This is a genomic window from Rhizobium sp. BK529 (assembly GCF_014194105.1).
Taxonomy (GTDB): domain Bacteria; phylum Pseudomonadota; class Alphaproteobacteria; order Rhizobiales; family Rhizobiaceae; genus Rhizobium.
Map to the genome: position 1 here is coordinate 2,457,973 of NZ_JACIAU010000001.1, position 53,944 is coordinate 2,511,916.

Here is a 53,944-nt window from a genome sequence, read left to right on the forward strand (position 1 = left end):
GCCCGCCGATATGGCCGCCTTCACGCCCTGGCTGGAAAAGGCTGCGGCAAGCGAGGACCCGCTGTTCTTTGCCGTCATCGACAAGGCGACGGGACGTGCCGAGGGACGGCAGGGGCTGATGCGTATCGATACCGCCAACGGCGTCATCGAGATCGGCAACATTCTCTGGGGACCTGAAATCGCCCGCAAACGGGTTGCGACCGAAGCGCTCTACCTCTGCGCCGCCTACGTCTTCGACACGCTCGGCTACCGTCGTTTCGAATGGAAGTGCAACAATCTCAACGAACCTTCAAAGCGGGCAGCACAACGCTTCGGCTTCGTCTTCGAGGGCATCTTCCGCCAGCATATGGTGCAGAAGGGCCGCAACCGCGACACCGCCTGGTTTGCCATGATCGATAGTGACTGGCCAAGGCTGAAGGCGGGATATGAAGCGTGGCTTTCGCCCGAGAATTTTGATGCCGACGGCCAGCAGAAGAGCAAGCTCAGGTTCTGATTGACCCAGGCGTGCCGTGATCTTTCGGATACGCCGTCACGCTTCAGGCTTTTGTCCTCGGAGGTCGTTATCGCAAGACCGCTAGGCGGTTTTGCGCGACACGCCGAAAGCGGCGGCGACAAAAAAGCCGACCCGCCGATGACAATAACTTCATTGCTACCAATATGTTCATGGGTGCCAATTGCCGTTAAGCATTGGGTCCTTCATTCACAGCACGAAGTTATTCTGTCAGGAGCTCATATGACCAGTTCGTCCGAGTATACGCCCCCTAAAATCTGGACCTGGGACAAGGAAAACGGCGGCCAATTCGCCAGCATCAACCGTCCGATTGCAGGACCGACCCACGAGAAGGAACTGCCGGTCGGCCGCCATCCGCTGCAGCTTTATTCGCTGGGAACGCCAAATGGCGTGAAAATCACCATCATGCTCGAAGAGCTGCTGGCACTTGGCCATCGCGGAGCAGAATATGATGCCTGGCTGATCAAGATCGGCGACGGCGACCAGTTCGGCAGTGGTTTTGTCGAGGTCAATCCGAACTCCAAGATTCCGGCGCTGATGGACCGCAGCAGTGAAAAGCCTGTGCGCATTTTTGAATCCGGCGCGATCCTCACCTATCTCGCGGAAAAATTCGGTGCGTTCCTGCCGACCGATCCGGCCAAACGCGCCGAGTGCTTCTCCTGGCTGTTCTGGCAAGTCGGCAGTGCGCCTTATCTTGGCGGCGGCTTCGGCCATTTCTATTCCTATGCGCCGACAAAGATCGAATATGCGATCAATCGTTTCGCCATGGAGACCAAGCGTCAGCTCGACGTGCTCGACCGGCGCCTCGCCGAAAGCGAATATATCGCCGGTGACAAGTTCACCGTTGCCGACATGGCGATCTGGCCCTGGTATGGCGGTCTCGTAAAGGGCTGGATGTATGGTGATTCCGCCGAATTCCTGCAGGTGCAGGAATATAAGCACGTCAACCGCTGGGCCGACATGATCGGCGACCGACCGGCCGTCAAGCGCGGCCGCATGGTCAACCGCGTCAGCGGCGAGCCCTCCAGCCAGCTTCGCGAACGCCATGATGCCAGCGATTTCGAAACAAAGACCCAGGATAAGCTGAACCCAGCCAGCTAAGGGACTCCGGAAGGCGGACGCGCACTACGCCGTGCGTCCGCCTCTGCAAAAAACCGCGACAGGCCATGATCGCGTGTTTTCCCACTAAAAATTATGGGTTTTGAAGCGAACTGTACCGAATCCGGCAAAAGTGCCCTCGTCTCATCCTCTCAGTCTTGCTGAAATACAAAAGCTCTCCTGCCACCTTTCGGAGGGCTTTCCCTATCTGCCCCGTCGACAGCCACCGGCGGGGCTTTTTTGTTTCGAGCCTTTGGACGCGGCTATATCTCACCCGGGCGTCAAAGCGGAGACGCCGGCCATTACATGGAGAGTGTGGGATGGAGACGGCGTCGATCTAACGCCACTTCGGTTGAGGTATGGGAGCGTTCGCCTGGATCTCATGAAGCGGCGCTCTGTGACCCAGAAGCTTCTTCAGCTTCTTCTCCTCGGCCGGGCCTATCCCGAATTTTCGGCAGTGCTCGGCGATGTCATGATCTTTCGGGCCGGGAATGCGGACTTGCCGGTTGTTCATCTGCTTCATCGACGTTTCCTCCTCCGAAAGAAACCAACTTAGCGCCGATTTGTTCGTTAGAAAAATCTAAAATTTAGAATCTTGCCCGCTGAAAATCAGTTCGCAGGAGGAGGAATGTGATCTGTCAGGCCTGGCGGATGCATCGTGATCGCAAGGCTGAAGCTGTTCCGGGATGCAGCGGACGATAACACCGCAAAGAAAAAAGCCCGCTTGCGCGGGCTTTTCGGCTGGTCGGAGTGGAGTGATTCGAACACTCGACCCCCACGTCCCGAACGTGGTGCGCTACCAGACTGCGCTACACTCCGTGACCAGCGGCGCCTCTATAGACCGGCCTATTATGTTGCGCAAGCACCAAAATTCAAAAAGGTATCGGAATTTTTGACAGGCTCGCGACAGGGCCTTCCGGCCGGCTGTGCAGCAAAAAGCCACACCTTCGACAAATTCTGCAGAAGCGGCCAAGTGGCAATTTTCTTTTGCCGGGTTACGCGCTAAAGCGCTCGGCGGGACAGGCGAAACCGTCGCGAGGCGGCTTCGCAGCCACTGGCTAACTATCAGGGACGATACGATGAAACTCCGCACCATGACCGGGGCCGCCGCGCTTGCGATTGCGCTCGCCGGCTGCACCACCATACCCACCCCCGGCGATCCGATCGAGGCACGCTGGGTCGGCCAGTCGGCCGGCAAATTTTTTGCTGCTTACGGCCCGCCGCTCAGCGACCGCGACGAAGGATCGTCGACGATCTACAGCTGGAAGGGCGGCTATAAGACGGTGCGCGTTCCGGCGAAATATGCCGAAGGTGCTGATGGCAAGCGCGGCAAGCAGATTGCAGGCGCCCGCACGCTCTACCTGCGCTGCCAGGCGGAAATCACCACCAATTCCGATTACACGATCCGCGATATCCGCACCGTCAACGATATCCCCGGTGTGGACGGACCGTCCTATTGCGCCGAATTCCTGGCGCCGGCTCAGAAATAAGTCTGACTGCTTGATAGACGTTTGATCGAGCCCGTCGGTGAAAATCGATGGGCTTTTCTTTTCAGGCCTAAAAAGGGTAAAGGCCTCGCCCCGCTCCGCTAACAGGGCCTTCGATAGCACGATCGATATTTGGAAACTTGGCTGGGGCGCCTGGATTCGAACCAGGGGATGGCGGTACCAAAAACCGCTGCCTTACCGCTTGGCTACGCCCCACCAGAGCTGAAGCGGATGCCCGCTTCACTGAAACGTGGCCTGATTAGCAAAGGACTGCCTGCCTCACAATCACTAAGTTGACTGCGACGTCATATTTGTATGCGGCTGCGGTGCCGGCATGGTAGGACTTCAAGCATCGACACAGCCAATGGAGAAACCGTTGAGCCAATATCGCGCCCGTCCACCCGCGCTTGCCACGCCGATCCTCGACGATGCCGTCGTGCGCATCACCCAGTGGGATTTCGAGCCGGGTGCCGATATCGGCGTTCACACGCACGGATTTGGCTATGTCGTCGTGCCGATGACCGATTGTCAGTTCCTGATCGAGGATGCCGAGGGAAGCCAGCGGGTGGATGTCGCCAAGGGAGCTGCCTATCGCCGTGAGGCCGGCATCGAGCATAATGTCGTCAACGCCGGCGACCAGCCCATGTCCTTCATCGAGATCGAATATAAATAATCATGTCCGGTGCGAACTTCGATCTCTTCTTCGAGCCGGCTTATGGTCAGCCGATTCCCGTCGCCGACGGCATCCAGCGCTTGACGGCAAAAAATCCGAGCCCTTTTACCTTCCATGGCACGAACAGCTATATCATCGGCGGCTCGTCGGTCGCGGTCATCGATCCCGGACCGGAGAACGACGCGCATTTCGAAGCGCTGATGGCAGCGCTTGCCGGCCGGCAGGTGACGCATATTTTCGTCAGCCACACGCACCGGGATCACTCGCCGCTTGCACGGCGACTGAAGGAAAAAACGAGAGCGCTGACGGTCGGCGAAGGACCGCACCGGCCGTCGCGGCCGCTAAGGGATGGCGAGATCAATCCCTTTGCAGAAAGCTCGGACATGGAGTTCGTACCCGACATCGCCATTGGCGACGGGGAGACTATTTCCGGCGACGGTTGGGCGCTGACAGGCGTGCTGACGCCGGGGCATACCGCCAATCATGCAGCCTATGCGCTTGAAGGCAGCGGCGTCCTGTTTTCGGGCGACCATGTGATGGCCTGGGCAACGACGATCGTTGCGCCTCCCGATGGCTCCATGGCGGATTATATGGCCTCGCTCGACACGCTGATCGCCCGCGATGATCAGTTGCTGCTCCCCGGCCATGGCGGCCCGGTCACTTCGCCTGCACCCTTTATGCGCGGACTGAAGACGCATAGGCGCCTGCGGGAACTGTCCATCATCGAGCGTCTTCGGAAAGGGGACAGCACCATCCCGGAAATGGTGAAAGTGATCTACCGCGATACAGATAAGCAGCTGCATGGTGCCGCAGCGCTCTCGGTGCTGGCGCATATCGAGGAATTAATGGAGCGCGGCGAGGTCAGCGCCGATGGGTCGCCTTCTCTTTTTGCGCACTATCGATTAGCGGGAGGCTGAGAATGGCCTATGCGGATTACAGCTATCGCGACGATCCTTCGGTGCCCGCTTTTGCCGACGACAAGCCCTTGATCCTTTTCGATGGCGAATGCGTTTTCTGCTCCGGCTGGGTCCAGTTCCTGCTGAAGCGGGATACGGAGAAACGCTATCGCTTCATCATCGCCCAAACGCCGCTCGGCGAGGCGCTTTACCGGCATTATGGGCTGGAGACGCGGGACTACGAGACCAACCTGCTGCTCGACAAGGGGCGCGCCTACTACAAGTCCGATGCGACGATCCGCATGTTGGAGGGGCTTGGCATGCCTTGGGCATTCGCGGGCATGCTGAGGATCGTGCCGCGGCAGATTGCGGATGTGGCTTATGGGGTGGTTGCGCGGAACCGGCTCAGGATTGCCGGGCGGCGGGAGAGTTGCATGGTGCCGACGGCTGAGGTGCGGGAGCGGTTTCTGGGGTGAGGCTTGCGGTTTTGCAAGCCTCTGTGCGCCGCCCTTCAGGTGTCTCGGGTGCCGGAGCAATCTACCGGATAAGTTTGCGGTAAAGGCGCTTCAATATGCCTCGCCGTATCCTGGCCCTCCGCATGGCTTCGGGAGTTCGGCCCTGTATCGATTCACTGGATCGATTACTGCTGCTCCGCAGCACCGGGCTTGCCGGCCCTCCGCATGGCTTCGGGCGTTCGGCCCTGTATCGATTCACTGGATCGATTACTGCTGCTCCGCAGCACCGGGCTTGCCGGCCCTCCGCATGGCTTCGGGCGTTCGGCCCTGTAATCGATTCACTGGATCGATTACTGCTGCTCCGCAGCACCGGGCCTCACCCACCCGCGATCCCCAGGAGTTCGGAGTCGAGGGCACCAAGGTATTGCTCGGCAACCTCGGCGCTGAAGCCGAGATCATGCTGGCCGTAACGCGAGGCGACGCGGACGTCGACGAAGGTGGTTTCCGCCTCTTCCCTGAGACGGATGATGATGTCGAAACGCAGGCCGAGGATGAAGGTGCGGGTGGTGCCTTGCAAGGTCACACCGTTGGCGCCGCGAATCAGCTTGGCAACATCATCCTCATAGGGGCGCGGTATCGGCACGGGAATGACGTCGGGAGAATCGGCGACACCGCCGTTTTCCGGCTGGGTCGGGACGGGCTTGTCCTCCAGTTCGCGGCCGGGCGCTGTATCGCCTTTGCTTTTGGTGATGGTGATGCCGTTCTGCTTGGCGACTTTCTTGACCGCCTCGAGAACACGGTCGAGCGCGCCGTCGTAACGGCGGCCGGTGAGTTCCGGATAAGCGGCAAGCTGCCGCTCGCGGTCCCCTGGCGTGATCACGGGATCACGTGGAAGCCAGATCTGATCGGCTTGCGGCTGCGCCAGCCAGTCGGGTGCGGAAGCCGTATCCGTGGTGACGTCGTAAATGGCCGGCAGAGTGAAGTAGCGCTCGGCCGCAAAGGCGCCGACGCCGAGCGGAAAGGCAGCGTAGATGAGTGCAGCCAGCGCGTTCAACCCACCTTCTGCACCCGTCATCCAGAGGCTGCGCAGGCCGATTGCCGCCAACAGGGTAGCGAGGACAGCGCAGCCGACGGAAACGAGCAGCACCAGGATGAGATAAGGTGTGGCAAGCCCGCCGAAGCGATGAGCGATCAGCACCGCCACCGAGAGCACAAGCGCAAACGCCCCGAAGTGCCGCGAAAGGCGGGCAGCACGGGAAACGGGACGATCGAAACGGATGGCCATCAAACTTACCGGTTGGTCGGCGGCAGACGCGTCGAGCGCGTTTGCCGCCATCGACTTTTCTAGTGCAAGATTCGTCTAAATTGAAACTCTTGTCTGAGCATTGCCGACGCAATCCACGTTAAAGGCGCCGCGACCTCCATAAGGTATTGCTGATATGCCGCAAAAAGGCCATTCTGCCGGGGTTTCATAGACTTCCCACGAAACAGGAGAGACAGATGATCTCACCCGAGACGATGGAAAGGCAGCAGTCGCCCTCGCTTGGCGGCATCGATCACGGCGAGCCGCTTTTGCCGCTGGAACTGCTTGAACTCGAACTTTCGCTGGAAGGCTATGCGGGCGGCGAGGCCGGATTCTGCGAGGCGGTACGCAAGGCGGCTGGCGAAACCGGTGGGGAACTCCTCTTCGACCTGCCGGCGGCAGGCCTCGTGGAGGATTGCCGGCGCATCGCTGTGCTGCGGATCCCGACCTCGGACAAGAAGATGCGGGTGGTTCTTGCCCTGCTCGACCAGAACGGCACGGAAATCCGCGTGCAGGCGCCCGATGAAGATACCGAGCATCTGGTGCGATTCGCAGATGCCTTCGTCGAAGTTCTCGAGCGGATTTAGAGCCTTTCCTGGTGTCAGTCTCTACCGGCTGCAGCTTCCGCCAGCGAGCGGAAAGGAAACTTGCGGCCGCATTCGCATTTCAGCATGAATGTTTCCTGATGAACCGACGGCCGCTGTACGAAGAAGCCGCGCGGCAGCTGATCGACCTTGAAGTCAGGGGTTTTGCGCTTGGCATCATCGATCTCGGAGGCTTCGGCGAAGCCGCTATTGCCGCATTGCGGGCAGGTGAGTTTCTTCGAAAATCGATCACGGATCGCCATGGTGCTCTTTCCAGTGCTGCTGTCCTTGCTCTTACATAGGAACGCCCGACGACGAAAGTGGAACGAAGCATGCATTCTGCCGTTCCTTCCCCAAAGAAGGAGGCAACCATGCCAAATAAGGATTCCATTCCAGCACCCGATCAAATACCCGACGCCGAATCGCAGCCCGGTCAGCAGCCGCCCGCCGGTATTCCCGACCGCATTCAGGAAAATCCACAGGATCCGGGCGATACGAAGAAGCCGGAAGACCGGCCACTCGATCCGGCGCTATTGCCAATTGGCGACCCTGCGGGCGCAGCCTGATATCACAGTAGGTTGACGACGCCAGGCGGATGGATTTTTCTTGTTCGGAAGGTGATGCTCGAGGAATAAACCGATGCGCGTATATGTTCTGTCGCTTCTCGCCGTTCTGGCCGCAGGCCTTGCTGCCTGCCAGACGCTGACGCCCGAGGAGCGGCGGGCACGCGACGAGCAGACCTGCCTCGGTTACGGCTTCAAGCGCGGAACCGATGGCTTTGCCACATGCCTGCAGCGTATCGATCTCGACCGCCGTGCCCAGGCCCGCTACGACAGCGACTGGGTGATGGCCGACATGGCTTATAATCTGAACGGTCCCTACGTCTATCCGCGCTATTATCACCACCGTCACTGAGCGCCTGAAATCACCGCCTGCGCCGCCGCGAGCCGTGCAATCGGCACGCGGAAGGGCGAGCATGAGACATAGTCGAGGCCGATCGTCTCGCAGAAATGGATCGAGGCGGGATCGCCGCCATGTTCGCCGCAGATGCCGAGCTTCATGTCATTGCGGGTGCGCCGGCCACGTTCGGCGGCAATACGGATCAGCTCACCTACCCCATCGAAATCCAGGGATATGAAGGGATCATGTTCGATGATGCCCTTGCGCTGGTAGGTCGGGATGAAGGCAGAGGCATCATCGCGCGAAATGCCAAAGGTTGTCTGCGTCAGGTCGTTGGTGCCGAAGGAGAAGAATTCGGCCGCCTCGGCGATGACATGGGCGCGCAGTGCCGCGCGCGGCAGCTCGATCATCGTGCCGACGAGATAATCGATGCGCATCTTGGCTTCCGACATGACATCCTGCGCCACGGCATCGATCTTCGCTTTCACGTAATCGAGCTCCGAGCGCAGGCCGACGAGCGGCACCATGATTTCCGGAACGACGGCAGCACCGGTTTCTTGTGCAGCGGCGACCGCCGCCTCGAATATGGCGCGGGCCTGCATCTCGACAATTTCAGGATAGGAGATAGCAAGGCGGCAGCCGCGATGGCCGAGCATCGGGTTGAATTCATGCAGCGCATCGACGCGCTGGCGAAGAGCTGCAGGCTCCATGCCCATGGCATAGGCGACTTCGGCAATCTCCTCATCACTCTTCGGCAGGAATTCATGCAGTGGCGGATCGAGCAGGCGGATCGTCACCGGCAGGCCGTGCATAACCGTGAACAGGCCGGTGAAATCGCCTCGCTGCATGGGCAGGAGCTTGTCGAGCGCACTCCGCCTGCCCTTCTCGTCTTCGGCAAGGATCATCTCGCGCATCACATGGATGCGCTCGCCTTCAAAGAACATGTGTTCGGTGCGGCAAAGACCGATGCCTTCGGCGCCGAAGGAGCGCGCGGCGCGAGCATCGGCCGGCGTGTCGGCATTGGTGCGCACGGTCATGCGGCGGGCGCGATCCGCCCAGCCCATGATGCGGCCGAAATCGCCTGACAGTTCCGGCTGGATCATCGGCACTTCGCCCTTCAGCACCTGGCCGGCAGAACCGTCGATGGTGATGATATCGCCCTTTTTCAGTGTCACACCGATGCCGATCAGCCGTTCGTTGCGGGCATCGATACGCATGGTGCCGGCGCCGACGACGCAGGGGATACCCATGCCGCGGGCAACGACGGCCGCGTGGCTGGTCATGCCGCCACGGGTGGTCAAGATGCCTTCGGCGGCATGCATGCCGTGAATGTCCTCGGGGCTCGTCTCGACGCGGAGCAGGATGACCTTGCGGCCCTCTTCCTCCGCTTCGACCGCCTCTTCCGCCGTGAAGACGATCTCGCCGGTGGCAGCCCCCGGAGAGGCCGGCAGGCCGGAGCCGATGACCTGGCGGCTGACCCGGGGGTCGATGGTCGGATGCAGGAGCTGGTCGAGCGTCGATGGCTCGATGCGCAGGACGGCCTCGTCCTCGGTGATGAGGCCTTCATCGACCATGTCGACGGCGATCCTCATGGCTGCGCGTGTCGAGCGTTTGCCTGATCGCGTCTGCAGCATCCAGAGCTTTCCGCGCTCGATGGTGAATTCGATGTCCTGCATGTCGCGGTAATGAGATTCGAGCTCGGCGCAGATCCGGCCGAACTCCGCGAATGCCTCCGGCATCAGCTTTTCCATCGAGGGCCTTTCGGAGCCGGAAGCGATCCGCCCCTCCTCGGTAATGCTCTGCGGCGTGCGAATGCCGGCCACAACATCCTCGCCCTGCGCGTTCACGAGGAATTCGCCATAGAGGATCTTCTCCCCTGTCGAGGGATTGCGGGTGAAGGCAACGCCTGTCGCAGACGCATTGCCTAGATTGCCGAAGACCATGGCCTGGATATTGACCGCGGTACCCCAGCTTTCCGGAATATTGTGGAGCTGGCGATAGGTGACGGCGCGGGGGCTCATCCAGCTCGAAAAGACCGCACCGACAGCACCCCAAAGCTGGACTGCCGGATCCTGGGGGAAGGCCTCTTCCAGCTCTTCCTCGATCAATGCCTTATAGAGCGAAACGACATGCTGCCATTCGGACGCGCTGAGTTCGGTATCGAATTCGTGGCCAAGGCGCGCTTTCTCGTCCTCGAGGATTTCCTCGAAGAGATCGTTGCCGAGACCCATGACGACGTCGGCATACATCTGGATGAAACGGCGATAGCTGTCCCAGGCAAAGCGGGCATCGCCGGCATCGTGGCCGAGCGCCTGGACCGTCTCGTCGTTCAGGCCGAGGTTGAGCACCGTATCCATCATGCCGGGCATTGAGACGCGGGCACCGGAGCGCACGGACAGCAGCAGAGGCCGATTGCTCGAGCCGAAATGGCGCCCGGTAATCTCTTCGATACCGGCAATGCCCGCAAGCACCTGCTTTTTCAGATCAGGATCGATCTTGCGGCCGTTCTTGTAATAGATGTTGCAGGCTTCGCCGATGATGGTGAGACCGGGAGGAACCGGAAGACCGAGACTGCACATCTCGGCGAGATTGGCGCCCTTGCCGCCAAGGATCTCCTTGTCGCGCGCCCGGCCTTCAGCCTGCCCATTGCCGAACGTATAGACCCACTTGGTCATCTTCCCCCCAACCTATTTCGGGGATCAGCTTAATCCCTTGGTGTTGAAATGAAAATCGACAAATGCGGCAAAATGTTGCGTCGCACAATAAATCCCTGACGGGATGCAGAATCAAACGATTGAAAATCATGAGGCGCCAGATAAACGCATAAAAAAAGCTTTGCGGGACTGCAACAACGGTCCCGCAAAGCCTTGTTTCCGTCCAGCCAGGAAAACCGGACGGGGGGTCCATTCATGCCATGCTGCCTCCGGTCCGCATCTCAACCCGAAGGCGGCATTGCAAATTCCATTGATCGCAAGGGTCGATTGCTACTTATCGGCAATGACGCGGTTGCGATAAAACAACTTCTAATGCAATACGCGCAAAAGAGCATCACCCAAATGGGGTACGTACCCGATGTGAACGTGACCTTTTTTGGTCTTTAATTAAAATGCCGCCTCAAGCAGTCTCGCGGAGACGCTCTGCTGTCTGCAAATCGACCGAGACGAGCTGTGAAACACCCTGCTCGGCCATCGTCACACCGAAGAGGCGATTCATGCGGGCCATGGTGATCGGGTTGTGAGTGATGATGACGAATCGGGTTTCGGTCGATGCCGCCATCTCGTCCATCAGATTGCAGTAACGCTCGACATTGTGGTCGTCGAGGGGAGCGTCCACTTCGTCCAGCACGCAGATCGGCGCGGGATTGGTGAGGAAGACGGCAAAGATCAACGCCATCGCCGTCAGCGCCTGTTCGCCACCTGACAGCAGCGTCATGGTCTGCGGCTTCTTGCCCGGCGGGCGGGCGAGGATTTCAAGGCCTGCTTCGAGCGGATCGTCGGATTCGATCAGTTGCAGTTCCGCCGTGCCGCCCCCGAACAGGTGGGTGAAGAGACGCTGGAACTGGGCGTTGACGACATCGAAGGCGGCGATCAGGCGTTCACGGCCCTCGCGGTTGAGGCTCTGGATCGCACCGCGCAGCTTTCTGATGGCATCGATGACGTCGTCACGTTCCTTGACGAGCGCTTCCAGCTTCTCGCTCAGTTCCTTCTGCTCCTCGTCGGCGCGCAGGTTGACGGCGCCCAGACGCTCGCGCTCAATCCGCAGCCGCTCCACCTCACGTTCGACCTCGCGCGGATCTGGCAGCGTCTGCAGTCCCGGCCGCCCGGCAAGGCGCAGCGCCTCATGCGGCGGCACGTTCAGCGTTTCGCGAATGCGCTGCTCGCTTTCCTGCCGCTTCTCGCGGGCAGAAACGAGGCGTTCTTCCGCACGGCCGCGGCGCTCGCGGCTTTCGGCGAGTTCGGAAAGTGCAGTAGCCGCCTTATGGTCGGCGTCACGCTGGAAGAGTTCGGCTTCTGCCAAGAGGTCAGCAGCGTGACGGCGGGCCTCCTCGGCCTTTTGGAGCTCGCTCAGAAGCGCGCGGCGCTTGCCGTCGAATTCGTCCGGCGCCATATCCAGTTCGGCGGATTCCTCGCGGGCCTCCTCCTCGCGATCGCGCAGCGTGGCGATGTGGTCTTCGGCGCTTGCGGCCCGCTGGCGCCATGTCTCGCGCTCCTGGCCGATGGCAACGATACGTCGCTGGCGAGCGTCGTTTTCGCGGTTCAAACTCTCGTGGCGGGCGCGGGCTTCGGCAAGGGCGCCGCGATCCGTCGCGACCTCGGCCTGCTGGAAGCGCAGTCGTTCATCGAGCGCAGTCAGATCTGCTGCATCTTCGAGCTCGATACGGGCATTTTCCTCCTGAACCGAGATATCCTCCAGCTGCGCCTGCAACTGGCTGACGGCTTCGGCGATGACATCGCGGCGACGAATGAGATCGCCGGAAGCGCGCTCGGCAGCGGCAAGCGCCTCGCGTGCTTCCGCCAGATGGCGTGCAGACAGACGGCTCAAGTCACGGGCGTCCGTCAACCGCCGCTCCTCGCCGCGGATCATCTCGGCAGCGGAAGCAAGACGTTCTTCGGCTTCGCTCAGAACATCGCGGGCAAGCTCAGCCTCGCCTTCCAGTTCTGCAAGTCGATTCTTCTGGGCAAGCCGAAGGGCAGCAGCACTCGGCGCATCGGCGCCGGTCACGTGGCCATCCCATCGATAGACAGCACCTTCCCGGGTGACCAGCCGCTGGCCGGCCTTGAGTTCTTTCACCAGACGTGGCGCGTCGGTGGCAGCGACCAGACCGATCTGGCGCAGGCGGCGGATCAGCGCGGCGGGTGCGCGGACATGGTTCAGCAGAGGCTCAGCGCCTGCGGGCAACGCCGGGTCGCCGGCGCCATCGCCGTTTTCCGACCAGTAGGCTGGTGCATTCGGGTCGAGCGGCGATTCGAGATCATCGCCGAGTGCGGCACCGAGCGCCGTCTCGAAACCGCGATCGACCTTCAGCTCTTCAGCAACCGGCGAAAATTCGCCCGCTGCGGCACCGGCCAGCATGCGCTGGATCGTGCGGGCTTCCGTTTCCAGCGCGTTGAGCTTGCTGCGGGCCTGTTCGACCGGGGTGCGGGAGAGCGCTTCGGTCTCACGCGCTCTTGCAAGCGCCTGTTCGACAGACTGGATCGTCGCTTCGGCCTCAGTGACGGCGATCTCACCGGCCTCGACCACGGCGCGTTTTTCGTCCGGATCCGGCAGTGTGGCAATCTTCTCCTCGATGCCGGCAAGTTCGCGATTGGCCTCGTCCATCTGGCGTTCGAGGCGCAGCTTGCGGTCCGCGAGGTCGCGGATGGCGCGTTCAAGCTGGTTGCGGCCGGCGGCGGCTTCGGCGCGTTCTGCCGTGAGCGCGCTGAAGATACGTTCGCTGTCGGCGAGTTTGGCCGCAGCCTCCTCGAAAGCTTCCCGCATTTCCTCGGCATAACGACCGGAATCGGCGAGGATTTCAGCGATATCGGCCTCTTCCGCATCGAGCCTAGCAAGGATGACAGCGTTATCGGCAACAAGCCGTTCTTCGCGCCTGATGTCTTCGGCAAGTTGCGCGAGACGCCGGGTAAGCTCGTCGCGGCGGCGCAAAATGCGGTTGGCATCTTCCTCGAGCTGGCTGCGGGCGATCTGCAGGCGCTGGAGAGCGGCCGCAGCCCGCGCTTCGCCTTCGCGCAGTTCCGGGAGCTTCAGGCTGGCGATACCCTGGTTCTTCGCCGCATCCATCTGGATCTGCGCCTTTTCGGCGACGACGACGGTTGCCTGGTTGAGCGCGCTGTCGGCCTCGGCTTCGGCCTCCTTTGCCTGCACCCAGCGGATGTGCAGGAGCATTGCCTCGCGGGCGCGGATATCGGCGGAAAGCGTCTTGAAACGGTTTGCCTGACGGGCCTGGCGCTTCAGGCTTTCGATCTGGCTTTCGAGCTGCGAAGTGACGTCGTCCAGCCGCTCCAGATTGCTTTCGGCGGCGCGCAGACGAAGTTCGGCTTCGTGGCGGCGGGAATGCAGGCCGGAGATGCCGGCGGCCTCTTCCAAGAGCTGACGGCGGGCCTGCGGTTTTGCGGCGATCAGTTCGCCGATGCGACCCTGCCCTACCATGGAGGGAGAGCGCGCGCCGGTGGAGGCATCCGCAAAGAGCAATTGCACGTCCTTGGCGCGGCTTTCCTTGCCGTTGATGCGATAGATCGAACCTTGCTCACGCTCGATGCGGCGGGTGACCTGGATTTCATCGCTGTCGTTGAAGGCGGCTGGCGCGGTGCGCTCGCCATTATCGAGATAGAGCGCAACTTCGGCGGTGTTGCGCGCCGGGCGGTTTCCCGAGCCGGAGAAAATCACGTCGTCCATGCCGGACGCGCGCATGTTCTTGTAGGAATTCTCGCCCATGACCCAGCGCAGGGCTTCGACGAGATTGGACTTGCCGCAACCGTTCGGACCAACGACGCCCGTCAGTCCGCGCTCGATGATGAATTCGGTCGGTTCGACGAAGGACTTGAAGCCGACAAGGCGAAGCTTGTTGAACTTCATGCCGCGGCCTTATCAAACGAAAAAGCGGGCGCACGGTTTTCGCCGCCGCCCGCCTTCGCAAAACGGTACGGATCAGAGGAGGCTGTCAATGAGGGCCGACATGGTGTCAACCGGCATGTCTCCAGAATAGCGCTTGCCATTGATGAGGAACGTCGGCGTGGCGTTGACGCCAAAATCCTTGGAACCCCGTTCCCGCGTGGCATTCACTTCATCCAGCAGTTTCTGGTTCGTCAAGCACTTCGTGAAGCTATCCTCAGTAAATCCGGCGAGCTTCGACATCTGCAGCAGCGCGGCGCGCCCATCATCGGCGGCAGCCCATTGCTGCTGCTGCTTGAAGAGCATCGCGACCATCGGGAAATACTGCTCGGGCGTGGAGAGTTCTTCCGGCTTCTGCGGGTTACAACGGGCGAGCATGAAGGCGGCGGCAGCACGCGGGTCGAAGGGGAATTCGCGCAGGACGAACTGAACCTTGCCGGTATCGACGTATTTCTGCTTGATCGTATCGAAGGTCGTGTTGTGAAAGTGGGCGCAATGCGGGCAGGTCATCGACATATATTCGACGATCTTGACCGGAGCATCGGCCTTTCCGAGCGCCATTTCCGGCAGCGTGCCGGGGGTCAACACCTTGGCCATATCCACATCGCCATCCGGCTTCGGAATTTCCGGGGCTGCCTGCGCCTGCGCCGTACCATAAACCGCGATCGATGCGGTTGCGGCGGCGACACCACCCAGAAGCTGGCGTTTCGTCAGTTGCATTTCAGAGATGCGCATGGGTTCCCCATAAACAAGTGTGGCAGCTGGTTGTGCGATATAACGGCAGGAAGCCGCTAACAAGGCACGCTTCGCCAACTTTCTTCAAAGAATTGTGACCTGCGGAAAGACGAAACCGCAGATCCGCGAACAAATCAATCATTCCCGGAATGCAGAAGGGGTGTTTCGTCCTGCATAAAAGAGACGGATTATCTGTATCTCGCTCTTCCGCAAGCGGTAAGCGATCATAACGCGCTGTTCAAAAACCAGGATTCTGATGCCGGCGCGAAGTCGTTGCGCAGCGCGCCACGCTCAGGCATCGTTTCCAACGAGGTGCAAAGGCTTCTCAACCTGCGAACAAATTCGATAGCCCGGACGGGGCTATCGCGGGCGATAAACTCGTATATGGCAAGAAGATCATCTTCTGCCTTGGGCCGAAAGACGACCTTAGTCACCATTGCCGCCGCGTGCGGCGTGCAACCGCTCGATACGGTCAAATACCGTTTCCGAGTCGATATCCGGGCGTGGATCGTCGAGCGCTTCGCGAATTTTTTGGTTCATAATTTCGTTGATCGCGTCTTCTTCACGATCAAGCGCCCTCAAAGCAGCGCGCAGAACCTCGCTGGCAGAGCCGTAAGCTCCAGATTCCAGACGAGCGTCGAGACTTTTCTGCTGGCGGCCTAGTGTGACCGTAATGGGCTTACTGCTGCGCATGACTTGACCTTGGTTGAATGCATTACAGTGTAATACACCGCTTGGGCCGTGCCAATAGAAAGGTGCCTTTATCTGGGCTTTTTGCCGAGAACGGCCGTCCCGAGGCGGGCGATCGCCTGCCTAATTTTCTCGTCCTCGAGGCCCTGCATCATGCCTTCCAGCTTGCGGGCGGCGTCGCCCTTCAAGGGCGGCGGTGTGCGGAAGCGCTTGACCGGCTGATAGACCGGCTTCTGGACGATGCGGATCTGGTGGACGGCAGCGAAGCCGAAGAAACTATTGATGCGCTGGATGAGTTCGCCCTGAGCGTGGCTGAGGAAAAGGGCGCGTGCGCCTTCGCACGCAATGGTCAGAATACCGGGGCGGAAGCTACCGTCATCGCCACCGCGCGCCCAGGTGATTTTTTCCGGGCGGGTGCAATCGGCGAAGTCCTCGCCGGCAATTTCATCCCAGGAGCCGAGCAGCGCGCTATTAATGCCGGCACGACGAGCGAGAACGGGATCGATGATACCGTTCGTCAGCTCCGCAATTTGCTTAACATCTTTGCGTGGATAATTCATCGAAACCTTGGTAAGCGACGTCCAGTCGAGGCCGCCGGCTTGATCGCGCCGCATTGCTTCGTCAAGTATAGAGCACTTCCCCCGATCGCGGCAAATAATGACGATACGCACACCGGACGCGCCGACTGCCTCCCCTCTCCTCGACTGGTACGACCGCCATCATCGCGACCTGCCTTGGCGCGTTTCTCCGCCGATGGCCAAGCGCGGCATCAAGGCTGATCCCTATCGTGTCTGGCTCTCGGAAGTCATGCTGCAGCAGACGACTGTGCCGGCGGTGAAACCCTATTTCGCCAACTTCCTGGCGAAATGGCCCTCGGTAACCGATCTCGCAAGAGCGCCGAGTGAAGAGGTCATGGCCGCCTGGGCGGGGCTTGGCTACTATGCGCGGGCGCGCAACCTGAAGAAATGCGCCGAGGCGGTAGCGAGCGAGCATGGCGGCATTTTCCCGGATACCGAAGAGGGGCTGAAGGCCCTGCCCGGCATTGGCGATTATACGGCGGCAGCGGTGGCGGCGATCGCCTTCAACCGGCAGGCAGCCGTGATGGACGGCAATGTGGAGCGCGTGATTTCCAGACTCTATGCCATCGCCACACCGCTTCCGGCCGCAAAGCCGCTGATGCGCCAGAAGGTGGCGCTGCTGACACCAGCCGACCGGCCCGGTGATTTCGCGCAGGCGATGATGGATCTTGGCGCCACGATCTGTACGCCGAAGCGACCAGCCTGTTCGCTCTGTCCCTTTAATGGGTCGTGCGAAGCACTCAGGCTGCATGATCCCGAGCAATTCCCGCTCAAGGCCGCGAAGAAAGAGAAGCCGATCCGCCGTGGCGCAGCCTTCGTAGCGGTCACCTCCGATGGCGAGATTCTGCTGCGGCGGCGTATCGAAAGCGGCCTGCTCGGCGGCATGACGGAGATTCCGACGACGGCATGGACCGCGCGGCAGGATGGCGAGACATCAGCCGAGGCCGCGCCTTTCAAAGCCGGATGGGAGAGTGCTGGCACCGTCACTCATGTCTTCACCCATTTCGAATTGAGACTTTCGATCTTCCGGGTGGCGATTGCCGATCGCCTTCCAATCGATGACGGATGGTGGGAGCCGGTTACAAATCTTGAAGCTCAGGCATTGCCGACTATCATGAAAAAAGCGATCGCAGCGGCTATTCCTCTCGCGTTCAAAACAGCCAAGGGATGACTATGGCAGAAGACATCAAACACATCGTTTTCGATATCGGCAAAGTTCTCATTCATTACGATCCGCATATTCCCTTTAGCCGCCTCATTCCCGACGAGGCCGAGCGCAACTGGTTTTTTGCCAATGTCTGCACGCACGACTGGAACATCGAGCAGGACCGCGGTCGTACCTGGGCGGATGCAGAAGCACTTCTTATTGCTCAGCATCCGACCCGCGAAGAGCATATCCGCGCCTTCCGCAAGAACTGGCACGAGATGGTGCCGCATGCCTATGAAGATAGCGTCGCGATCATGGAAGACTTCATCAATGAAGGCCGGGATGTGACGATGCTGACGAACTTCGCCTCGGACACGTTCCGCGAGGCGCAGGAGCGCTTCCCCTTCCTCAAGAAGCCACGCGGCGTGACCGTTTCTGGCGATGTCGGCCTCATCAAACCCGATCTCGCGATCTACGAAACGCATACGAAGAGCTTCGGCCTTGATCCGACCGCGACAATCTTTATTGACGACGCGCCAGTCAATGTCGAGGGCGCGAAGGCAGCCGGCTGGAACGCCGTGCTTTTCACCGGCGCCGATAAGCTGCGCGCCGATCTCGCCAGCTACGGCCTTAAGGCCTGAGCCATGGTTTTCGATCCTGCAGCAGCTATCGACCGCTTTCACGCAGCAATCAACGCGCTCGATTTTCCGGAAATCGAGGGCTGGTTCGCCGAGAATGCCACCTATGTCTCCAACGGCGTCGGCAGTCTTGCCGGACGGGCCGAAATCATGGCTGCCTTCCGTCGCTACTTCGACGATTATCCGGATCAGACGGCGGAGAATTCGCTGGTCGAAACGCTGACGCCGCTTTCGGGCCGAGCCGTATGGTCCGTTCGGGCGACGCATAGCAAGACCGGAAAGCGGTTGGTCCGCGAGGGAGAAGAGACGATCACCTTCAACGAGGACGGCAAGGTCACGCGCGTTGACGTGACCGACTATCAGGAATTCTGAGGCGGAAATCTGGTGCTAAAAAGGAAGCGCGGGGCCGAAAGACCTCGCGCTTCTTTTTCTTCTTCCGTAACTGGAGGTGCAAACTGGAAGAAGAGGTCGTCTCAACCTTCAGGGGTGTTACTCAGTCCACCTTTGCGAGATCACCGCGGATGATGGATCGCAATTCGTCGATCGGACGCAGGGATTTTCCGTCGTCGAAATGCCAGAAGGTCCATCCATTGCATGCATCAAGGCCTTGGACTTTCGCACCAAGGCGATGAATGGAGCCGGCCTCGCCGCCAGAGGCAACCGTGCCGTCGGCGCGCACCACGGCGCTGTAGCGGCGCTTCGCATCCGTCAGCACCTGGCCGGGCTTGATGAGGCCGCTTTCAACCAGCACGTTGAAGGCGACGCGCGCTTCGGCCTTCTTGCCAGTCATGACCGTGAGCTCCGCCTTGCCGAGCGGCTCGACGGCGGCGATGCGGGCAGAGGCCGCATCGATATAATCCTGCTCACGTTCGATGCCGACGAAGTGGCGGCCGAGGCGCTTGGCGACGGCGCCAGTCGTTCCCGACCCGAAGAAGGGATCAAGGATGATATCGCCCGGCTTTGAGGACGCCATGATGACGCGGGCAAGCAGAGCTTCCGGCTTCTGGGTCGGATGCACCTTCTTGCCGTCGTCGCCCTTCAGGCGCTCGTTGCCGTTGCAGATCGGGAAGAGCCAGTCGGAGCGCATCTGCACGTCGTCATTGGCCGCCTTCATGGCATCGTAATTGAAGGTATAGCCCTTGGCCTTGGCGTTGGGGCTTGCCCAGATCATCGTCTCGTGGGCGTTCTGGAAACGACGGCCCTTGAAATTCGGCATCGGATTGGTCTTGCGCCAGACGATGTCGTTCAAGATCCAGAAGTTCAGATCCTGCAGTGTCGCGCCGACGCGGAAGATATTGTGATAGGAGCCGATCACCCAGATCGTGCCCGTCGGCTTCAGAACGCGGCGGCAGGCGAGCAGCCACGCGCGGGTGAAAGCGTCGTAGGCCTCGAAGGAGGCGAACTGATCCCAATCGTCGTCGACGGCATCAACCAGCGACTGGTCCGGCCGGTGCAGCGTGCCGCCAAGCTGGAGGTTGTAGGGCGGATCGGCGAAGATGACGTCAACCGACTGGTTCGGAAGAGCGTCAAGGGCTGCAACGCAATCACCCTTGATGATCGTGTCGACCCAAGAGCCCGGTTTTACGGAAGTCTTCAGGTCGGCAAGCGGGAAAACAGACGCCATATAGATACTCACTCATACGCTTTACGCTTAACTCTCCGTTATGGTTACGCAAGTTGGTTACCAAAGCCTGAAGCATCGACCCGTTTCGGGAAAATATTCCGATCTCTATATGAGGAAGAGCGGACTCCACAGCCCGCCCCGATTTCACTCCGCCGCCTGAGGCGTGTGAACCTGCCTGCTGTCCTCAGGCGCATCGACCCGTTCGAGCATGCCATAATCCCTGACGACATGACCGATGCGCAGGCGATAGTCGGCGAAAATGCCGTTGCGGCCGGCCTTCTGGGCCGCCCGATGGGCTTCGAGATTGCGCCACTGGCGCACCGCCTCCTCATCCCGGAAGAACGAAAGCGAGAGGATCTTGCCGCGCATCGTCAGGCTCTCGAAACGCTCGATGGAGATGAAGCCGTCGATTTTTTCGAGTTCGGATCTGAGTTCGCCGGCAAGGTCGAGATATCGATGTCGTTCGCCGACGTAGGGAATGACTTCAAACATGACAGCGATCATGGCAGCACCAGTTGCGCATGCGGGGTCGAAACGTTCTTCAGAAAGATACGGTCTTCTTTCAGGATGAAGCGCTCGCGGCGGGCAAATTCATAGTTCTCCCGGCCGAGCGGATCGGCGGCAAGCCGTGCGCGATAGGCCTCGTAGGCTGCAAGATTTTCAATATTGTAGACGCCGTAAGCTGTCGTCGCTGAGCCCTCGTGTGGACCAAAATAGCCAACCAGGTCAGCGCCGTTTCTCGGAATCGCTTGCCCCCAATTGCGGGCATATTCGGCAAAGGCTTCCTTGCGGAAGGGGTCGATCTCATAGCGAATGAAGCAAGTGATCATCGGTTTCTCCTTTCGTATGCGAAGAGTTTTCGCACATTGTGGTGCGGAGATGCTTCGGTTAAGATCGAAGTATGAAAGAAGGACCTGACATTGCGCAGATCGGCGCGCTCATCGGCGATCCGGCCCGCGCCAATATGCTGGCGGCGCTGACAGGCGGTCGTGCGCTTACGGCAACCGAACTTGCGGCAGCCGGCGGCATCACGCTGCAGACGGCAAGCGCGCATCTCTCGAAGCTCGAAACCGGTGGATTGCTTACCCAGCGCAAACAGGGGCGACACCGCTATTTTACGCTCGCCGACGAGGCGGTGGCCCGGCTGATCGAAAGCATGATGGGGCTGGCGGCGAGTCGAGGGCATCTGCGCCACCAGCCCGGTCCGAAAGACCCGGCGCTGCGCAAGGCGCGCATCTGCTACGATCATCTCGCCGGCGATTACGGCGTGCGCATGCTGGACAGCCTGGTTGCATCCGGGTCGATCGATGCCATCGGCGACGGACTTGCTGTGACGGCCAAGGGCGAAAGCCAGCTGCAATGTATCGGCATCGATGTCGGCTGCCTCAAATCCTCGCGCCGACCGCTCTGCCGTTCCTGCCTCGACTGGAGCGAACGGCGCGCCCATCTTGCCGGTAGCCTCGGCAGGGCGCTGCTGTCGAATTTCATGGAAAAGGGCTGGGCGCGGCGGATGCCGGAAAGCCGCTCGGTTATCTTTTCACCGGACGGCGAGCGGCAATTCCTGAAGCTTTTTCCGTTGGAAAGCTAGCAAGGCGCGACCAGCGTATTCCTGAAATGATTGTGAGCGACCGTGCTGCAAAGCTCGCTCCATTCGCAATCCGTGCAGGCATTGCGGATGATGTCGGCCGCGAAACCGCGGCGTAGTCTTTTCAGCAGGGCTTTATCGGGAATGAGGCGGGCGCCCTGCTCTATCCGCACCCCCATGAGCCTACCAACGGCTTCGGCAGCAGCTGCATCCCTGGCTTTCGGACTCGGCAGTAAGCAATGCGCTGAAGCCTCGGACATCAGGGGGGCGCAGATATCGTCGGGGCCGGAGACGATTTCTATCTCCTCTCCGGCCGAGAGACGCTCTGCGATGCGACGGTAATTGGCGGTGAAGGCCGGAGTGTAGCCTTCACCGACGAAAGTCAGCATGCAGAGCAGATGGTGGGCGCGCAGCCTGACGGTCAACGCAGCTCTGCCTGGTCGCCATAGATACGGATGCCCTTGAGCACGGCTGCAGCGAGCGCCGATTTCAGCACGCCGCCCAGGATGAAGGGCGCGACGCCGAGCAGCCAGCCTTTTTCCGCGCCAATCAGAGAGGCGAGATAGAGGCCGCCAAGGGAGAGGCAGAAGAGGTTGGCAGCAAGGTGAGCAATGAAGCTGCGCACCACATTGTCCCCTGTCCAGCCGCGCTCCGCGAGCCAGCCGACCATCAGCGCCATCAGCGGAAAAGCTGCGATATAACCAGCCGTCGGGCCGGCAAAGGGCGCAAGGCCGCCGGAGCCGTTTGCCAGAACCGGTGCGCCGAGCATGGCTTCTCCCAGCCAGGCGAGAACGGTGAGCGTACCAAGCCGCCAGCCATAGAGCGCGCCGATCATGGTGACGGCAAAGGTCTGCATAGTGATCGGCACCGGCACCATCGGCACCGAGATCTGCGAGGCAAGGGCCAGTACCAGCGTGCCGGCGAGAACGAAGAGATATTTGACTGCAATCGACCGTGCAGATAGGCGCAACGGATCGAAAACGACGGTACGGGACGGGTCAGAGAGGGACATGAAGTTCTCCTTTTCAAAATTATAGATAATTGTCGATTCCCATCTATTTGATGGAGGAGATTTTTGGACGACGCAAGAGCAGGCATGCAGGATTCTCATGTGGCCGGATCACAATCCATCGCGAATGCATGCGGAAACGCCGTAAAACCAAGGCGTTTCACGCGCTCGAAAATTATCTATAATTCTTTTGGAGGATCAGCCGACGATGGCGAAAGCTTCCCGTTCGCCTTTTTGCGCGGGCTGTGGCGCGCGTCCGATCCACTGCACGTGCTTCTGGAGAATGGCCGCGGCCTCCTCCGCCTTGCCTTGCCGAAGAGCGGCAAGAATGGCGCGGTGGTCATGGTCGGTGCGCTTCTCCCAGCCCGAACGCCAGGCCGAAAATAGAAAACGGGCACTCGCCGCGTGCAGATCGTCGATCGAAGCCAGCAGGCGCGGCATCGCGCAAGGGGTAAGGATCAAGCGATGGAAGCGGCGGTTTGCCTCTTCCCATGCATGAACGTCGGCGGCCGCATCGCCCTCGCGCGTCGCGTCCTCCGCAGCATCGAGGATCGCGGGCGTCAGGTGACGGGCGGCGTGTTTCAAAGCGAGCACTTCGAGGGCAGCGCGCATTTCGGCGACTTCACGCACCTCGGCGAGATCGAAGGAGGCAACACGAACACCACGGCGCGGCTCGCTGATCGCTAGCCCCTGCGCCTCAAGCCTACGGAAAGCCTCGCGCACCGGCACATGGCTGGTTTCGAATTCCTCGGCGATATGGTCCTGACGCAGACGGGCACCGGGCGCAAGCGCTCCATGCACGATGCGCTCCGCAAGCGTGCGGGCGATGCGCCCGGCAATGGTATTGTCTTCGGGTTCCCTGCTCATTGCTATCCAGTAGCGAGCACTGCGGGGCTTGTCGAGGTGGCATGCAATCCGTCCCCCCGCAAAGCTGCCCGCAGCGTGCATTCCAGCCATGTCCCGCCATCGGTTGAGCTTTTGCGCGCCATCGTGTAAAGCCGCATCATCCCGAACAAGGTATGAGTATATGGACGGCTTCGACCTGATTATTTTCGACTGCGACGGCGTTCTGGTCGATTCCGAAATCATCGCAGCGGATGTCGAATCCAAATTGCTGACGGAAGCAGGCTATCCGATCAGCATCGAGGAGATGAACGAGCGCTTCGCCGGTCTCACGTGGCGCGACATCCTCTTCCAGATCGAACGGGAAGCCAGCATTCCGCTCTCGGCATCCCTCATCGATCAGTCCCAGAAGCTTCTGGACATCCGGCTCGAACAGGAAGTCCAGGCTATTCCTGGCGTCGAATTCGCCGTCGGCCGTCTCTCGATGAAGCGCTGCATCTGCTCGAATTCGTCGAGCCAACGGCTTGATATGATGCTGAGCAAGGTCGGCCTGAAGAAACTCTTCGCTCCGAACACCTTCTCCGCCAAGGACCTCGGTCCCGACCGCGCCAAGCCGAAGCCGGATATCTACCTGCACGGCGCAAGCCAGATGGGCATCTCACCTTCGAAGACGGTCGTCGTTGAAGATTCCACCCATGGCGTCCATGCCGCGCGCGCTGCTGGCATGCGGGTGATCGGCTTCACCGGCGGTTCACACACCTATCCTTCGCATGCCGACAAGCTGACGGATGCAGGTGCTGAGACCGTCATCTCGCGCATGAACGATCTGCCGGGCGTCGTTGCTGCGCTGGCCGAATGGGAAGGCGCGCTCTAAAGCAGGAGCCCTGCCACCCGCGAGCCTTATAGAAACTGTACAAAGCCCGCAGTTTGCGGGCTTCTTGCATTGGGATGATTGTTTTCGCGTGGCGGCATATGGCGCGTCAATTGCAAGAGATTGCGTGCCGAGCTGTCTTAGCTGCTCTTCTTAGAATTCTTGGCGTTCTTTGCTGGCTGGGTGTCGAAGCCGACATTGACGCGAACGAGTGCGCCGGAACCGACCGGCATCTTGACGCCCTCATGGCGGAAGATGACCTGAGTGGCTGGCGCGCCGACCGGGATCTGAGTCGGGAAGTTAACGACTTCGGACGACAGCACGTCTTGTCCGTCCAGTACCGAAATGCGGATCGGCAGCGTGACCGGGCCTGGCGTGCCGCCGGGGCCAGCAACCAAACGCAGCTGCGCCACGACGGTCATGGAGAGGGCCGTATCGTTCAGCGTGCACTGGCGGCTGTAATCGCCGAAAGAGGCCTGGAAGACAACCTGCTGCGGATCGCCGGTTTTTGCGCCCTTGGCATAGGTGCGGTAGATCGAATCCTGATCACGCATGAAGATCTGCGGGCAGGCGCCCTGCACGACGGGAGCGACCTTGCCCTGAGCGGTGACACCGGTGCCGATCGGGGTCTGGTTCGACGAAGGATTGGCCGGCGCAACCGGCATGATCTGGGCGTTGCCATTCGGCTGCAGCGGCGCAGGGCCGGCGCTCGCAGCGCTCGCTTCAGGCTTGCTGTCGCCACCGAGCCCGAGTGAATTGCAGCCGGCAAGGGCAGCAACGAGCGATGCGGAAACGATGAGACGCGAGACCTTGCCGAGCACGATATTCCACCCTTTGCGAACGCTTTTCTTCTAGGTGCTTGCGACTTTCGCGCAAGGCCTTTCATGACAGTTGGCGATGGTCTATATCAGCGGCGCAAAGAAAAATCGATTGGGTAAGCACCGTTTTGATGCACTTTTCGGCGCCGGATGCGGGCAACTTCAATAGGATACCTGCGACAACGCCCCGGCAGGCCGGCGAGCTCCCTCTTTTCGGCGGCGCTGTGGCGACCCGTTTTGCGCACGAAAATTCTCCAGCCATAGATCAAGGATAACGAACGTGGACTATATCTCGACCCGCGGCGAGGCCCCTTCCCTCGGCTTTTGCGACGCCCTTCTGACGGGGCTGGCGCGCGATGGCGGGCTCTACGTTCCCCGCAAATGGCCGAGTTTCTCCAAGAAGGAAATCCGGGCACTACGCGGCAAGACCTATCAGGAAGTCGCCTTCACGATCCTTTCGCCCTTCACCAACGGCGAAATCCCGGATGAAACCTTCCGGGCGATGATCGACGAGGCCTATGGCACGTTCCGCCATCCGGCGATCGCGCCGCTCGTACAGACCGGTCCGAACAGCTTCGTCATGGAGCTCTTCCACGGCACGACGCTCGCCTTCAAGGACGTGGCGATGCAGCTTCTCGCCCGGCTAATGGACTATGCGCTGGAAAAGCGCGGTGAACGGGCGACCATCGTCGGAGCCACGTCGGGCGACACGGGTGGCGCGGCGATCGATGCCTTTGCCGGCCGCGAGCGCACCGATATCTTCATCCTCTTCCCACATGGCAAGGTGTCGCCGGTGCAGCAGCGGCAGATGACGACCTCCAAGGCGGGCAATGTGCATGCGCTCGCCATCGAGGGCAATTTCGACGATTGCCAGAATCTCGTCAAAGCGATGTTCAACGATGCGCCTTTCCGCGACCGAGTGAAGCTCTCGGGCGTCAACTCGATCAACTGGGCGCGCATCATGGCCCAGATCGTCTACTATTTCACGACGGCGATCGCACTCGGCGGACCGGACCGAAAAATCTCCTTCACGGTACCAACGGGCAATTTCGGCGATATATTCGCCGGCTACTGCGCCAAGCGCATGGGCCTGCCGATCGATAAGCTCGTGATCGCCACGAACGAGAACGACATTCTCACGCGCACGCTGAAGACCGGCCGCTACGACATGAAATCGGTGAAGGCGACCAGCTCTCCATCAATGGATATCCAGATCTCCTCCAATTTCGAACGGCTGCTCTTCGAAGCGTATGACCGCGATGCCTCCAAGGTGCGCGCCGCCATGGAAAGCCTCAAGCAATCCAATGGCTTCGAAATTTCGCCCGAAGCACTGAAATTCATCAGGAAGGACTTCCGCGCCGGCCGCGCCAGCGAACGTCAGGTGGCCGAAACGATCCGCGAGACTTACGCGGAAACCGGCTACCTGCTCGACCCGCATTCGGCGATCGGTGTCTTCGTTGCCGCCAAGCGGGCAAAGCCTGATACCCCGATGGTGATGCTTGCGACCGCCCATCCGGCAAAATTCCCGGCCGCCGTAAAATCCGCCTCCGGTATTGACCCGGCGCTTCCGACGTGGCTTGCTGATCTGATGCACAGGGAGGAGCGCTTCCAGATCATCGAGCCCGAGCTTAAAGCGGTTGAAACCTTTATCGGCAAGCACGCCCGCAGCTAGATGACGGCAGGCGCAGAAAGATAGCACATGACAGTTGAGTGCACCCGGCTCAATTCCGGGCTGACAGTAGTCACACAGACCATGCCGCACCTTGAAAGCGTTGCGCTCGGCGTCTGGATCAAATCAGGTTCGCGCAACGAAACAGAAGACGAGCACGGCATCGCCCACCTGCTCGAACACATGGCTTTCAAGGGTACGGGACGTCGTTCCGCCCGTCAGATCGCCGAGGAAATCGAGGATGTCGGCGGCGAAGTAAATGCTGCGACCTCCACCGAGACCACCTCCTACTATGCCCGCGTCCTTAAGGACCACGTTCCGCTCGCCGTCGACATCCTTGCCGATATCCTGACGGAGTCCGCCTTCGAGGAAGATGAGCTGGAGCGTGAAAAGCAGGTCATCCTGCAGGAGATCAATGCGGCCAACGATACGCCTGACGACGTCGTCTTCGACCGCTTCTCCGAAGTTGCCTATCGCGGGCAGACACTCGGCCGGCCGATCCTCGGCACGCCGGAAACCGTCGTTTCCTTCACGCCGCAGCAGATCCGCGGCTATCTCGGCCGCAACTACACGACCGAGCGGATGTTTGTCGTGGCGACCGGTGCCGTCGAGCACGACGAGTTCGTGCGCATGGTCGAAGATCGTTTCGCAAGCCTGCCGACCGCGCCCAATGCGCCGCCGGTCATGGAGGCTGCGCGCTATATCGGCGGCAATGTGCGCGAGTCGCGTGATCTCATGGACGCGCAGATTCTGCTCGGTTTCGAGGGCAAGGCCTATCATGCCCGCGATTTCTACTGCTCGCAGATCCTCGCCAACATTCTCGGCGGCGGCATGTCTTCCCGCCTGTTCCAGGAAGTGCGCGAGTTCCGCGGCCTCTGTTATTCCGTCTATGCCTTCCATTGGGGCTTTTCCGATACCGGCATCTTCGGCATCCATGCAGCGACCGGCGGCGAGAACCTGCCGGAGCTCGTGCCCGTCATTATTGACGAGTTGCACAAGTCGGCGGACAGCATCCACCAGAAGGAAATCGAACGCGCCCGCGCCCAGATCCGCGCCCAGCTTCTCATGGGCCAGGAAAGTCCCGCCGCACGCGCCGGCCAGATTGCCCGCCAGATGATGCTTTACGGCCGTCCGATCTCCAATCCGGAGATGATGGAGCGGCTGGAAGGCATCACCATCGAGCGCCTGACAGATCTTGCCGGCCGGCTCTTCTACGATACCGTCCCGACGCTTTCGGCGATCGGTCCGCTCGAGCAGCTCGCCCCGATGGAAGACATCACTGCTTCGCTTTCGGTTCCGGCACCGAAGACGAAACAGGCAAGCCTCTGACCGGTACATACGTTGCGCCGGAGGGTATCGATGCCAAAATCGGTTTTTCGGTTCCTGTCGCGACAGCCTGAAGCGGTCGAACTCGAAAACGACAAATATATCCTGCGCCTGCCGCGTTATCAGGATTTCAACCAGTGGCATCGGCTTCGCGCCGACAGCCGACGGTTTCTGGAGCCCTGGGAGCCGACATGGCGGCGCGACGAGCTGACGGAAGGTTCGTTTCGCGCCCGCGTCATCCGCGGCAAGCAGGAATATGCCTCCGGACAGGCGATCCCGCTCTTCATATTCCTGAAGAAGGATATGACGCTCGTCGGCGGCATCACCATCGGCTATATCCGCCGGGGAGCGGCCCAGAGCTGCATGATCGGCTACTGGATGGGCGAGCGTTATGCCGGCCAGGGCCATATGTTCGCCGCACTTCAATTGGTTATTCCCTATATCTTCGCAGGGCTCGAGTTGCACCGTATCGAAGCAGCCTGTATTCCAGACAACGCGCGGAGCATTCGCCTGCTTGAGAAAGCCGGGTTCCAGCGGGAAGGTTATCTGCGCGGATATTTGAAGATCAACGGTCAGTGGCATGATCACGTGATGTTTTCACGTCTGGCCAGTGACGCGGATACAGGCAGGAAACCCAACAGCCGATGACCAAAGACCGCATGCTGCCGACGTCACCGTCCGGACGACTGATCGCGGTGATCGCAGCCCTCCTCCTGTCGGTATTCGCTCTTGCGGCGGGAACCGTGCAGGCGGCCGAACCGGTGAAGATTTCCCGTGACGACACCGCGCTGGATCTGACTGCCACGACGGAAATCTACGCCAATCAGGGCGAGGCCTTCCAGGTTTCCACCGCCGCTGGCGCCGACGGCATCCGCCGACGCATCGAAGTGCGTTCGAGTTCGGAAAACCATCAGGGCGACTGGGCGGTCTTTGCGCTTGCCAACGTTTCGGAAGAGCAGCTTGAGCGCGTGATCGTCGCGCCGCATTTCCGTCTCGTCAATTCGAAGCTCTTCTGGCCCGACCTCGGCTCGCAGCGCATCATCGCGATCACGCCGAGCGAAGGTTTTGCACTAGACCGTCAGCCGAGCGACGATGCCGACGTCTTCCGCATCACGTTGAACCCCGGCGCGGTCATCACATTCGTCGCAGAGCTTGCGACGCCCAACCTGCCGCAGATCTATCTGTGGGAGCCGGATGCCTATAAGGACACGATCAACGCCTTTACGCTCTATCGCGGCATCGTTCTCGGCATTGCGGGCCTGCTCGCGGTGTTCCTGACCATCCTTTTCGTCGTCAAGGGAACCTCGATGCTGCCGGCAACGGCGGCTCTCGCCTGGGCGGTGCTCGGCTATATCTGCGTCGATTTCGGCTTTCTCGGAAAGCTGATCAGTGTCGCCTCGGCGGATCAACGAATATGGCGCGCCTGTGCGGAGGTGGCGCTCGCCTCCAGCTTGGTCATCTTCCTGTTCACCTATCTCAATCTCAACCGATGGCATGTGCATCTGGGTTACGCGACGCTTGCCTGGGTGCTGGGTCTTGCCCTGCTGTTCGGCGTGGCGATCTACGATCCGTCGATTGCGGCCGGCATTGCGCGGCTTTCCTTCGCGCTGACGGCGGCGATCGGCCTGCTGCTCATCATCTACCTTGGCTTCAACCGCTATGATCGCGCCATCCTGCTCGTGCCTGCCTGGGCTTTGACACTGGTCTGGCTATTCGGCGCGTGGCTGACGATTACCGGCCGGCTCGACAATGACATCATCCAACCCGCGCTCGGCGGCGGCCTCGTTCTCATCGTGCTCCTGATCGGTTTTACCGTGATGCAGCATGCCTTCGCGGGCGGGGCTTTCCAGCAGGGCCTGTTTTCCGATCTGGAGCGCCAGTCGCTGGCGTTGACGGGCTCGGGCGATATGGTCTGGGATTGGGATGTGGCGCGTGACCGCGTCGTCACCATCCCTGATGTTTCCGTCAAGCTCGGACTTTCGCCGGGCACGATGCATGGAGCGGCACGCAACTGGCTGCCGCGACTGCATCCCGACGATCGCGACCGTTTTCGCGCCACGCTCGACGTGCTCCTGGAACATCGCCGCGGGCGGCTGAATCACGAATTCCGCATCCGCGCCGAAGACGGCCATTTCCATTGGCTCCTGATCCGCGCCCGGCCGGTTCTCGGTTCGAATGGCGAGATCATCCGCTGCGTCGGCACGATCGTCGACGTTACCGAGCAGAAGAATTCCGTCGAGCGGTTGCTGCACGATGCACTGAACGACAATCTGACGGGCCTGCCGAACCGGCAGGTCTTCCTCGACCGCCTGCAGTCGGTGCTGACGCTGGCGCCGGGCGGCGAAACGCTGCGTCCGACCGTGATGGTGATCGATATCGACCGCTACAAGCTGGTCAACGATTCGCTCGGCGTCGCGGCCGGCGACAATATTCTGATCGCGCTCACCCGTCGCCTGCGCCGGCTCCTGAAACCGCAGGATACGCTGGCGCGCCTTTCCGGCGATCAGTTCGGCCTCATCCTCGTTTCCGAGCACGATCCGGCGAAGATTGCTGACTTCGCCGATGCGATCAGCAAGGCGATCATGGTGCCGATCAACTTCTCCAATCGCGAGATCATTCTGACGGCTTCGGTCGGGCTCGCCACATGGGTCGACCGACAGGAGAGCGCATCGGGCCTGCTGAGTGATGCCGAACTTGCCATGTACCGCGCCAAGCGCGCCGGCGGCAACCGCGTCGAACCCTTCCAGCCGGCCTTCCGCGATTTCGGCACTGATCGCCTGCAGCTCGAATCGGATCTGCGCCGTGCCATCGAGCGCAAGGAGCTTTCGATGGTCTATCAACCAATCGCGCGGCTGGAGGATGTCGAAATCGCCGGTTTCGAGGCACTGATGCGCTGGGAGCATCCGAAGCGCGGCAATATCCCGCCGTCGGAATTCATCCCTATCGCCGAAGCGTCCGACATTATCGGCGCGCTTGGCATTTTCGCGCTGGAACAGGCGACCAACGATCTGATGGGATGGCAGAACCAGACCGGCGAGCTGCCGATCTTCGTTTCCATCAATCTGTCGAGCGTACAGCTTCTCAACAACGAGCTTTATGACGACGTTCGCTCGGTGCTGGCGAAGACCCATTGCGATCCGTCGCGGCTGAAGCTCGAGCTGACGGAATCCATGGTGATGGAAAACCCGGAACAGGCGCGCCTCGTGCTGCAGAAGCTGAAAGAAGCTGGCCTCGGCCTGGCGCTCGATGATTTCGGCACGGGTTATTCGTCACTCGCCTACCTCACCCGCTTCCCCTTCGACACGATCAAGCTCGACAAGGCGCTGGTGCGTGACAATAGCGACAAGAAGGCGACCGTGCTGAGATCGGTCATCTCAATGGCGCGCGAGCTGGAGATGAAGGTGGTTGCCGAAGGTATCGAATCCAACGAGGATGCGATCGAGCTTGCCAAAATGGGCTGCAGCTATGGCCAAAGCTATCTCTTCGGGCCGCCGATGCCGTCGGAATCGGTGCTGCGTTTACTGAGGGAACGGTTTCCGCTGACGAAGCGGGCCTGATCCCATGGCGTTCGGCGGCTTTTTCCGGGGCATTCGAGCCCATCCGATCGATATGACCTTCCTTGCCTGTGACGGTCATTGACCATTGGCGGCCGATGTGCGCCTGTGACTCAGCGCAACAAGGAAAATCCGATGCTCAAGCTATTGCTCGCCCTCTCGATGGGCGCCTTTTGCGTCTCTCCCCTCTACGCCACCGAAATTCACCCTGCCGCGCTGAGCTGCCAGGCGGCAGAAGAGCCAGGGCGTTGTGAAAAATTGAAGAAGGACTTCAAAGCGGCCTATGCGCTCGCCCACAAGGGAGATCACGGTGCACAGGTCATCGTGGCCTTCTGCCTCTCTACCGGTTGCCGCGGCGCTGTGATCATCGACAAGGTCGCTGCTTGCAGCTGGCATATCGTTATAGCCAATTCCGGCGCGGCCACCGTGATCGATGGCTCCAACCTCAAGGATACCTGCCGTCCAATGACGCAAGAGCAGAAGACCGCTGCACGTGTCCTGTCCAGCGAACTCGTCCGCAATATCTATAACCGTCCGGTGACGGCGGCGGACCAGATGTAGGCTGGCTGGTGTTTACAGGTCTGGAGACCGTTGAAGCGAAATACCATTGCCCTTATCGCCATCGCCGTTATGCTGCCGAAAAACACAACCAGGAGGCACCCTATGATCCTGCACTGCGTATTCATGCGGCTGAAGAGCGCTATGACACCAGATGACAAGCAGGCGCTGTTCGATGCGATCGTGGCGCTGAAGCAGGTGATACCGGGTATTCTGGATATCAAATACGGGCCGAATGTTTCACCCGAGGGGCTGCATGGCGGTTTCGTCGACGGCTTTGCCGTGACCTTCGAGAGCCCCGAGGCCCGAGACGGCTATCTGGTGCATCCCGAACACGTGGCCGTCGGCGAGCGCATCGTCTCGTCGACGGATGGAGGCCTGGCCGGCCTCCTGGTCTTCGATCTCGTTACTTGACGAAGCAATTCCAGGAAAAGTGTGCAGCGGTTCTCCGTCCGGAATTGAGTCTGGCCGAAGTATGCTCAGCTCGACTTTGCCATGGCAGCGGAGAGCTGGTCGACATTGTAGCGGAACATCTTCTCGTAGGTCGGTGCCGGACCTTTCACATCCGATAGCGATTCGACGTAAAGCTCGCCGCCGGGTTCAGCGCCGGTTGCCGTGGCGACCTGCTTGATGAGGCGCGGATCATTGGAATTTTCGAAGAAGTAGGTCTTCACGTGTTCCTGCTTGATCTGCTCGATCAGCTTGGAGACATCGGCGGCGGAGGCTTCGCTTTCTGTCGAGAGGCCAATCGGTGCGAGAAAGCTGACATTATATTCGCGGCCAAAATAGCCGAAGGCATCGTGGCTCGTCAGCACCTTGCGTCGGTCATCGGCGATCTTGTCGAATTTGGAATGCGCATAGGCATTCAGTTCATCAAGTTTGTGAATATATTTCTCGGCATTGGCCTTGAAGGCTGCGGCGTCAACTGGATCGGCGTCGGACAATGCCTTCTCGATATTGGCGACCCAGACCTTCACATTGACGGGACTGTTCCAGACATGCGGGTCGGTGACGGTCTTACCGTCCTCTTCCATGGTGCGGGTGTTAATACCCTCGGAAACCGTGACTGGCTTGCCCTTGTAGCCGGAGGCGGTGATCAGCCGATCCATCCAGCCTTCCAGCCCCTCGCCGCTGACGAAGGTCACTTTTGCGGCATTCAGCGCCTTGGCATCAGCCGGCGACGGCTCGAATTCGTGGGGATCGCCATTCGGGCCGACGAGGCTCGTGACCTTGACATGGTCGCCGCCGACCTGGCGGACGACATCGGCGAGCACCGTGAAGGAGGCGACGACCTTCAGGGTCTCGGCCGAAGCCGGCACAGCCGAAAGCGTTATCAATACAGGCAAGGAGGCGGAGAGAATCAGTTTGCGAGGTATCATCGGTGTCTCCTGTGATCAGCCCTTCAGATGCGGGCGGGGGAAGAAGCGCCGGGCAAGGCCCGACGGTGCGAAGAAGATCGAAAGGCCATAGAGCAGCGCCGCGGTCATGATGATCGTCGGGCCGGAGGCAAGTTCGAGATGATACGAAGCGATGAGGCCGAGATAGCCGGAAGCCGCCGCACTTGCCGCCGCGAAGAGCATCATGATTGGCAGGCTGCGGGACCAGAGTTGGGCGACCGCAGCCGGCAGCATCATCAGGCCGACGGCCATCAGCGTGCCGAGCGCCTGGAAGCTTGCGACGAGATTCAGCACCACCAGCAGCAGGAAGAGGAAATGATAGACGGGTCCGCGCCCGCCGACGGCACGCAGGAAGCCAGGGTCGAAGCATTCAGCAACCAGCGGCCGGTAGATGATGGCAAGCACCAGCAGCGTTAGTGAGGCGATGGCACCGATCTGTGTCAGCGCCGGCGCGTCGATCGCGAGGATCGTGCCGAAAAGCACATGAAGCAGATCGATGTTGGAACCGCGGAGCGAGACGATGAGCACGCCGAGCGCCAGCGACGCGAGATAGAAGCTTGCAAAGCTCGCGTCCTCCTGCAGTACCGTCATGCGGCTGACGACACCCGACAGAAGCGCGACGGAAAGGCCCGCGACAAGTCCACCGATACCCATCGCCGTCAACGACAGCGAGCCGGCGACCAGATAGCCTATTGCCGCACCGGGCAACACCGCATGGCTCATGGCATCGCCCATGAGGCTCATGCGGCGAAGCATGAGGAAAACGCCAATGGGGCCGGAACCGAGCCCGAGGCAGAGGCAGGCAACGAGCGCCCGGCGCATGAAGCCGTAATCGGCAAAAGGGGCGAAGAAGATCTCGTAGGCTGTCATGTCGCCGGCACCCCGCAGGCTTCGGCATCTTCATCCCAGCGCTCGGCCATGGCACGAGCCTGCAGAAGATTGGCGGATGACATGACTTGCTGCGTCGGCCCCCAGCCGATCAGCCTGCGGGCGAGCAGCAGGGTCTCCGGGAAATATTCCCTCACCTGTTCGAAATCATGGAGCACCGCAATCACGGTCCGTCCATCGCCGTGCCAACGGACGACAATGTCGAGCAAATCCCTTGTCGTGCGGGCATCGATGGCAGCGAAGGGTTCGTCAAGCAGGATAATACGGGCATCCTGCAGCAGCAGGCGGGCAAAGAGCACGCGCTGGAACTGACCGGCCGAAAGCGAGCCGATATGCCGCTTCTCGAATCCTTCCAGACCGACCGTGGCGAGTGCGGCACCCGCGCGCGCAACGTCTTGCTTTGCAATGCGGCCAAAAGCACCCGCCTGGCGCCAGCTTCCCAGCAGCACAGTATCCACAACCGAAATCGGGAAGCGTCTGTTGATCTCCGCCGCCTGTGGGAGATAGCCGAAATCGGTGCGTTGCATCAGGTGTTCCACACGTCCCTCTACAGGGCGCAGTTCCCCCATGATCGCCTTCAGCAGCGTGGATTTTCCCGCGCCATTCGGCCCGGCAATCGCCGTCATGCTGCCAGACCGGAAAGTACCTGAGAGATGATGGACAGCGGGGTGGCGATCATAGGAGACAGTGAGATTGTCGAGGCGGATCTCGGGCGGGCTCATGGCAACAGAACTGCCCAGTAAATTGCGAGCCAGAGAACCGCGGCGATAGCGAGGGCACCACAGGTGCGTAGAAGCGCAGATTGCCCGAGAAGACTGACGGCGAGACGTTCAGGGGCGGGGGCGGATCGCATGCTCATTCCTTTTATGTAATAACGTATATGTAATAACGTAACTGTTATGTTATAACAATTGCGGCAGGAATGAGGCCGGGAACGTGATTGATCCGCTAGGCGCGCATCTCGGCGATCATGGATCGAAAGACTGAGAAAAATAAAAGGGCGCCCGAAGGCGCCCCTGCATCTGACTTGAGAAGATCAATCTCAGAGCTGCTCAAGCATAGCAGCTGCGCCGGAAACGGTTGCCTGGCCAGGTGATTCCTCGACATTGAGCAACTTCACAACGCCGTCTTCAACCAGCATGGAATAGCGCTTGGAACGAACCCCGAGGCCGCCGGCGGAGAGATCGGCATCGAGGCCGACTGCCTTGGTGAAGCCGGCGTCCCAGTCGGCGAGGAAATGGATCTTGCCGAGACCGCCGGAAGACTGTGCCCAGGCGCCCATGACATGCCAGTCGTTGACGGCGAGAACGGCGATATCGTCGACGCCCTTTGCGAGAATGGCATCACGGTTTTCCAGATAGCCCGGCAGATGGTTCAGCGAACAGGTGGGTGTGAAGGCGCCGGGCACTGCAAAGAGCACAACGCGCTTGCCGCCAAAAAGCTGCTCGGTGGTGGTTTCGACGGGGCCGTCGGCCGTCTTTTCCTTGAAAGTGACGGCAGGAAGCTTGTCGCCGATCGCGATGGTCATGGATTATCTCCTCGGTTCTGGCTGATCGCGGCCGCGCCGCGTGCGGAATTGAGAGGGGACTATAAGACGCGATCATTCAAAGGCAAGCGTGGTTTCCATGGTCTGCGAACCATCGATGATCAGCACACTCCACTGCTTGCCGTGGATGTCATAATTCTTCGGCAGCTTGCCGATGGAAATATCGGTAGCATAGGCCTTGCCGCCGCGGGCAGTATTCATCTGTTTGGTGAAGGCATAACCACTCGGCCCGGTGACAATGATATCAGGCGTCCCGCTCCCCTCTTCCGGCAGGGTGATCTTCAGCGAAAGCTGCTTCAGATCGGGCGACATGGCATATGCCACGATCTCGAAATCCGCGGACGGCGCTTCGGGAAGGCGGGCAGCCGCACTCTGAAGGATCATTTCCTCCTGCGGCCGCGACATTGCCGCAGCTCCGATCTTCAGTGAAAACTGCGCCTGGAATGGGATACAGATGTCCTTGCAGATACCGATGAAGGCTGTGGCATCGAACAAAACCGGACCTGCCTTCGAGGCCGTCAGCGATAGTGGCAGGGTCACCGGCGCGTCATAGCCGATATCCTCGACTTTGCCATTGGAAATAAGTTTGGGAACGGGGTAGGAAATGGCATCGAGCGTCACGCCGCTCTGCGGTGCTATCGTGATCTGCGGGGGGATGCCGTTATTGCCCGGTTCACGCCAATAAGTGATCCAGCCGGGCTTGGGCTCGATCTGCAAACCGGCGCGTATGTGGCCATTGCCATCAGGCGGCAGCGCCACGAGGCGCATCCGGCCACTTTCGTTCTCGGCCCAATCACTCATCTCCGCATAGGCCGAATGAAACAGGCCAAGTATGGGCACAGCCGAAATGAGTATGATTAATACGGCTCGCTGGAGCAATAAAATAACTCTCATGGAACAAAGGTTTACCGAAATTTGCCATTTGCCGCCAGAAGCCCTGCCCATTTAAATCTTCATTTTCGGTTGATTGATCTGTGACATTGGCCCATGCTTCCCCTGTCGGAGCCTTTGTGTGATCTGGCGGCAGGAGGAACCATGTCCCTAGCAACGCTAAAGAACAGACGGGAGCGCGGATTTTTCGACGGTCAGTTTCTGATCGCCATGCCTGGCATGGAAGATCGTAATTTTGCGCGCACGGTGATCTACATCTGCGCCCACTCGGATGCCGGCGCCATGGGCTTCGTCATCAATCGTCCGCAAAGCCTCACCTTCACCGATGTGCTGCTGCATCTCGACATGATCAAGCATGAAGATTCCATCGTATTGCCGAAGGACGCGCGAGAGTTCCCGATCCAGACGGGCGGACCTGTAGAAAGCGGCCGCGGCTTCGTGCTGCATTCTGACGACTATGTCAGCGACTCTTCCATTCCCGTCAGTGACGATATTTGCTTGACGGCGACACTCGATATCGTGCGTGCCATCTCGAGGGGCGGTGGTCCGAAGCGGGCAACAATGCTGCTCGGTTATTCCTCATGGGGTGCGGGCCAGCTCGAAAACGAGGTGGCCGCCAACGGCTGGCTCAATTGCGCCGCCAATGAGGAGCTGATCTTCGATCGCTGCCTCGACGACAAGTACGAGCGGGCGCTGGCCAGCATGGGCGTGACGCCAGCCATGCTGTCGGCCGAGGCCGGCCACGCCTAAGCGGGTCACTCCGGAACGAAACCGTTTTTTCGGCGTTCCCTGTCGGCAAGCGGACACCCCGTCCGTGATCCGAGAGGAGGCACACATGGGTAGCACTGGCGACAAGATTTCCGGCAAGGTCAACGAGATGGCCGGCAAGGCGAAGAAGGCGGCCGGCAAGACCACTGGCGACCGTGAAATGCAGACCAAGGGTGGAGTGCAGGAAGCCAAGGGCAAAGCCCAGGTCGCAACCGGAAAAGCAAAGGACAAACTGAAGGGTGCCGTCGACCGGCTTTAAGGCCTGTTCATCAGCTCTTGAATGCCTGCCGCAGCTGTTTGCGGCTGGCATTTTCCGTCTTCTCCTGCCTATGGAGACCTGTGATGAGGTTGTTTGCCTGCGACAATTGCGATCAGGTTATCCATTTTGACAACAGGCAGTGTGTGCGCTGCAACCATCGCCTTGGCTTCTTTGCCGGCGATCTGTCCGTGCATGCGCTGGAGTCGCGGGACGAGGTCAATTGGCAGCTCGTCTCCGATCCGACACGGCTGGTTCGGTTTTGCGCCAATGCCGGGCTCGATATCTGCAACTGGCTGGTCGATGACGGCAATGACTTCTGCATCGCCTGCCGGCATAACCGGCTGGTGCCGAATACGGATACACAAGATGGCATCGACCGCTGGCGGCGGATCAGCCAGGCGCAGCGGCACCTCTTCTACTCGCTGTTGCGCTGGAACCTGCCGCATCCCGACCGACAGGAAGACCCGCAAGGAGGGCTAGTCTTCGATTTCGTCGAAGATGCCGTGCAAAACGATGGCAATGTCGTTCCGGCCATGACGGGTCACGAGGAAGGGCTGATCGCCATTCGTGCGGCCGAGGCGGACGACGTGACCCGCGAGCAGGCGCGAACGGCGATGGACGAGCCCTATCGCACCCTGCTCGGCCATTTCCGCCACGAAACGGGGCATTTCATCTGGGACAAGCTGGTGCGCGACCGCAATGGCTTCGACACATTCCGCGCGGCCTTCGGCGACGAGCGTCAGGACTATGGAACGGCATTGCAGAACCACTATGCCAACGGACCAATCCCGGGTTGGCAGGAAAACTTCATCAGCGCCTATGCCTCTGTCCATCCATGGGAGGATTTCGCGGAGTGCTTTGCGCATTACCTGCATATCGTCGATACGCTGGAGACGGCGCGCAGCTTCGGCATGGCGATCGAGCCGCGTGGTCATGAGGAGATTGCGGCCGAGGTGGATTTCAATCCTTATCGGGCGAAAAGCGCCGAACAGCTCGTCAGCGCCTGGGTACCGCTCAGCCTGGCGATCAATGCGATCCAGCGCAGTATGGGGCAGCCAGATTCCTATCCTTTCGTGCTGTCTCCGCCCGTCGTGGCGAAGCTCGAATACCTGCACCAGCTGATCCAACATGCTGCTGCCGAACAGCAGCAGGCGGCATAATCAGCCCGCTCTCTTGCTCTTCTTGAACGGCTCCATTCCTTTGCGAGCCAGTTCATCAGCACGTTCGTTTTCGGGGTGGCCGGCATGGCCCTTGACCCAGTGGAGCGTCACCTTATGCCGGTTGCGGGCTTCTTCCAGTGCCTGCCAGAGCTCTGCATTCTTCACCGGCTTGTTATCGGAGGTTTTCCAGCCATTCTTCTTCCAGCCGAAGATCCATTTCGAAATACCATCCTTCACATAGGCGCTGTCGGTGTAGAGATCGACTTCGCAAGGCTCTTTCAAGGCGCTGAGCGCGGAGATAGCAGCCAAGAGCTCCATGCGGTTGTTCGTGGTTTCGGCTTCTCCACCGGAAAGCTCCTTTTCCACCTCGCCGTAACGCAGCACTGCTCCCCAGCCGCCCGGGCCAGGATTGCCGGAGCATGCACCATCCGTGAAGATATCGATGTGCTTCATAGGCTCAGCCCATATTCGGCCGGCGAGGAAATCTGACGGTGGAAGCGCAGCTTGCGCAGATATTCCAGCGGATCCTTCTTGGTGACCATGGCGCCTTCTGACGTCATCAGCCAGTCATAGAGGCGGGTCAGGAAGAAGCGCAGGGCCGAGCCGCGGGAAAGGATCGGCAGGGCATCGACCTCCTTGTCACTCAAGGGCCGGACGCTCTGGTAGCCTTCCAGCATCTGCGTGCCCTTGGTGATGTTATAGGCTCCATCCTTTTCGAAGCACCAGGCATTGAGGCAGATCGATACGTCGTAGGCGAGCAGATCGTTGCAGGCGAAATAGAAATCGATGAGCCCGGAGAGCTCGTCGCCGAGGAAGAAGACATTGTCTGGGAAAAGATCGGCGTGAATGACGCCTGCCGGCAGATCCTTCGGCCAATGGGTCCGCAGAAAATCGAGCTCGCTGCGGATCTCGTTTTGCAGGCCGGGTTCGACCTCGTCGGCGCGTGTCTCGGACTTGTCCCAGAGCGTCTGCCAACCTTCGAGCGACAACGCGTTCGGCCGCGTCAGCGTGAATCCTTCGGCGGCGAGATGCATCCGCGCCAACGCCTTGCCAACTTCGCGGCAGTGCTTCGCGTCCGGCTTTCTCAGCCACATACCTTCTAGGAACGAGATCAATGCGGCGGGACGGCCCGACAATGTGCCGAGCAGGGCACCGTCTTTGCGTGGCAGCGGTAGTGGGCAGGACAGGCCGCCGGCGGACAGATGTTGCATCAGGCCAAGGAAGAAGGGGAGATCGCTCTTTTCCACTCGCTTCTCGTAAAGTGTCAGAATGAGCGGTGCCTTCGATGTGTGCAGCAGGAAATTGGAATTCTCGACGCCTTCGGCGATGCCCTTGTAGGAGAGCAGGGCGCCGGCATCATATTCGGTGAGAAACCATTTCAGATCGTCTTCGGCGATATCGGTATAAACTGCCAAGTTGGTCTCTCACTGTAGAGGCGGTGTTCATTAGATGGGCAGGGCAGAGGGAAAGCCCCTCACCTCATTCTCCGTTCACAAATGCCATGTCAGCCGTCGTCAGCTCAAGGCCGCGCAGTTCGCGGTTGACGAGGAAATGCTCGTTTTCCTGCACCGTTTCGGCAAGCTCGACGCGGGCATCGAAGCGGGTACGGAAGGCCTCGATGATCTCGTTGACGATCACTTCAGGGGCGGAAGCACCGGCAGACAGGCCGAGGGTGGCAATCGGACCGATCGCATCCCAATCGAGTTCGGAAGCACGCTGTACGAGAATCGACCTCTTCGCTCCCGCTCTCAGCGCCACTTCCATGAGCCGCTTTGAATTGGAAGAATTCGGCGCGCCAACGATGATGAAAAGATCGCAGCCGGGGGCAGCCTCCTTCACCACTTCCTGACGGTTGGTCGTGGCATAGCAGATAGAATCGGCAGCCGGCGCCTTGAGATTGGGAAAGCGCTCTTCCAGCCGCCTGATGACGCCGGCCGTATCATCGACCGACAGCGTCGTCTGGGTGACATAGCCGAGATTATCGGGATCGTCGGGCTGATAGGCGTCGACATCCTCGACAGTCTCGACCAGTGAAACGGAGCCCTCGGGCAGCTGCCCCATGGTGCCGATCACTTCCGGATGGCCCGCGTGGCCGATCAGGATGACATGACGGCCAAGGCGGTTATGACGCATCGCCTGCTTGTGGACCTTGGAGACCAGCGGACAGGTGGCGTCGAGATAGAAGAGGTTGCGGGCATTCGCATCTTCAGGCACGGATTTCGGCACGCCATGGGCGGAAAAGACAACCGGCTGGGCGCGGTGTTCGGCGGGGATCTCGTCAAGCTCCTCGACGAAGACGGCGCCCTTGGCTTCCAGCCCTTCCACGACATAGCGGTTGTGGACGATCTCATGGCGGACATAAACAGGCGCACCATAGGCCTTCAGCGCCAGCACGACGATCTGGATCGCCCGGTCGACGCCGGCGCAGAAGCCCCGCGGGCCGCAGAGCCTGATCGTCAAGGGAGGTTTTGCCGCAATATTCATGACATATCCAGGTTAAGCTTGAGGGACCTCTAACCCAATATGGGGCGGAATTGAAGCGATACTATTGCGCAGCACTCTTGCGGCGGAACCAGGAGATGGCAGCCACGACAGCAAGCACCACCGCCAGCCCATACCAGGTGACGGCATATTGCAGATGGTCGTTCGGCAGATCGACCTGTGTCACGCCACCAATCGGAAAGCCTGCTGGATTGGGCGTGGAATCGGCATCGACGAAGAAGGGGACGACACTGGTCCTGTCGAGATCGACGCTCGATGCCATCACATCGAGGTCCTTCCAATAGAAGATGTTCTTCGCCACGTCATTGTCGGGCACCAGCCAGGAGGGCTTGCCAGGAAGTTTTGCGCGCGCGAGGCCGGTAACCGTCTGCTGGCCGGTCAACTCGCCCTGCATGCGCATTTCCGGCTCCTTGTTCTCATAGGGAACAAAGCCTCTGTTGACGAAGAGGTAACGCCCGTCCGCAAGCTGCAGCGGTGTGTAGATGTAATAGCCGGTCTGGCCACGCCAGGTGGCGAAGAAATGACGCTCCTTATTGTTGATGTAGCGGCCGGTGGCGGTGACCGTGCGGTACTCGATGTCACCATTTTGAGCCGCCATGGCCTCGATGTCCGCGAGGGGAACCGGGGCTGCAGCGCGACGCTCGGCGATATCGGCGAGCAGGCCTTCCTTCCAGTGAAGGCGTTCCACCTGCCAAGTGCCGAGCGAAATCAGGATGGCGAGCGCGATGAGAACGGCAATGCCGGTAAGGAGCGGCGGCTTGCGGCGCGGGGCCGGACTTTCGATATCAGTCACTCAAGCGTCCCTCGCGGGCATTGTGGCGATATTGCATGGCGATGAGGATGCCCTTGCACCAGCGCAGCGCCAGCAGAGACAGTATGATCGTCAGCGGGCCGAAAAGCAGGATGTGGACCCAGATTGGCGGGGCGTAATTGACCTGCAGCCAGAGAACCGAACCGATGACGATGAAGCCGACAATGAGGATGACGAAGACGGCCGGGCCATCGCCAGCATCGGCGAAGGAATAGTCCAGGCCGCAGGCTGCGCAGCGCGGTTTGAGGCCAAGTACCCCATCAAAGAGCTGACCGTGACCGCAGCGCGGGCAGCACCCCCTGATACCGGTCTTGACCGGATCGACCGGTGGAAATTGCGCGTCATCTTCACTCATGTCTATCTCCCGCCGACGGCTTTTCGCCGTCTGCCTTAACTCTCCCATAAAGTATTCGCATCCCGAATGGAAATGCCTGCGCGTTTTCGCCGCCGCATAATTCCTCAAATCGGAATCGATTTAGGGAATCATGCAGCAATTCAAAGCGTTACAGCGTCCTTTGCTCGTCTGGAAAGATGGGCGGCGCTGTAATGATTCGCGCCAAACAGAAGAAGAAGACTGATGACCAACGATAGCCATGCCGGACAGATCATAATCCTGAACGGCGCACCGCGAAGCGGCAAATCCAGTATTGTGTGCGCGATCCAGGACGAATTCGAGGGGCCGTGGATTAACCTCGGCGTCGACACCTATAATGCCATGACGCCGAAGCGCTACCTGCCCGGTATCGGCTTAAGGCCCGGCGGCGAACGGCCGGACCTGGAGGAGCTGGTACCATTCCTCTATGCAGCGCTCTATGAATCCATCGCCATTCATGCTGGATTCGGCCTCAATGTCGTCGCCGATCTCGGCCATCACGACAGCTATTCGCAGCCGCTCGGCATTCTCGGCGATTGCGCCCGACGGCTGGAGGGTTTTCCCGTGTTGTTCGTCGGCGTCAAGTGCCCGATCGGGACGATCATGCGGCGGCGCGAGATCCATCAGGAAGGGCGCGAAACACTCTACCTGCGCGCCACCGAGGAGACACCGGTGCCGGAACCGGTGCAGCGTTGGCAGGACGAGGTTCATCGCCCCGGTCTCTACGACATGGAGGTCGATACGTCCGTCCTGACCGCGCTCGAATGTGCCGAGGCGATCCGCCATCAGCTGGATCTCGGTATTCCGCAGCCTTCGGCTTTCGAGAAGCTGGCGGGTCAGCGGTGAGACACAGACAAGCCTCAAGACAAAGAAAAAGGCGGGGCCGATGGCACCCGCCTTTTTTGATCACTATCAGGCCTCGATCAGCCTGCTGCTACCGGAGCACCCCAGCCACCCCAGACGTAGATGCAGAAGAACAGGAACAGCCAGACCACGTCGACGAAGTGCCAGTACCAGGCGGCCGCCTCGAAGCCAAAGTGCTGCTTAGGCGTGAAGTCGCCGCGCAGCGCACGCAGCAGGCAGACCAGCAGGAAGATGGTACCGACCAGAACGTGGAAACCATGGAAGCCCGTGGCCATGAAGAAGGTCGCGCCGTAGATCGAGTTGCGGAACTCGAACGGTGCGTGGGCATATTCGTAAGCCTGGACGCTGGAGAAGAGCACGCCAAGCAGGACGGTCAGCGTCAGGCCCTGGATGAGCCCTCTACGATCGTTGTGCAGCAGAGCGTGGTGAGCCCAGGTCACAGTCGTGCCCGACAGCAGCAGGATAACGGTGTTGTAGATCGGCAGGTGCCAGGGATCGAGAACCTCAATGCCCTTCGGCGGCCAGACGCCGCCGGTGTAGGCGAGGCGCGAAGCCTGGATGGCTTCATGCGGAAAGAGGCTGGCATCGAAATAGGCCCAGAACCAGGCAACGAAGAACATCACTTCCGAAGCGATGAACATGATCATGCCATAGCGCAGGTGCAGGGACACGACGCGCGTGTGAGCACCCTCGTCAGCTTCCTTCACAGTGTCCGACCACCAGCCGTACATGACGTATAAAACGACAGCCAGCCCGATGAAGAAGACCCACGGTTGGGCCCATTCGACACCGAGAACATGCAGCGAGCCGCCGTTCAGGTAGCGCATAAAACCGACGCCGCCGAAGGCCATCAGGAATGCACCAAGCGAGGCCAATATCGGCCACGGGCTCGGAGCTATAATGTGGTAATCGTGATTCTTCTGATGAGCATCGGCCATGTCAGATCCCCGGTGTCTAAATTCTCCGCTTCCGGCGACGCCGGAAACACTCCTCAATCAAAGTTTCTTTTCAGCCTGTCCCGCACTACCCTCATTCGAAGCCACTGGCTTCGGACCCTCTTTGGGATAGAACGTGTATGACAGCGTGACCGTATGAATGCTTTTCGATTCAGCGGCCTTGGTAATTTCCGGATCGATATAGAACACGACCGGCATTTCAAGCTTTTCGCCCGGCTTCAGGTCCGTTTCATTAAAGCAGAAACATTGCACCTTGTTGAAATAAGCGCCCGCCTCGCCCGGCGTCACGTTGAAGACAGCCTGACCGCGCTGGGTTTCGTTGGAACGGTTCTCGGCGATGAAATTGACTTGGATCGTCTCGCCGATCTTCGGATTGACCTCGCGCTCGACCGGCCTGAATTCCCACTGCAGACCGGGAGCGACGTTGGCGTCGAAGGTAACGCGCATTTTTCGATCGAGAATTACGCTCGAAACCTGATCGACGCGCTGCGTCGTGCCGTTATAGCCCGTGACCTGGCAGAAAATTCGATAAAGCGGCACGGCAGCATAGCTTGCCGCTCCCATGCCGACGACGAAGCTCAGGCACATGAAGACGACGGCGGCATTGTTGCGCGGTTTCTTCGGTGCGTTGACGACATCGCTCATCGCCTCAGCCTCCGTGCGCCAGAAACTTGACGATGGTGATGGCGTAGAAAAGGATCACCAGCCCAGCGAGTGCGAGACCGAGGGCAATGTTGCGGTTGCGGCGCGACTTGCGTTGCGCCTCGGTAAGTTTGACCAATTCCATTAGAACGAGCCTCCTGCATATAAGACCAGCGCGGCAACCAGCCGGTCGAGCATCAGCGCGGAGAACACGGCGAAGAGATAGAAGATAGAGAAGCCGAAGAGCTTCTTCGCCGGGATCATTTTGAGATCGCCATCGGGCATGCGCCAGACGGCGATGGAACAGTATATGAAGACCGCACCGAGTGCTGCGGCAACCACGCCGTAACCGACGCTGGCGAAACCGAGGAACGTCGGCATTACGGCGCAGACAGCCGACAACACGGCATAAGCAACGATCTGATGCTTGGTGGTGCGTTCACCCGAAACGTTCGGCAGCATCGGCACGCCGACCGCCTCATAGTCACGCATCTTGAACAGAGCGAGCGCCCAGAAATGCGCCGGCGTCCACATGAAGATGATGAGGAAAAGGACCGTGCTTTCGATCGTAACCGAATTGGTCACGCAGGCCCAGCCGATCATGGGCGGAAAGGCGCCGGCCGCACCGCCGATGACGATGTTCTGCGGCGTCGAACGCTTCAGCCACATCGTGTAGATGACGGCATAGAAGAAAATGGTGAAGGCGAGGATCGAGGCCGACAGCCAGTTGACCGCAAGACCGAGGATCGTCACCGAGAAGCAGGAGAGCACGAGGCCGAAGGCCAACGCTTCCTTGGGCAAGATGCGGCCCGCCGGGATCGGGCGCTTGGCGGTGCGGCTCATGACGGCGTCAATGTCGGCGTCATACCACATGTTCAGCGCACCCGACGCCCCTGCGCCGACGGCGATGCAAAGGATGGCGATCAGGCCAAGGATCGGATTGATGTGCCCCGGCGCCAGCACGAGGCCGGCAAAAGCCGTAAAGACGACGAGCGACATGACCCGCGGCTTCAGAAGCTCGAAATAATCGCGCGCACTCGCTTCCGACAGGCGAGAGTCGCCGTCTTCAGCAAGAGCCTCGTGATTGTCGATTACCGTCATCATTCCGTCCTGAATTACCTAATTGCCAGACGCCGCAGAGGCCTGCGGCGTCCGGAAGTCCGGCATCTTACTTGATGCGCGGAAGCTGTTCCCACTGGTGGTATGGCGGCGGCGACGGCAGCTGCCATTCGAGGGTCGTCGCACCCTCACCCCACGGGTTGTCACCGGCAATGCGCTTCCTGGCGAAAGCTTCCCAGACACCGACGAGGAAGATGATCACGCCGAGGAACGAGATGTAGGAGCCGACCGACGAGACATAGTTCCAGCCGGCAAATGCATCCGGATAGTCGATATAGCGGCGCGGCATGCCGGCGAGGCCAAGGAAATGCTGCGGGAAGAACACCAGGTTCACACCGATGAACATGACCCAGAAGTGCAGCTTGCCGAGGAACTCGCTGTACATGTAGCCGGTCATCTTCGGGAACCAGTAGTACCAGGCAGCAAAGATGGCGAAGACGGCGCCGAGCGACAGAACGTAATGGAAGTGCGCCACGACGTAGTAGGTGTCATGCAGCGAGCGGTCGAGGCCGGCGTTTGCAAGCTGGACACCCGTCACGCCACCGACGGTGAACAGGAAGATGAAGCCGATCGCCCAGATCATCGGCGTGCGGAAGGTGATCGAGCCACCCCACATCGTTGCGATCCAGGAGAAGATCTTCACACCCGTCGGAACGGCGATGACCATCGTCGCGAAGACGAAGTAGCGCTGTGCGTCGAGCGACAGGCCGACCGTGTACATGTGGTGGGCCCAGACGACGAAGCCGACGGCGCCGATGGCGACCATGGCGTAGGCCATGCCGAGATAACCGAAGACCGGCTTCTTCGAGAAAGTCGAGACGATGTGGCTGATGATGCCGAAGCCCGGCAGGATCAGGATGTAAACTTCCGGGTGACCGAAGAACCAGAACAGGTGCTGGTAGAGGATCGGGTCACCGCCGCCTTCCGGGGCAAAGAAGGCCGTACCGAAGTTACGGTCGGTGAGCAGCATGGTGATAGCGCCAGCCAGAACCGGCAGCGACAGCAGCAGCAGGAAGGCAGTGATCAGCACGGCCCAGGCAAAAAGCGGCATCTTGTGCAGCGTCATGCCCGGAGCGCGCATGTTAAGGATCGTGGTGATGAAGTTGATCGCACCGAGGATCGAAGACGCGCCGGCAATGTGGAGCGCGAAGATCGCAAGGTCGACTGCCGGACCGGGCTGGCCGACAACTGCATAGGGCGGGTACATTGTCCAGCCACCGCCGGTACCATATGCACCGGCCGGGCCTTCGACGAACATCGAGATGACCAGCAGCAGGAAGGCGGGAACGATCAGCCAGAAAGAGATGTTGTTCAGACGCGGGAAAGCCATGTCCGGCGCGCCGATCATGATCGGCACCATCCAATTGGCGAAACCGCCGATCATCGCCGGCATGACCATGAAGAAGATCATGATCAGCGCGTGAGCGGTGGTGAAGACGTTGAACATGTGCTTGGCGCCATCGATCGCAGCATCGCCTTCGAAGCCGTAGACCATTGAGGCCAGGCCGTGGAAGATCTGGATGCCCGGCTCCTGCAGCTCCATGCGCATGGCAACAGAGAGAAGGCCACCGATGATGCCGGCGAAGATCGCGAAGATCAGATAGAGCGTGCCGATGTCCTTATGGTTCGTCGAAAAGAACCAGCGGTCGGCAAAGCTCGGGGCATGCGAGTGATCGTGGTGGTCGTCATGCGCGTGGGCGTCATGAGCGTGGTGATCATGAGAATGATCGTCGTGAGCGGAAGGTCCAGCCATTGTCCCGATCCCCTATCTTACTTTGCGACGTTTTCAGCGACATCGACGGTCTTTGCAGAACCATCGGTAGCGGCGATCAGTGTCTTGTAGGCACCGGGCAAGTCGGTGGCGGCCGTGGTCAGCCACTGCTTGTACTTGTCCTCGGAGACGACGCGGATTGCGATCGGCATGAACGCATGGTCCTTGCCGCAAAGCTCGGAACACTGGCCATAGAAGAGGCCCTCGCGCTCGGCTCGGAACCAGGTCTCGTTCAGGCGGCCCGGAACGGCGTCGATCTTGATACCGAAGGACGGCATGGCGAAAGCGTGGATAACGTCGGTCGGCGCGGCAGTGACGAGAACGCGGACGGTCTTGTTGACCGGCAGGACAACTTCGTTGTCGACGGCGAGCAGGCGCGGATAGACGGAGAGATCGGTCTTGCCGGCAGCGGCGCGATCCGGGTCCTTCAGAAGGTAGGAGTCGAAGGCAACGGGCGTTTCGCCCGAACCTTCATATTCATAATTCCACTGCCACTGGGTCGCGGTCGCCTTGATGGTCACATCAGGGTTTTCCGGCAGGGTCAGCTGCGCCGTGAGCAGGTTGAAAGAGGGAACCGCGAGGAAGAGAAGCACGAGAACCGGCCCCACAGTCCAGATGACTTCGATCAGCGTGTTGTGGCTCGTCTTGGAGGGAACCGGGTTTGCGGAAGCACGGAACTTGAAGCAGACGACGATAAGAAGAACGAGAACGAACAGCGTGATCGGTACAATGAACCACAGCGTGTATTGTTCGAACCAATGAATCTCCCGCATGATCGGCGTCGCTGCCGGTTGCAGGGTAGCCTGCCACGGCATCGGCTGATCGGCATACGTGCCGGAAGCAAAAAGCAGACAGACCAGCGCGGTCAGAGCTGCAAAAGCCTTCTTTATCACCTTGTAATCTCCCTCGAGCGCTGATCTGCATCAAATCGGACACAGAATCCTTGCCATCTTCTGCGCTTCAAACCACAGTTTGGCATCCGCCGCAACAGGCAGAAGCAATTGTCTATGCGGCATTTTTGCTCCAGGGCCGCATCGTCAGCCGTGGCAAAACATTGCAAGCTTTTCATCAGCATACGAAAAACACGCTTTGGGGCCAATCCGCTCGCGGCACATTCTTTTGAGGAGGTCCTATTTCTGCCGCAGTCCCCCGGTTTTCACGGGGTGGGGCTTTTCATTTTTCGTGGGCAGCTTCACAAATAGCGGCAATGATTCGATATCCAGAGGTTTTCATGGGTTTCCGTTCCCTCGCGCGGTCATTTATTCTGACTGCAGGCATCGCGACCGCCGCGACGAGCCCCCTTTTTGCGCAGCAGCCGTCGACACCCGCGCAGTCGCGCCCTGCCGCACCGGCCCCGAAGCCCGCACCGGCACAACAGCCTGCTCCCCCCACAACGCCGAACGTCGACCAGGTCACGCCCGGCCAGACACAGCCTCAGGCTCCGGGTACGGTCCGTTCCAACCACGGCGCATGGTCCGTGGTCTGCGACAAGCCGGCCGGTGCCTCGACCGAGCAATGCGCGCTGATGCAGAACGTCATAGCCGAAGATCGGCCGGAAGTTGGCCTCTCCGTCGTCGTCCTGAAGACGGCCGACCGCAAGTCGAAGATCCTGCGCGTGCTGGCACCCCTCGGCGTGCTGCTGCCGAATGGCCTCGGCCTCAACGTCGATGGCAAGGATATCGGCCGCGCCTATTTCGTGCGCTGCTTTGCCGATGGCTGCTACGCCGAGGTCGTTCTCGAGGACGAGCTGCTCAAGACCTTCCGCAGCGGCGCGCAGGCAACCTTCATCGTCTTCCAGACACCGGAAGAAGGCATCGGCATCCCCGTCGATCTCAAGGGCTTCGCGGAAGGCTACGACGCCCTGCCCTGATGCGTCGGGGCTTGCTCACGCAATACAACAGACCTACATCGGCTATTGAGCATTCCCGCTCTTGCGGAGCAAAAAGACTATGAACACCGATCTCCTGACGCTTTTCGACGCCGATGAAGCCACCATGCGCAAGCATGTCGCCGAGGCGCTTTCCGGCGCCGATGATGGAGAGCTCTTCATCGAGCACGCGCAGGCGGAATCGCTAACCTTCGATAATGGCCGCCTCAAGGGTGGCAGCTTCAACACCGAACAGGGTTTTGGCCTGCGCGCGGTCGCCGGTGAAGCTGTCGGTTATGCGCACGCGGGCGATCTTTCCGTCTCGGCGCTGAAGCGGGCAGCCGATGCTGTCGGTGCCGTAACACGCGGCTATTCCGGCTCTTACGCGGCGGCACCCCAGGGCACGAATCGCAGGCTTTATACTGATGAAAACCCGATCGGCTCGCCAACCTTCGAGGAGAAGGTGAAGCTGCTGACGGATATCGACGCCTATCTACGCGGCAAAAACGATAAGGTGCGGCAGGTCACGGCTTCGGTCGCGGCAAGCTGGCAAGTGGTCGACATCCTGCGCGCCGATGGTCATCGCGTGAAAGACATCCGGCCGATGACTCGCATCAATATCTCCGTCATGGTTGGTGAGGGTGACCGGCAGGAAAGCGGCTCCTACGGCCAGGGCGGTCGCATCGGCTTCGGCGATTTCATTGCGGCCGGAAGCTGGCAGCATGGTGCTGATGAGGCTCTGCGTCAGGCGCTGATCAATCTCGAAGCGATCGATGCGCCGGCAGGCACGATGGATGTCGTGCTTGGCTCGGGCTGGCCGGGCGTCATGCTGCATGAGGCCGTGGGGCACGGTCTTGAGGGCGATTTCAACCGCAAGAAGACGTCCGCATTCGCGGGCCTTTTGGGCCAGATGGTGGCAGCACCGGGCGTAACCGTCGTCGACGACGGTACGATCGACAGCCGCCGCGGCTCGATCACGATCGACGACGAAGGCACGCCTTCGGCCTATAATGTGCTGATCGAAAACGGCAAGCTCGTCGGCTATATGCAAGACCGACAGAACGCCCGGCTGATGGGCATGGCGCCCACCGGCAATGGTCGCCGCCAGGGCTACGCGCATGTGCCGATGCCGCGCATGACCAATACCTATATGCTCGGCGGCGACAAGACGCCGGAAGAGATCATAGCCTCGGTGAAGAAGGGCATCTATGCCGTCTCCTTCGGCGGCGGTCAGGTGGATATCACCTCCGGCAAGTTCGTCTTCGGCTGCACCGAGGCCTATCTCATCGAAAACGGCAAGATTGGTGCGCCGATCAAGGGCGCCATGCTGATCGGCAACGGCCCGGATGCCATGAAGCGTGTTTCCATGATCGGCAACGACATGAAGCTCGACACCGGCATCGGCAATTGCGGCAAAGCGGGCCAGTGGGTACCTGTCGGCGTCGGCCAGCCGCATTTGCGCATGGATCAGGTCACCGTCGGCGGTACACAGGCCTGAGGCATGCTGTCATGGTCGAAATCGAAATCAGAACCTTTGTCCCAGACGATGCCGATAGCGTCATCTCAGTCATCCTGCCGATCCAGCGTGAGGAATTCGGCATCGACATCACCGCTGACGCACAGCCCGATCTGCGAGTCATTCCCGACTTTTATCAATCGGGCAAAGGTCAGTTCTGGGTTGCGGTGAAAGACGGTGTCATTGTCGGCACAATCGGCCTCAAAGATATCGGCAATAATCAGGCGGCACTCCGGAAGATGTTTGTAGCGACCGAGGTCAGGGGCCGCGAGCACGGCGTCGCCGCCCGGCTGCTCGAAGCCCTCTTTGCCCATGCTGGCGACGTCGGTGTGACCGATATCTTCCTCGGCACGACCGACAAGTTCGTGGCTGCGCATCGGTTTTACGAAAAGAACGGGTTTGCCGAGATTCTCGCTAAAGACCTGCCGCGCGCATTCCCCCGCATGGCTGTAGACAGCAAGTTCTATCGGCGCAAAATCGCAGCCATCTGACCAGCAGCGGATCAGGTGTCCGGCCTGAATTTCCACTTCCGTTCAATGGCCGCCGCCAAATCGATGTCGTGGCGACGGGCGAACAGCAGCACGTGGCCAAGGATGTCGGCGGTCTCGTCAGCAAGGTCGCGTTCCATCTCCTCAGGCGAGCGGCCCTTGGCGCGGCCGCGACCGGTCAGGCGGTTCCAGGCCTGGGTCAGTTCACCCATCTCCTCTTGCAGTTTCAGCAGAAACCAATCGGCATCGCGCTCGATGCCGTTGGCGGCGGCGTAGTTCGAAGATGAGGTCTCGAACTGGTCGGCGAGACGCTGCAGCATGATGTTCTCCTTTTGTTTACAAGGAGAGCGCTGATTCCCGGATATTGTCCAGAGCGGAGAGTTCAGCCCTGGTTCGGCAGGAGCATACAGTCGTAGGAGCGCTTTTTAAGGGCATCGCAGGCAGAGGTCGCGTCTTCTTTGCTCTGGAAGCCGACGAAACGGGCGCGATAGATCGTGTTGGCGCCTTTGCCGACAGCTTCGGTGTAGGGCGAGGCGGAAACCAGCGGCGCACCGGCCTCGGACTGAGCCTGCGCAAGAAGTGCGCGGGCGGCATCGGCGCTCGGGGCAGCAGAAATCTGGATCTGCCAACCGCCTGCCTTGCCAATAGGCGCTTTCGTCGCCTTGCCGGCATTCATGATCTCGTCCATTGCAGCCGGACGTTCCAGCGGGATAACGCCACCATCGGCATAACCGAGCGCCTTCGGCGCGGGTGGTGCGGCTTCATCTGCCGCACGGGGCGCACTCACCGGCATCGGAACATCGGTATTATCAGCGGCCGAGGCTACTTCGACCTGCTCCTTGGCATTCATGCTTGCGACCAGCTTGGCGCCACCGGAAGAGGATGCCCGGCCGATATAACGATCGAGGAGTGCTGCCATTTGGGCGTCGCGGCTACGAGCCGTGCGGCCGCCGAGCACCACGCCGACCACGCGACGGTTACCGTCCTTTACGGCGCTGACGATATTGAAGCCGGAGGCATTCGTATAGCCGGTCTTGATGCCGTCCATGCCCTGGTAGCGATACATGAGATTGTTGTGGCCGCGAATGGTCTGGCCGCGGAAATTGAAGCTCGCAATGGAAAAGAGGCGATATTCGCGGGGATAATTCTTCATCAGCGCCACAGCGAGCGTGGACATGTCGCGCGCCGTCGTGATCTGGCGCTTGTCCGGCAGGCCAGATGCATTGACGAAGGTGGTACGGCTCATGCCGAGCTGACGGGCCTTCTGGGTCATGAGCCTGGCGAAATTGCTTTCCGAACCGCCAAGCTTCTCACCCATGGCGGCGGCAGCGTCATTGGCAGATTTGACGATCATACCATAAACCGCCTCGCGCACGGTGATCGTTCCGCCCGGCTTCACCCCGAGCTTCGTCGGCGGGCGGGACGACGCATATTTCGACATCGTGACTAGCGTATCCCAGGTGAGCTTGCCGCGATTGAGCGCCTCGAAAGTCAGGTAGAGCGTCATCATCTTCGTGAGCGAGGCCGGATGGTTCAGCGTATCGGCGTTTTCGGACGCGAGGACTTTGCCGGTGCGAGCATCGAGGACCAAGGAAGCGCTGCCCGCGAAGGCCAGGACGGGTGCAGAAAGCGCCAGCATCGCGGTCAAAATGGCAGCCAAAAGCCTATTCATGCACTTCCCCTCACTATATCCGGCAACGCGCTGCAACCGGAGTTATGTCCCGTATTGCGACACATGCCAACAGTCTGGCGCGACTTTGCGGCAACGCCCACGTTTTTTCCAAGCTTTTGTTTTGCTTGGTTAACGACCGATAAAGAAGCCATTCTCCAGGCAGAATTCAGTAAGGTTTAACGGCGGCACTGGTAGCCTGTGTGACACGATTACAAAGCGGGGTCATGGGAAAAAATGGGGCAGTGGAAGCGGCGTCTGAAGCGCATGGCGATCGGTGGCGGGCTGGAAGCGGC

General features: G+C 60.2%; 62 protein-coding genes and 2 tRNA genes (2 of these 64 running past the window's edge). 28 read left to right on the top strand and 36 right to left on the bottom strand.

Translation table 11 applies throughout. The features are described 5' to 3' along the window. Together FHX08_RS12490 and yghU are read left to right on the top strand one after the other, a co-directional pair. Positions 1–493 carry the 3' portion of a GNAT family N-acetyltransferase gene (locus FHX08_RS12490; protein WP_132652235.1) on the top strand. The gene continues 173 nt to the left of window position 1, outside the view, so 493 of the gene's 666 nt are visible here — the last part of the coding sequence; its start codon lies off the left edge, out of view; it ends in the stop codon at positions 491–493. Between the two features lie 240 nt (positions 494–733). Then, positions 734–1,612, top strand: a complete 879-nt coding sequence (gene yghU, locus FHX08_RS12495) for a glutathione-dependent disulfide-bond oxidoreductase (RefSeq protein ID WP_132652237.1) — start codon at positions 734–736, stop codon at positions 1,610–1,612. 334 nt (positions 1,613–1,946) lie between these two features. Here yghU and FHX08_RS12500 read toward each other — a convergent pair whose 3' ends face one another. Together FHX08_RS12500 and FHX08_RS12505 are read right to left on the bottom strand one after the other, a co-directional pair. Continuing rightward, the gene (locus FHX08_RS12500) at positions 1,947–2,132 is read right to left on the bottom strand and encodes a hypothetical protein (protein WP_132652238.1); all 186 of its coding nucleotides are present in this window, start codon (positions 2,130–2,132) and stop codon (positions 1,947–1,949) included. 219 nt (positions 2,133–2,351) lie between these two features. After that, a tRNA-Pro gene (locus tag FHX08_RS12505) sits at positions 2,352–2,428 on the bottom strand. Positions 2,429–2,688: 260 nt separating this feature from the next. On the opposite strand from FHX08_RS12505, the gene FHX08_RS12510 reads away from it, so the two are divergent. Then, complete coding sequence (locus tag FHX08_RS12510) at positions 2,689–3,099, top strand: hypothetical protein (protein ID WP_132652240.1); 411 nt, start codon at positions 2,689–2,691, stop codon at positions 3,097–3,099. A 138-nt stretch (positions 3,100–3,237) separates the two neighbouring features. Here the strand turns inward: FHX08_RS12510 and FHX08_RS12515 are convergent. Then, a tRNA-Gln gene (locus FHX08_RS12515) sits at positions 3,238–3,312 on the bottom strand. Between the two features lie 160 nt (positions 3,313–3,472). Between FHX08_RS12515 and FHX08_RS12520 the strand changes: the two genes are divergently transcribed. Genes FHX08_RS12520 through FHX08_RS12530 form a run of 3 tightly spaced genes read left to right on the top strand, consistent with a single transcriptional unit; the run spans position 3,473 to position 5,141 of the window. Beyond that, positions 3,473–3,769, top strand: coding sequence for a cupin domain-containing protein (locus FHX08_RS12520; RefSeq protein ID WP_132652241.1), 297 nt, complete (start codon positions 3,473–3,475; stop codon positions 3,767–3,769). Positions 3,770–3,771: 2 nt separating this feature from the next. Next, entirely contained in the window at positions 3,772–4,686 is a 915-nt protein-coding gene (locus FHX08_RS12525) for an MBL fold metallo-hydrolase (protein WP_132652243.1), read from the top strand. Between the two features lie 2 nt (positions 4,687–4,688). Beyond that, complete coding sequence (locus FHX08_RS12530) at positions 4,689–5,141, top strand: thiol-disulfide oxidoreductase DCC family protein (RefSeq protein ID WP_132652245.1); 453 nt, start codon at positions 4,689–4,691, stop codon at positions 5,139–5,141. Between the two features lie 355 nt (positions 5,142–5,496). Here the strand turns inward: FHX08_RS12530 and FHX08_RS12535 are convergent, their stop codons facing one another. After that, complete coding sequence (locus FHX08_RS12535; RefSeq protein ID WP_132653203.1) at positions 5,497–6,405, bottom strand: DUF1499 domain-containing protein; 909 nt, start codon at positions 6,403–6,405, stop codon at positions 5,497–5,499. 215 nt (positions 6,406–6,620) lie between these two features. Between FHX08_RS12535 and FHX08_RS12540 the strand changes: the two genes are divergently transcribed. Then, positions 6,621–7,010, top strand: a complete 390-nt coding sequence (locus FHX08_RS12540; protein WP_132652247.1) for a hypothetical protein — start codon at positions 6,621–6,623, stop codon at positions 7,008–7,010. 14 nt (positions 7,011–7,024) lie between these two features. Here FHX08_RS12540 and FHX08_RS12545 read toward each other — a convergent pair whose 3' ends face one another. Further along, positions 7,025–7,270 (bottom strand): hypothetical protein, encoded by a 246-nt coding sequence (locus tag FHX08_RS12545; RefSeq protein WP_007818080.1) that lies wholly within the window; start codon positions 7,268–7,270, stop codon positions 7,025–7,027. A 108-nt stretch (positions 7,271–7,378) separates the two neighbouring features. Between FHX08_RS12545 and FHX08_RS12550 the strand changes: the two genes are divergently transcribed. Together FHX08_RS12550 and FHX08_RS12555 are read left to right on the top strand one after the other, a co-directional pair. Next, entirely contained in the window at positions 7,379–7,573 is a 195-nt protein-coding gene (locus FHX08_RS12550) for a hypothetical protein (protein ID WP_132652249.1), read from the top strand. 73 nt (positions 7,574–7,646) lie between these two features. Then, complete coding sequence (locus FHX08_RS12555; RefSeq protein ID WP_132652251.1) at positions 7,647–7,922, top strand: hypothetical protein; 276 nt, start codon at positions 7,647–7,649, stop codon at positions 7,920–7,922. Here the strand turns inward: FHX08_RS12555 and ppdK are convergent. The 6 genes from ppdK to FHX08_RS12585 form a co-directional block, all read right to left on the bottom strand. Continuing rightward, complete coding sequence (ppdK, locus tag FHX08_RS12560; RefSeq protein WP_132652253.1) at positions 7,916–10,582, bottom strand: pyruvate, phosphate dikinase; 2,667 nt, start codon at positions 10,580–10,582, stop codon at positions 7,916–7,918. The two genes, FHX08_RS12555 and ppdK, sit on opposite strands and share 7 nt — an antisense overlap. A gap of 439 nt (positions 10,583–11,021) precedes the next feature. After that, entirely contained in the window at positions 11,022–14,480 is a 3,459-nt protein-coding gene (locus tag FHX08_RS12565) for a chromosome segregation SMC family protein (RefSeq protein ID WP_132652255.1), read from the bottom strand. A gap of 72 nt (positions 14,481–14,552) precedes the next feature. Then, complete coding sequence (locus FHX08_RS12570) at positions 14,553–15,251, bottom strand: DsbA family protein (RefSeq protein ID WP_132652257.1); 699 nt, start codon at positions 15,249–15,251, stop codon at positions 14,553–14,555. 224 nt (positions 15,252–15,475) lie between these two features. Next, positions 15,476–15,688, bottom strand: a complete 213-nt coding sequence (locus FHX08_RS12575; RefSeq protein WP_245508240.1) for a type II toxin-antitoxin system RelE/ParE family toxin — start codon at positions 15,686–15,688, stop codon at positions 15,476–15,478. Next, complete coding sequence (locus tag FHX08_RS12580) at positions 15,678–15,944, bottom strand: type II toxin-antitoxin system ParD family antitoxin (RefSeq protein ID WP_132652258.1); 267 nt, start codon at positions 15,942–15,944, stop codon at positions 15,678–15,680. The genes FHX08_RS12575 and FHX08_RS12580 overlap by 11 nt, the downstream gene beginning before the upstream one ends. A gap of 68 nt (positions 15,945–16,012) precedes the next feature. Next, the gene (locus FHX08_RS12585) at positions 16,013–16,501 is read right to left on the bottom strand and encodes a DUF721 domain-containing protein (RefSeq protein ID WP_132653204.1); all 489 of its coding nucleotides are present in this window, start codon (positions 16,499–16,501) and stop codon (positions 16,013–16,015) included. Between the two features lie 97 nt (positions 16,502–16,598). Between FHX08_RS12585 and mutY the strand changes: the two genes are divergently transcribed. From mutY to FHX08_RS12600, 3 genes are read left to right on the top strand one after another with little or no spacing between them, the layout of a single operon-like run. Then, complete coding sequence (gene mutY / locus FHX08_RS12590; protein WP_132652260.1) at positions 16,599–17,690, top strand: A/G-specific adenine glycosylase; 1,092 nt, start codon at positions 16,599–16,601, stop codon at positions 17,688–17,690. Positions 17,691–17,692: 2 nt separating this feature from the next. Beyond that, complete coding sequence (locus FHX08_RS12595) at positions 17,693–18,307, top strand: HAD family hydrolase (RefSeq protein ID WP_132652261.1); 615 nt, start codon at positions 17,693–17,695, stop codon at positions 18,305–18,307. Positions 18,308–18,310: 3 nt separating this feature from the next. Next, entirely contained in the window at positions 18,311–18,676 is a 366-nt protein-coding gene (locus FHX08_RS12600) for a nuclear transport factor 2 family protein (RefSeq protein ID WP_132652263.1), read from the top strand. A gap of 121 nt (positions 18,677–18,797) precedes the next feature. Here FHX08_RS12600 and FHX08_RS12605 read toward each other — a convergent pair whose 3' ends face one another. The 3 genes from FHX08_RS12605 to FHX08_RS12615 all read right to left on the bottom strand — a co-directional run bounded on the left by FHX08_RS12605 (position 18,798) and on the right by FHX08_RS12615 (position 20,758). Further along, complete coding sequence (locus FHX08_RS12605; protein WP_132652265.1) at positions 18,798–19,928, bottom strand: site-specific DNA-methyltransferase; 1,131 nt, start codon at positions 19,926–19,928, stop codon at positions 18,798–18,800. A gap of 144 nt (positions 19,929–20,072) precedes the next feature. Next, on the bottom strand, positions 20,073–20,432 hold the full coding sequence (locus FHX08_RS12610) for an antibiotic biosynthesis monooxygenase family protein (protein ID WP_132652266.1): 360 nt from the start codon (positions 20,430–20,432) through the stop codon (positions 20,073–20,075). Beyond that, entirely contained in the window at positions 20,429–20,758 is a 330-nt protein-coding gene (locus FHX08_RS12615; protein WP_132652268.1) for an NIPSNAP family protein, read from the bottom strand. The genes FHX08_RS12610 and FHX08_RS12615 overlap by 4 nt, the downstream gene beginning before the upstream one ends. Positions 20,759–20,829: 71 nt before the next feature. On the opposite strand from FHX08_RS12615, the gene FHX08_RS12620 reads away from it, so the two are divergent. Then, the gene (locus tag FHX08_RS12620) at positions 20,830–21,516 is read left to right on the top strand and encodes an ArsR/SmtB family transcription factor (protein ID WP_132652269.1); all 687 of its coding nucleotides are present in this window, start codon (positions 20,830–20,832) and stop codon (positions 21,514–21,516) included. Here FHX08_RS12620 and FHX08_RS12625 read toward each other — a convergent pair. From FHX08_RS12625 to FHX08_RS12635, 3 genes are all read right to left on the bottom strand, one after another. Beyond that, positions 21,513–21,938 carry a DUF1284 domain-containing protein gene (locus FHX08_RS12625; RefSeq protein ID WP_132652271.1) on the bottom strand — a complete coding sequence of 142 codons (426 nt, stop codon included), beginning with the start codon at positions 21,936–21,938 and terminating at the stop codon, positions 21,513–21,515. The genes FHX08_RS12620 and FHX08_RS12625 overlap by 4 nt on opposite strands. Continuing rightward, positions 21,935–22,525, bottom strand: coding sequence for a biotin transporter BioY (locus FHX08_RS12630; protein ID WP_184327213.1), 591 nt, complete (start codon positions 22,523–22,525; stop codon positions 21,935–21,937). Before FHX08_RS12630 ends, FHX08_RS12625 begins: the two co-directional genes overlap by 4 nt. A gap of 195 nt (positions 22,526–22,720) precedes the next feature. Then, positions 22,721–23,389, bottom strand: coding sequence for a GntR family transcriptional regulator (locus FHX08_RS12635; RefSeq protein WP_132652275.1), 669 nt, complete (start codon positions 23,387–23,389; stop codon positions 22,721–22,723). A 160-nt stretch (positions 23,390–23,549) separates the two neighbouring features. On the opposite strand from FHX08_RS12635, the gene FHX08_RS12640 reads away from it, so the two are divergent. Further along, on the top strand, positions 23,550–24,239 hold the full coding sequence (locus FHX08_RS12640) for an HAD family hydrolase (RefSeq protein ID WP_132652277.1): 690 nt from the start codon (positions 23,550–23,552) through the stop codon (positions 24,237–24,239). A gap of 137 nt (positions 24,240–24,376) precedes the next feature. On the opposite strand, the gene FHX08_RS12645 is transcribed toward FHX08_RS12640, so the two are convergent. Further along, a complete protein-coding gene (locus tag FHX08_RS12645; RefSeq protein WP_184327378.1) occupies positions 24,377–25,060 on the bottom strand; it encodes a hypothetical protein in 684 nt (227 codons plus the stop codon). 265 nt (positions 25,061–25,325) lie between these two features. On the opposite strand from FHX08_RS12645, the gene thrC reads away from it, so the two are divergent. The 6 genes from thrC to FHX08_RS12675 all read left to right on the top strand — a co-directional run bounded on the left by thrC (position 25,326) and on the right by FHX08_RS12675 (position 32,575). Continuing rightward, the gene (thrC, locus tag FHX08_RS12650; RefSeq protein ID WP_132652281.1) at positions 25,326–26,726 is read left to right on the top strand and encodes a threonine synthase; all 1,401 of its coding nucleotides are present in this window, start codon (positions 25,326–25,328) and stop codon (positions 26,724–26,726) included. 27 nt (positions 26,727–26,753) lie between these two features. Then, on the top strand, positions 26,754–28,052 hold the full coding sequence (locus FHX08_RS12655) for a M16 family metallopeptidase (RefSeq protein WP_132652282.1): 1,299 nt from the start codon (positions 26,754–26,756) through the stop codon (positions 28,050–28,052). A gap of 30 nt (positions 28,053–28,082) precedes the next feature. Further along, positions 28,083–28,697 carry a GNAT family N-acetyltransferase gene (locus FHX08_RS12660; protein WP_132652284.1) on the top strand — a complete coding sequence of 205 codons (615 nt, stop codon included), beginning with the start codon at positions 28,083–28,085 and terminating at the stop codon, positions 28,695–28,697. Continuing rightward, complete coding sequence (locus tag FHX08_RS12665; protein WP_132652286.1) at positions 28,694–31,606, top strand: sensor domain-containing phosphodiesterase; 2,913 nt, start codon at positions 28,694–28,696, stop codon at positions 31,604–31,606. Before FHX08_RS12660 ends, FHX08_RS12665 begins: the two co-directional genes overlap by 4 nt. Positions 31,607–31,738: 132 nt before the next feature. Further along, a complete protein-coding gene (locus FHX08_RS12670; RefSeq protein ID WP_132652288.1) occupies positions 31,739–32,164 on the top strand; it encodes a hypothetical protein in 426 nt (141 codons plus the stop codon). Positions 32,165–32,266: 102 nt separating this feature from the next. Continuing rightward, positions 32,267–32,575, top strand: coding sequence for a Dabb family protein (locus FHX08_RS12675; RefSeq protein ID WP_132652290.1), 309 nt, complete (start codon positions 32,267–32,269; stop codon positions 32,573–32,575). 65 nt (positions 32,576–32,640) lie between these two features. Here FHX08_RS12675 and FHX08_RS12680 read toward each other — a convergent pair whose 3' ends face one another. From FHX08_RS12680 to FHX08_RS12700, 5 genes are all read right to left on the bottom strand, one after another. Then, positions 32,641–33,540, bottom strand: coding sequence for a metal ABC transporter substrate-binding protein (locus tag FHX08_RS12680; RefSeq protein ID WP_132652292.1), 900 nt, complete (start codon positions 33,538–33,540; stop codon positions 32,641–32,643). Positions 33,541–33,555: 15 nt separating this feature from the next. Beyond that, entirely contained in the window at positions 33,556–34,428 is an 873-nt protein-coding gene (locus FHX08_RS12685) for a metal ABC transporter permease (RefSeq protein ID WP_132652294.1), read from the bottom strand. Further along, positions 34,425–35,168 carry a metal ABC transporter ATP-binding protein gene (locus FHX08_RS12690; protein WP_132652296.1) on the bottom strand — a complete coding sequence of 248 codons (744 nt, stop codon included), beginning with the start codon at positions 35,166–35,168 and terminating at the stop codon, positions 34,425–34,427. Before FHX08_RS12690 ends, FHX08_RS12685 begins: the two co-directional genes overlap by 4 nt. A gap of 320 nt (positions 35,169–35,488) precedes the next feature. Beyond that, the gene (locus tag FHX08_RS12695; protein ID WP_132652298.1) at positions 35,489–35,974 is read right to left on the bottom strand and encodes a peroxiredoxin; all 486 of its coding nucleotides are present in this window, start codon (positions 35,972–35,974) and stop codon (positions 35,489–35,491) included. Positions 35,975–36,046: 72 nt separating this feature from the next. After that, entirely contained in the window at positions 36,047–36,886 is an 840-nt protein-coding gene (locus FHX08_RS12700; RefSeq protein ID WP_184327214.1) for a protein-disulfide reductase DsbD domain-containing protein, read from the bottom strand. A 141-nt stretch (positions 36,887–37,027) separates the two neighbouring features. On the opposite strand from FHX08_RS12700, the gene FHX08_RS12705 reads away from it, so the two are divergent. From FHX08_RS12705 to FHX08_RS12715, 3 genes are all read left to right on the top strand, one after another. Further along, on the top strand, positions 37,028–37,633 hold the full coding sequence (locus FHX08_RS12705; protein WP_132652302.1) for a YqgE/AlgH family protein: 606 nt from the start codon (positions 37,028–37,030) through the stop codon (positions 37,631–37,633). Positions 37,634–37,718: 85 nt separating this feature from the next. Next, positions 37,719–37,910, top strand: coding sequence for a CsbD family protein (locus tag FHX08_RS12710; RefSeq protein WP_132652304.1), 192 nt, complete (start codon positions 37,719–37,721; stop codon positions 37,908–37,910). Positions 37,911–37,993: 83 nt separating this feature from the next. After that, positions 37,994–39,070, top strand: a complete 1,077-nt coding sequence (locus FHX08_RS12715; protein ID WP_132652305.1) for a putative zinc-binding metallopeptidase — start codon at positions 37,994–37,996, stop codon at positions 39,068–39,070. On the opposite strand, the gene rnhA is transcribed toward FHX08_RS12715, so the two are convergent. From rnhA to FHX08_RS12740, 5 genes are all read right to left on the bottom strand, one after another. Continuing rightward, positions 39,071–39,523, bottom strand: a complete 453-nt coding sequence (gene rnhA, locus FHX08_RS12720) for a ribonuclease HI (RefSeq protein ID WP_132652307.1) — start codon at positions 39,521–39,523, stop codon at positions 39,071–39,073. Continuing rightward, positions 39,520–40,485, bottom strand: coding sequence for a homoserine kinase (locus tag FHX08_RS12725; RefSeq protein WP_184327215.1), 966 nt, complete (start codon positions 40,483–40,485; stop codon positions 39,520–39,522). The genes rnhA and FHX08_RS12725 overlap by 4 nt, the downstream gene beginning before the upstream one ends. A 64-nt stretch (positions 40,486–40,549) precedes the next feature. Continuing rightward, the gene (ispH, locus tag FHX08_RS12730) at positions 40,550–41,554 is read right to left on the bottom strand and encodes a 4-hydroxy-3-methylbut-2-enyl diphosphate reductase (protein ID WP_132652310.1); all 1,005 of its coding nucleotides are present in this window, start codon (positions 41,552–41,554) and stop codon (positions 40,550–40,552) included. Between the two features lie 61 nt (positions 41,555–41,615). Then, positions 41,616–42,365, bottom strand: coding sequence for an SURF1 family protein (locus FHX08_RS12735; protein ID WP_132652312.1), 750 nt, complete (start codon positions 42,363–42,365; stop codon positions 41,616–41,618). Further along, positions 42,358–42,738: a DUF983 domain-containing protein gene (locus FHX08_RS12740; RefSeq protein WP_132652314.1), complete on the bottom strand. Its 381-nt coding sequence runs from the start codon at positions 42,736–42,738 to the stop codon at positions 42,358–42,360. The genes FHX08_RS12735 and FHX08_RS12740 overlap by 8 nt, the downstream gene beginning before the upstream one ends. 222 nt (positions 42,739–42,960) lie before the next feature. On the opposite strand from FHX08_RS12740, the gene FHX08_RS12745 reads away from it, so the two are divergent. Further along, a complete protein-coding gene (locus FHX08_RS12745; RefSeq protein WP_132652316.1) occupies positions 42,961–43,602 on the top strand; it encodes a chloramphenicol phosphotransferase CPT family protein in 642 nt (213 codons plus the stop codon). A gap of 77 nt (positions 43,603–43,679) precedes the next feature. On the opposite strand, the gene FHX08_RS12750 is transcribed toward FHX08_RS12745, so the two are convergent. The 6 genes from FHX08_RS12750 to coxB form a co-directional block, all read right to left on the bottom strand. After that, complete coding sequence (locus FHX08_RS12750) at positions 43,680–44,558, bottom strand: cytochrome c oxidase subunit 3 (RefSeq protein ID WP_132652318.1); 879 nt, start codon at positions 44,556–44,558, stop codon at positions 43,680–43,682. A gap of 57 nt (positions 44,559–44,615) precedes the next feature. Next, on the bottom strand, positions 44,616–45,221 hold the full coding sequence (locus FHX08_RS12755) for a cytochrome c oxidase assembly protein (RefSeq protein WP_132652320.1): 606 nt from the start codon (positions 45,219–45,221) through the stop codon (positions 44,616–44,618). Between the two features lie 4 nt (positions 45,222–45,225). Further along, a complete protein-coding gene (locus FHX08_RS12760) occupies positions 45,226–45,363 on the bottom strand; it encodes a hypothetical protein (protein ID WP_165911858.1) in 138 nt (45 codons plus the stop codon). Next, positions 45,363–46,319, bottom strand: coding sequence for a heme o synthase (locus FHX08_RS12765; protein WP_132653205.1), 957 nt, complete (start codon positions 46,317–46,319; stop codon positions 45,363–45,365). The genes FHX08_RS12760 and FHX08_RS12765 overlap by 1 nt, the downstream gene beginning before the upstream one ends. Before the next feature lie 67 nt (positions 46,320–46,386). Continuing rightward, positions 46,387–48,090 carry a cytochrome c oxidase subunit I gene (gene ctaD / locus FHX08_RS12770; RefSeq protein WP_132652321.1) on the bottom strand — a complete coding sequence of 568 codons (1,704 nt, stop codon included), beginning with the start codon at positions 48,088–48,090 and terminating at the stop codon, positions 46,387–46,389. A 17-nt stretch (positions 48,091–48,107) separates the two neighbouring features. Next, entirely contained in the window at positions 48,108–49,001 is an 894-nt protein-coding gene (coxB, locus tag FHX08_RS12775) for a cytochrome c oxidase subunit II (RefSeq protein WP_132652323.1), read from the bottom strand. A gap of 314 nt (positions 49,002–49,315) precedes the next feature. Between coxB and FHX08_RS12780 the strand changes: the two genes are divergently transcribed. From FHX08_RS12780 to FHX08_RS12790, 3 genes are all read left to right on the top strand, one after another. Then, positions 49,316–49,978, top strand: coding sequence for an invasion associated locus B family protein (locus FHX08_RS12780; protein ID WP_184327216.1), 663 nt, complete (start codon positions 49,316–49,318; stop codon positions 49,976–49,978). Positions 49,979–50,057: 79 nt separating this feature from the next. After that, positions 50,058–51,473, top strand: coding sequence for a metalloprotease TldD (gene tldD / locus FHX08_RS12785; protein ID WP_132652327.1), 1,416 nt, complete (start codon positions 50,058–50,060; stop codon positions 51,471–51,473). 11 nt (positions 51,474–51,484) lie between these two features. Further along, a complete protein-coding gene (locus tag FHX08_RS12790) occupies positions 51,485–51,982 on the top strand; it encodes a GNAT family N-acetyltransferase (protein WP_132652329.1) in 498 nt (165 codons plus the stop codon). Positions 51,983–51,993: 11 nt separating this feature from the next. Here the strand turns inward: FHX08_RS12790 and FHX08_RS12795 are convergent, their stop codons facing one another. Both FHX08_RS12795 and FHX08_RS12800 read right to left on the bottom strand, forming a co-directional pair. Beyond that, positions 51,994–52,299 carry a MazG nucleotide pyrophosphohydrolase domain-containing protein gene (locus tag FHX08_RS12795; RefSeq protein ID WP_132652330.1) on the bottom strand — a complete coding sequence of 102 codons (306 nt, stop codon included), beginning with the start codon at positions 52,297–52,299 and terminating at the stop codon, positions 51,994–51,996. Positions 52,300–52,361: 62 nt separating this feature from the next. Beyond that, on the bottom strand, positions 52,362–53,651 hold the full coding sequence (locus tag FHX08_RS12800) for a D-alanyl-D-alanine carboxypeptidase family protein (RefSeq protein ID WP_132652332.1): 1,290 nt from the start codon (positions 53,649–53,651) through the stop codon (positions 52,362–52,364). Positions 53,652–53,885: 234 nt separating this feature from the next. Here FHX08_RS12800 and FHX08_RS12805 point away from each other — a divergent pair, with 234 nt between their 5' ends. Further along, a protein-coding gene (locus FHX08_RS12805) for a polysaccharide deacetylase family protein (RefSeq protein WP_132652334.1) crosses the window boundary here: on the top strand, positions 53,886–53,944 show its start. Its footprint extends 976 nt past the window's final position; only the first 59 of its 1,035 coding nucleotides appear in the window; the start codon lies at positions 53,886–53,888; the stop codon falls past the right edge of the window.

What these genes read in the sequence shown, in the direction of transcription:
- FHX08_RS12670 (WP_132652288.1), top strand. Translation starts at nt 31,739, where the DNA reads ATGCTCAAGCTATTGCTCGCCCTCTCGATGGGCGCCTTTTGCGTCTCT.
- FHX08_RS12545 (WP_007818080.1), bottom strand. Translation starts at nt 7,270, where the DNA reads ATGGCGATCCGTGATCGATTTTCGAAGAAACTCACCTGCCCGCAATGC.
- FHX08_RS12715 (WP_132652305.1), top strand. Translation starts at nt 37,994, where the DNA reads ATGAGGTTGTTTGCCTGCGACAATTGCGATCAGGTTATCCATTTTGAC.
- FHX08_RS12680 (WP_132652292.1), bottom strand. Translation starts at nt 33,540, where the DNA reads ATGATACCTCGCAAACTGATTCTCTCCGCCTCCTTGCCTGTATTGATA.
- FHX08_RS12660 (WP_132652284.1), top strand. Translation starts at nt 28,083, where the DNA reads ATGCCAAAATCGGTTTTTCGGTTCCTGTCGCGACAGCCTGAAGCGGTC.
- FHX08_RS12690 (WP_132652296.1), bottom strand. Translation starts at nt 35,168, where the DNA reads ATGAGCCCGCCCGAGATCCGCCTCGACAATCTCACTGTCTCCTATGAT.
- FHX08_RS12790 (WP_132652329.1), top strand. Translation starts at nt 51,485, where the DNA reads ATGGTCGAAATCGAAATCAGAACCTTTGTCCCAGACGATGCCGATAGC.
- rnhA (WP_132652307.1), bottom strand. Translation starts at nt 39,523, where the DNA reads ATGAAGCACATCGATATCTTCACGGATGGTGCATGCTCCGGCAATCCT.
- FHX08_RS12555 (WP_132652251.1), top strand. Translation starts at nt 7,647, where the DNA reads ATGCGCGTATATGTTCTGTCGCTTCTCGCCGTTCTGGCCGCAGGCCTT.
- FHX08_RS12655 (WP_132652282.1), top strand. Translation starts at nt 26,754, where the DNA reads ATGACAGTTGAGTGCACCCGGCTCAATTCCGGGCTGACAGTAGTCACA.
- FHX08_RS12595 (WP_132652261.1), top strand. Translation starts at nt 17,693, where the DNA reads ATGGCAGAAGACATCAAACACATCGTTTTCGATATCGGCAAAGTTCTC.
- FHX08_RS12800 (WP_132652332.1), bottom strand. Translation starts at nt 53,651, where the DNA reads ATGAATAGGCTTTTGGCTGCCATTTTGACCGCGATGCTGGCGCTTTCT.
- FHX08_RS12755 (WP_132652320.1), bottom strand. Translation starts at nt 45,221, where the DNA reads ATGAGCGATGTCGTCAACGCACCGAAGAAACCGCGCAACAATGCCGCC.
- FHX08_RS12710 (WP_132652304.1), top strand. Translation starts at nt 37,719, where the DNA reads ATGGGTAGCACTGGCGACAAGATTTCCGGCAAGGTCAACGAGATGGCC.
- FHX08_RS12765 (WP_132653205.1), bottom strand. Translation starts at nt 46,319, where the DNA reads ATGACGGTAATCGACAATCACGAGGCTCTTGCTGAAGACGGCGACTCT.
- FHX08_RS12535 (WP_132653203.1), bottom strand. Translation starts at nt 6,405, where the DNA reads ATGGCCATCCGTTTCGATCGTCCCGTTTCCCGTGCTGCCCGCCTTTCG.
- FHX08_RS12575 (WP_245508240.1), bottom strand. Translation starts at nt 15,688, where the DNA reads ATGGTGACTAAGGTCGTCTTTCGGCCCAAGGCAGAAGATGATCTTCTT.
- FHX08_RS12565 (WP_132652255.1), bottom strand. Translation starts at nt 14,480, where the DNA reads ATGAAGTTCAACAAGCTTCGCCTTGTCGGCTTCAAGTCCTTCGTCGAA.
- yghU (WP_132652237.1), top strand. Translation starts at nt 734, where the DNA reads ATGACCAGTTCGTCCGAGTATACGCCCCCTAAAATCTGGACCTGGGAC.
- FHX08_RS12695 (WP_132652298.1), bottom strand. Translation starts at nt 35,974, where the DNA reads ATGACCATCGCGATCGGCGACAAGCTTCCTGCCGTCACTTTCAAGGAA.
- FHX08_RS12500 (WP_132652238.1), bottom strand. Translation starts at nt 2,132, where the DNA reads ATGAAGCAGATGAACAACCGGCAAGTCCGCATTCCCGGCCCGAAAGAT.
- FHX08_RS12600 (WP_132652263.1), top strand. Translation starts at nt 18,311, where the DNA reads ATGGTTTTCGATCCTGCAGCAGCTATCGACCGCTTTCACGCAGCAATC.
- FHX08_RS12705 (WP_132652302.1), top strand. Translation starts at nt 37,028, where the DNA reads ATGTCCCTAGCAACGCTAAAGAACAGACGGGAGCGCGGATTTTTCGAC.
- FHX08_RS12795 (WP_132652330.1), bottom strand. Translation starts at nt 52,299, where the DNA reads ATGCTGCAGCGTCTCGCCGACCAGTTCGAGACCTCATCTTCGAACTAC.
- mutY (WP_132652260.1), top strand. Translation starts at nt 16,599, where the DNA reads ATGACGATACGCACACCGGACGCGCCGACTGCCTCCCCTCTCCTCGAC.
- FHX08_RS12685 (WP_132652294.1), bottom strand. Translation starts at nt 34,428, where the DNA reads ATGACAGCCTACGAGATCTTCTTCGCCCCTTTTGCCGATTACGGCTTC.
- FHX08_RS12610 (WP_132652266.1), bottom strand. Translation starts at nt 20,432, where the DNA reads ATGATCGCTGTCATGTTTGAAGTCATTCCCTACGTCGGCGAACGACAT.
- FHX08_RS12700 (WP_184327214.1), bottom strand. Translation starts at nt 36,886, where the DNA reads ATGAGAGTTATTTTATTGCTCCAGCGAGCCGTATTAATCATACTCATT.
- tldD (WP_132652327.1), top strand. Translation starts at nt 50,058, where the DNA reads ATGAACACCGATCTCCTGACGCTTTTCGACGCCGATGAAGCCACCATG.
- FHX08_RS12540 (WP_132652247.1), top strand. Translation starts at nt 6,621, where the DNA reads ATGATCTCACCCGAGACGATGGAAAGGCAGCAGTCGCCCTCGCTTGGC.
- FHX08_RS12580 (WP_132652258.1), bottom strand. Translation starts at nt 15,944, where the DNA reads ATGCGCAGCAGTAAGCCCATTACGGTCACACTAGGCCGCCAGCAGAAA.
- ppdK (WP_132652253.1), bottom strand. Translation starts at nt 10,582, where the DNA reads ATGACCAAGTGGGTCTATACGTTCGGCAATGGGCAGGCTGAAGGCCGG.
- FHX08_RS12780 (WP_184327216.1), top strand. Translation starts at nt 49,316, where the DNA reads ATGATTCGATATCCAGAGGTTTTCATGGGTTTCCGTTCCCTCGCGCGG.
- FHX08_RS12760 (WP_165911858.1), bottom strand. Translation starts at nt 45,363, where the DNA reads ATGGAATTGGTCAAACTTACCGAGGCGCAACGCAAGTCGCGCCGCAAC.
- FHX08_RS12665 (WP_132652286.1), top strand. Translation starts at nt 28,694, where the DNA reads ATGACCAAAGACCGCATGCTGCCGACGTCACCGTCCGGACGACTGATC.
- FHX08_RS12510 (WP_132652240.1), top strand. Translation starts at nt 2,689, where the DNA reads ATGAAACTCCGCACCATGACCGGGGCCGCCGCGCTTGCGATTGCGCTC.
- ispH (WP_132652310.1), bottom strand. Translation starts at nt 41,554, where the DNA reads ATGAATATTGCGGCAAAACCTCCCTTGACGATCAGGCTCTGCGGCCCG.
- FHX08_RS12630 (WP_184327213.1), bottom strand. Translation starts at nt 22,525, where the DNA reads ATGTCCCTCTCTGACCCGTCCCGTACCGTCGTTTTCGATCCGTTGCGC.
- FHX08_RS12550 (WP_132652249.1), top strand. Translation starts at nt 7,379, where the DNA reads ATGCCAAATAAGGATTCCATTCCAGCACCCGATCAAATACCCGACGCC.
- FHX08_RS12620 (WP_132652269.1), top strand. Translation starts at nt 20,830, where the DNA reads ATGAAAGAAGGACCTGACATTGCGCAGATCGGCGCGCTCATCGGCGAT.
- FHX08_RS12675 (WP_132652290.1), top strand. Translation starts at nt 32,267, where the DNA reads ATGATCCTGCACTGCGTATTCATGCGGCTGAAGAGCGCTATGACACCA.
- FHX08_RS12530 (WP_132652245.1), top strand. Translation starts at nt 4,689, where the DNA reads ATGGCCTATGCGGATTACAGCTATCGCGACGATCCTTCGGTGCCCGCT.
- FHX08_RS12525 (WP_132652243.1), top strand. Translation starts at nt 3,772, where the DNA reads ATGTCCGGTGCGAACTTCGATCTCTTCTTCGAGCCGGCTTATGGTCAG.
- FHX08_RS12615 (WP_132652268.1), bottom strand. Translation starts at nt 20,758, where the DNA reads ATGATCACTTGCTTCATTCGCTATGAGATCGACCCCTTCCGCAAGGAA.
- FHX08_RS12635 (WP_132652275.1), bottom strand. Translation starts at nt 23,389, where the DNA reads ATGAGCAGGGAACCCGAAGACAATACCATTGCCGGGCGCATCGCCCGC.
- ctaD (WP_132652321.1), bottom strand. Translation starts at nt 48,090, where the DNA reads ATGGCTGGACCTTCCGCTCACGACGATCATTCTCATGATCACCACGCT.
- FHX08_RS12640 (WP_132652277.1), top strand. Translation starts at nt 23,550, where the DNA reads ATGGACGGCTTCGACCTGATTATTTTCGACTGCGACGGCGTTCTGGTC.
- FHX08_RS12570 (WP_132652257.1), bottom strand. Translation starts at nt 15,251, where the DNA reads ATGCGCATCTCTGAAATGCAACTGACGAAACGCCAGCTTCTGGGTGGT.
- FHX08_RS12585 (WP_132653204.1), bottom strand. Translation starts at nt 16,501, where the DNA reads ATGAATTATCCACGCAAAGATGTTAAGCAAATTGCGGAGCTGACGAAC.
- FHX08_RS12605 (WP_132652265.1), bottom strand. Translation starts at nt 19,928, where the DNA reads ATGGCGTCTGTTTTCCCGCTTGCCGACCTGAAGACTTCCGTAAAACCG.
- FHX08_RS12745 (WP_132652316.1), top strand. Translation starts at nt 42,961, where the DNA reads ATGACCAACGATAGCCATGCCGGACAGATCATAATCCTGAACGGCGCA.
- FHX08_RS12740 (WP_132652314.1), bottom strand. Translation starts at nt 42,738, where the DNA reads ATGAGTGAAGATGACGCGCAATTTCCACCGGTCGATCCGGTCAAGACC.
- FHX08_RS12750 (WP_132652318.1), bottom strand. Translation starts at nt 44,558, where the DNA reads ATGGCCGATGCTCATCAGAAGAATCACGATTACCACATTATAGCTCCG.